We start from the raw sequence: 51,504 nt of genomic DNA on the forward strand, positions 1-51,504 counted from the left end.
GACAGCAACGGAGACAACCGACGTCAATCGACAGACACCCCCACCACCGGGCAAGCACGGTCCCCCGCTCCCAAGGGGGCGGACTGAAAGACAAAGAAAGAGGCATCGAAAAATGATGGATCATTTTCGATGCCTCTTTTAGTCCATAATGACAGGACACAGATAAAAGGGCTTTCAAGAGGTCTCATCGACCATTAACGTGCAACAGCCCCTTTTTTTATTCCTTCTTCTCCTTCACGATCCCCGGCACCGTATCCACATGGGGGATAGGATGGCCGGCGGCTGATAGGGCCTGGGGGGTTCCTTCCGGTCCGGCCGCGGGATGGGGACCGTGGTAGGACAGGTTGTTTTCCACGATGCCATCCGGATTGGTGGCCACATGGGGCTGCACATAGGTGGTGCCCCCGTCGGGGGTGGAACGGAAATAGCCGTTCACATGGTGGCCGTCCGCCGGCATATGGACTTCGCCGGTGCCGTGGAAGCCGTCAGTGGTCTGGATCCCGTGGGCGCCATGGAATCCGTCCGTGCCGTGGAAACCATCCCCACCCATGTGTCCGGTGTGGCCGGCATCGGTGAAGGCGGCCCCGTCAAAGGCGCCCAGGATCTTCAGGAAGGGCAGCAGGAAGGAAAGCACCACCAGGGGCAGGCCGAACAGCACCGTCAGGGCATTGCGGCTTTCATAGCCTTTCCGGTAGGAGAACCGGAGGAGCAGGTGGACCAGGAGCACCGGGAGACCGGCGGCCAGGAGCAGGGCCGGGTAGGCCAGGAAATGCCGGAGCTGCCAGGGCATGGCAAACAGGTGGTTCAGGGTCACCAGTTTGTAGCAGGCTTCCACCAGCTCCCAGCCCAGCCGCATCCGGTCGGTGAACAGATGGTAATACAGCAGATAGACCAGGAAGCCGCTGGCCAGCAGCTGGGCGTTCTGGATCACGTACCGGATCCGGAGGATGAAGAACACGATGCCGATGATGAGGAAAATCAGGGCCGCCGGAGGAAAGAACCGGGACAGGAACAGGATGGCCCCGGTAAAGACCAGCATGGTCCAGAGCATGGGGGCGGTTTCCACCAGAAGGAACAGCACCCAGCCTGCAATGGCGGCGGTATAGTGGCCCCGGCCCGCCCAGCCCAGGGTGTAATACCCCAGTCCCCACAGGGCCAGCAGGCTTCCCCAGTGCCAGGGGTTCCGCACCTGGGCCCGTATCCATTCCTCCCGTGTCATCCAACCAGCTCCCTTCAAAAAGTCTGTCCCCATGGTAGCACGGGGGAGGGAGAGAAGGCAAGAGGTTGTGCTGCCAGGGGGCAACCGGTCGCGGGTCGCGAGGCCCGCGACCCGTGACCCGTAGCCCGCGACTCTTGTTATGCCTCTTTTCAAATTGACAACGGGGTGGGGGTATGTTAAAATTTTTACGATTTGAGAATTCGGTCACGTATTTTCAAAATATTCTTCGGACCACTGGACAGAAGTCATGTCTTTCAGGACGGCTGTCCGGTCAAGGCCATACGGACAGCCGGGTCCACTGCCGAACTGGCGGCAACTGGTTTGCAGCCTTATTGATTGAACCGGTGGGTTCAACTTTTATAAGTTGGTTACTTCATAACCGCAATGCGTCTGTGCGCAGACTTGTGAAACGGTCAATAAGAGTCGTTCGTAACGGGGAGATTCCCTGAAAAGAAGCAAACCGCCATACCGGATGAGACCTTATTACGCAAGCTGCAAAAGGGCAGCTTGCGTTTTTTTTGCAGGAAGCAGAGACAGCAGCCATACTGGGGAGGGAAAGAGCTTGGAAAAGCAATATCGGTTGAAGCAAGATCGGGCGCCTATCTATGAAGCATTGGAACGGTTCCGGAAGATGCGGGTGGTGCCCTTTGACGTGCCTGGCCACAAACGAGGCCGGGGAAATCCGGAACTGACGGAGTTCCTGGGAGAAAAGTGCGTGGGGGTGGATGTGAACAGCATGAAGCCCCTGGACAACCTGTGCCATCCGGTGTCGGTGATCCGGGAGGCGGAACAGCTGGCCGCTGACGCCTTTGGAGCCAGCCAGGCCTTCCTGATGGTGGGGGGGACCACCAGCGCTGTCCAGTCCATGATCTTGTCTGCCTGCAAGCGGGGGGACAAGATCATCCTGCCCCGGAATGTCCACAAAAGCATGATCAATGCCCTGGTGCTCTGCGGAGCCATCCCGGTGTACGTGAACCCGGATGTGGATAAGCGTCTGGGGATCAGCCTGGGGATGAAACGGGAGCAGGTGGCCAAGGCCATCCGGGAAAATCCCGACGCGGTGGCCGTGGTGGTGAACAACCCCACCTATTACGGGGTGTGCAGCGATCTCCGGGCCATTGTGAAAATGGCCCATGATGCAGGGATGCTGTGCCTGGCGGATGAAGCCCACGGTACCCACTTCTACTTCGGCAGCGGCCTGCCCGTATCCGCCATGGCCGCCGGCGCCGATATGGCCGCCATCTCCATGCACAAAAGCGGGGGCAGCCTGACCCAGTCCAGCTTCCTGCTCACCGGGCCCAAGGTCCACGCCGGCTATGTGCGGCAAATCATCAACCTGACCCAGACCACTTCCGGCAGCTACCTACTCATGTCCAGCCTGGATATCAGTCGCCGGCGTCTGGCTCTCCACGGACGGGAAATCTTCCACAAAGTGGTGGACATGGCGGAATACGCCCGGCAGGAAATCAATAACATCGGCGGCTACTACGCCTTCGGCCGGGAACTGATGAACGGGGATTCCGTCTTTGACTTCGACAACACCAAACTGAGCATCCACACCCTGGATATCGGCTTGGCCGGCATCGAAGTGTACGACATCCTCCGGGACGATTATGACATCCAGATTGAATTCGGGGATATCGGCAACATCCTGGCCTACCTGTCCATGGGGGACCGGATCCAGGATTTGGAACGGCTGGTCAGCGCCCTGGCGGAAATCCGCCGCCGGTACCAGAAGGATCCCACCGGCATGCTCACCCAGGAATATGTGGAACCGGTGGTGGTCACCAGTCCCCAGGAAGCCTTCTATGCGGATAAGATCAGTCTGCCCCTGGAACAGTGCGAAGGCCGGGTGTGCAGCGAATTCGTCATGTGCTATCCGCCGGGGATCCCGCTGCTGGCACCGGGCGAAAAAATCACCAAAACCGTACTGGAACATATCCGGTACGCCAAAGAAAAGGGCTGCAGCATGACCGGTTCGGAAGATCCGGAACTGAAGCACCTGAATGTACTGGCATAAGAGGGGGATACAACCAATGGAAATGTGGTTCAGCGAATTCCATACACCGGATGTGAAACACAGCCTCCGGGTGAACCGTCACCTGTTCTCCAAACAGAGTGACTTCCAGCGAATCGATATTTTCGAAACGCCGGAATTCGGCCGGGTCCTGACCCTGGACGGCAATGTGATGCTGACGGAACGGGACGAATTCATTTACGACGAAATGATGACTCATGTCCCCATGGCGGTCCACAAGGGCATCAAGGACATCCTGGTGATCGGCGCCGGGGACGGGGGCGTGGTCCGGGAACTGACCCGGTACGACCGGGTGGAGAAGATCGACCTGGTGGAAATGGACCCCATGGTGGTGGAAGCCTGTCGGAACTATCTGCCTGGGAACGCCTGCCGGATGGACGACCGGCGGGTGCACATCTATTTTGAAAACGCCCTGAAATTCATCCGCCACCGGGAAAATTCCTACGACCTGATCATTGTGGATTCCGTGGATCCTTTCGGTCCTTCCGAAGGGTTCTTTACCCGGGAATTCTACGGCAGCTGCTACAACGCCCTCCGGGAAGACGGGATCATGGTGAACCAGCAGGGGAGCCCCTTCTACAAGGAAGACGCCATCGCCATGCAGCGGAGCCACCAGCGGATCGTCAGCACCTTCCCCATCAGCAAGGTGTACCAGGCCCATATCCCCACCTATGCGGCGGGCTACTGGACCTTTGGCTTCGCCAGCAAGAAGTACCATCCCATCAATGACCTGGATGCTCCGGCCTGGGAAGCTCTGAACATGCACACCCGGTACTACACCACCCGGCTCCATGTGGGAGCCTTCTGGCTGCCGGCCTTCCTGGAGGAGATGCTGAAGGAAGTGGAAACGGAAGAAGGATGCCAAAATGCTGAAAAATAATGTGGAAACCTTCCTGGCCTGCGATGCTCCCTATGAGGACGCCAAGATCGTCCTGTTCGGGGCTCCCTTTGATTCCACCACCAGCTTCCGGCCCGGGACCCGGTTCGGGTCTTCCGCCATCCGCCACGAAAGCTTCGGGCTGGAAACCTACAGCCCCTACCAGGACAAGGATCTGGAAGATTATGCCGTTTTTGACAGCGGGGATCTGGAACTGTGCTTCGGCAGTTCGGAAATGGCCCTCCAGGACATCGAGGAACGGACAGCCACTATCCTCCAGGATGGGAAACTGCCTTTCATGGTGGGGGGCGAGCACCTGGTGACCCTGGGGGCCTTCCGGGCGGTGCTGAAAAAGTACCCGGATGTCCAGATCATCCACTTCGATGCCCACACGGACCTGCGGGACGATTACCTGGGGGCCAAACTGAGCCATGCCTGTGTGATCCGCCGGTGCCATGACCTGATCGGGGACGGAAAGGTCCATCAGTTCTGCATCCGCAGCGGGGAACGGGCGGAATGGCAGTTCGCCCGCCAGCACACGGACCTGCACCCCTTCAGCTTCGGAGGGCTGGAACAGCTGGTCCGGGATCTGGAAAAGAGCCGGGTGCCGGTGTACTTCACCATCGATCTGGACTGCCTGGATCCTTCGGTGTTCCCGGGGACCGGGACCCCGGAAGCCGGGGGCGTCACCTTCATGGCGCTGCTGAACGCAATGCGGCTGGTGGCCAGGACCCATGTGGTGGCCGCCGACGTGAACGAACTGGCACCCATGCTGGATGCCAGCGGTGCCTCCACCGCCGTGGCCTGCAAAGTGGTCCGGGAACTGCTGCTGGCGCTGTTGTGAGGCTGCCCGGAGGGCAACCTCGGTCTCGAGTCTCGAGTCGCGGGTCTCGGGCCGAAGGATAAATTTGCAGGCAAATTTTTTGAACAGACAGAACCTGGTTCTCCTGCAATGACAATATCCGTTTCTTTTTACCATACGGTGCTGATTCTGCACCATCAAAAGAACTCGGCCGCAAGGACGGGTTCTGACCATTGGCTCGAGACTCGAGACTCGAGACCCGAGACCTGGATCCGTTGAAAATCAGGTGCGCCGGTTTTCAACGGATCCCCTAATCCAAGGAGGAAAATACTATGAGCAGAGTCCTTGTTATCGGCTGCGGCGGGGTTGCTTCCGTGGCCATCCAGAAATGCTGTCAGGTCAGCGATGTGTTCACCGAATTGTGCATTGCCAGCCGGACCAAATCCAAATGCGATGCCCTGGCGGAAAAACTGAAAGGGAAGACTGCCACCAAAGTCACCACCGCCCAGGTGGATGCGGACCAGGTGGACCAGGTGATCGCCCTCATCAAAAGCTACAAACCGGATCTGGTGATGAACATCGCCCTGCCCTACCAGGATCTGACCATCATGGATGCCTGCCTGGCCTGCGGGGTGAACTACATGGATACCGCCAACTACGAACCGGAAGACACCGATGATCCCAAATGGCGGGCCATCTACGAAAAACGCTGCAAAGAAGAAGGGTTCTCTGCCTACTTCGATTACAGCTGGCAGTGGGCCTACAAGGAAAAATTCGAAAAGGCCGGCCTCACCGCCCTGCTGGGCTGCGGGTTCGATCCCGGGGTGACCCAGGCTTACTGCGCCTATGCCCAGAAGCATGAATTCGATACCATCGATACCATCGACATCCTGGACTGCAACGGCGGGGACCATGGGTATGCCTTTGCCACCAACTTCAACCCGGAAGTGAACCTGCGGGAAGTGTCCGCCCCTGGCAGCTACTGGGAAAACGGCCACTGGGTGGAAATCCCGGCCATGAGCATCAAACGGGAATATGATTTCGACCAGGTGGGCGAAAAGGATATGTACCTGCTCCACCACGAAGAAATCGAAAGCCTGGCCAAGAACATCCCCGGGGTGAAACGGATCCGGTTCTTCATGACCTTTGGCCAGAGCTACCTGGACCATATGCGCTGTCTGGAGGATGTGGGCATGCTGTCCACCACCCCCATCAACTTTGAAGGCCACGAAATCGTTCCCATCAAATTCCTCAAGGCCCTGCTGCCGGATCCTGCCAGCCTGGGTCCCCGGACCAAGGGTAAGACCAACATCGGCTGCATCTTCACCGGGAAGAAGGACGGGAAGGACAAGACTTATTACATCTACAACGTGTGCGACCACCAGGCCTGCTACCGGGAAGTGGGCAGCCAGGCTATCAGCTACACCACCGGCGTGCCGGCCATGTGCGGTGCCCTGATGCTGCTCACCGGCAAATGGACCACCCCCGGCGTCCATACGGTGGAAGAATTCGATCCGGATCCTTTCCTGGATGCCCTGGACAAGCACGGCCTGCCCCGGAGCGAATCCCATGATCCGGCGCTGGTGAAATAATGGACTGGAACAAGGTGCGGGAGGATCGTCCCGCCTTTGCCGGTCTGCAGGGAAAAACACCGGAGGCCGCTTTCGACCGACTGGCCACCCCCTGCTACATCCTGGACAAGGCGGCCCTCCGCCGGAACGGGGAGATCCTGAAAGGGGTCCAGGACCGGACGGGCTGCCGGATCCTCCTGGCCCAGAAGGCTTTTTCCAACTACGACCTGTACCCGGTGCTGGAACCGTACCTGGCGGGCACAGAAGCCAGCGGCCTCTATGAGGCGAAGCTGGGGCGGGAAGCCATGCCCGGGAAGGAAGTCCATGTGTTCTGCGGAGCCTACCGGGCCGACCAGATGGAAGAAGTGTGCCAGGTGGCGGACCACATTGTGTTCAACTCTCCCCGGCAGCTGAAGACCTATGGCCCCATGGCCCAAAAGGCCGGGAAAAGCGTGGGGCTCCGGATCAATCCGGAATGTTCCACCCAGGAAGGCCACGCCATCTACGATCCCTGTGCCCCCGGCAGCCGGATGGGGACCACCCGGGCCCAGTGGGATGCCTGGATGACCCCGGACCTGGTAGAGCTCCTGGACGGGATCCATTTCCACACCCTGTGTGAACAGGATGCAGATGATCTGAAAAAGACCCTGGACGCGGTGGGAGAAAAGTTCGGGGATGTGATGCCCAAAATGAAATGGGTGAATATGGGGGGCGGCCACCACATCACCCGGCCGGGCTACCATATCCCCCTGTTGGAAGAATGCATCCGCCGGGTCCAGGAAGCCTGGGACGTGACCGTGTACCTGGAACCGGGAGAAGCCTGTGCCCTGAACGCCGGGTACCTGGGCACCCGGGTGCTGGATACGGTGGAAAACGGGGATGTGAAGATCGCCATCCTGGACACCAGTGCCGCCTGCCATATGCCGGATGTGCTGGAAATGCCCTACCGGCCGCCTCTGTACGGAGCCGGGGAACCGGGAGAACGGGCGGTGACCTGGCGCCTGGGCAGCGGCACCTGTCTGTCCGGGGATGTGGCCGGAGACTACAGCTTTGACGGGGACCTGGAAGTGGGGGACCTGCTGCTCTTTGGGGATATGGCCATCTACACCACCTGCAAGAACAACACCTTCAACGGCATGCCTCTGCCGGACATCGACGTGCTGGAAGAGGACGGTTCGGTAAAGGTGCTGAAAAAGTTCGGATACGAAGATTTCAAGATGAGACTGGGACGGTAAAGGGGCTGTTGCATGGGCAACAGCCCGGTCGCAGGTCGCGGGCCATGAGTCACGGGCCTGGACGTTCAGCCCGTTTATTCTTTTTCTATAGATTGATAAAAGGAAATCCACTGAAATCTGGAAAACCGGATCTTCGGGCTGCACTAACAAGCCCGCGACCCGGGACTCGCGACCCGCAAAAAGACTGTTGCTTTTGCAACGGTCTTTTTTTTACAATTCTTTACAAAACCCTGCCCTTACTTTTTACATGGCTCTGGTATCTTATAGCCATAGACAAAAGCAATACTACTGTCATCATGGATTTTCTGTAAGGGAGCGATGAAGATGATGTTGAAAAACAAATGGAAAAAACTGGCTGTGACGGTCCTGGCTGGGATGATGGTCATGGGAGCCCTGGGCTGCGGCGGCCAGAAGGCTGCCGACACCAAGAAACCGGCTGCGGTCAGCGGGAATATCACCGGGTCCGGTTCTTCCGCCCTGCTGCCTCTGGTGAAGGATGCGGCGGAAAGCTTCAAGAAGCAGCATAAAGAAGTGAGCATCAGCTTGAACGCCGGCGGTTCCGGCATGGGCCTGAAACAGGTGTCCGATGGTTCCGTGGATATGGGGAACTCCGATGTGCCGGCAGCTTCCAAACTGCCCAAGGAAAAAGCAGAAAAACTGGTGGATCACAAGATCTGCGTCATGACCGTAGCCACCATCGTGAACAAGGATGTGGCGGAAAAAGTCAAGAGCCTGACCAAACAGCAACTCACTGACATTTTCACCGCCAAGATCACCAACTGGAAAGAAGTGGGCGGCCCGGATGAACCCATCACCCTGGTGACCCGGCCTAAGACTTCCGGTACCCGTGCCCTGTTCAGCAAATACGCCATGGGCGGTGCAGAAGAAGCGGCCAACAAATCCCTGGAAACCGATAACTCCGGCCTGCTGGTCCAGAGCGTAGCCCAGAACAAAGGGGCTATCGGATATGTGGCCCTGCCCTACCTGACCAAGAACGACACGGTGGCTACCGTTGCCATCGATGGTGTGGCTCCTACCCTGGAAAACACATATTCCGGCAAGTACAATGTCTGGGGGTATGAACATGTCTACACCAATAAAAATCCGAAAGCGGCTGTGAAAGCTTTCCTGGATTACCTCCTGTCCGCCGATTATGGCAAACGGATCGAAGAACTGGGGTATGGTGTGAGCAGCAAGATGCAGGTCAAAGATACCGCTCATGATTGACGAAAAGGTTTCACAAAAATTGGTGCAGGTACACCGCAAAGAGTCCTTGTCACAGTCCGTCATCACGGCCTGCGGCATTGCAGCGGCCCTGCTGCCGTTCCTGATGGCCGCTTTCCTTCTGGTGAAGGGAAGCGGCACCTTTTGGGATTTTGGACACAGCATCACAGAGTTCCTGTTTTCTGCCCAGTGGAAGCCCAGTGATACTATGGAAGGCGGAGGGCAGGTAGGGGCCGCCATGTTCATCAGCGGCTCTCTGGTCACCTGTTTCCTGTCTCTGGTGTTCGCCCTGCCGGTGAGCCTGGCGGCGGCCATCTATATGTCGGAAATGGCTTCTCCCGCCGTCCAGCGTCTGATCCGCCCTATTGTAGAAATGTTCACTGGGATCCCTTCTGTCATTTACGGCTGGGTAGGGCTCACGGTGCTGGTGCCCTTCCTGCGGAAGATCTTCCCCATGCCCTTCGGGTTCTCGGTGCTGGCCGCGGCCCTGGTGCTGGCGGTGATGATTTTCCCAGTGATCACTACCATGGCCGCTGACGCCATGCTGGCCGTGCCCAAAAGCTGGCGGGATGCTTCCTATGGACTGGGGGCCACCCGGTGGGAAACCATCCGGAACGTGATCCTGCCCGCAGCCCAACGGGGCATCTTCACCGGGGTGGTACTGGGCCTGGCCCGTGCCCTGGGGGAAGCCCTGGCGGTGGCCATGGTCATCGGCCAGATGAAACGGTTCCCCACTTCGCTCTTTATGCCGGCTTCCACCATGACGACGGTGATCGCCAACGACATGGGGGGCGCCATGGAAGGCGGGGAATACAGTGCAGCCCTGTGGACTTTGGGCCTGCTGCTGTTCGTGATTTCCTTCGTCCTGATCTTTATCATCCATACTTTCGGTAAAGATCCCCTGAAACTGAAAGAGGAGGAGTGAACCATGGGAGACATTGCACAGAAAAAAGCCATGGACCGGTTCATGAGCCTGCTTTTTACAGCCGGGGCAGCCGGATCCGCCATCCTGCTCTTCGCCTTTATCCTGGATGTGGTAGGACAGGGGCTGGGAGCCCTTACGGGGGACATCCTGCTGAGTCTCCGGGACATGTTCTTCAACACCCTGTATCTGGTGTTCCTGGCCCTGGTGATCAGTGCCCTGTGGGGCATCCCCGCCGGAATCTATCTGGCAGAATACGCCCAGGACGGGAAAATGACCAACTGGGTGCGGATGGCGGTGGAGACCCTGTCTTCCCTGCCGTCCATCGTGGTGGGCCTGTTCGGCTACCTGGTGTTCATCGTCATGACTAGATCCCAGTGGAACCTGATGGCCGGCGCCCTGTCCGTTTCCATCCTGACTCTGCCTCTCATGGTGTCGGTGACGGAAAATGCCCTGAAGGATCTGCCACCAGAATATACCCTGGGCAGTTTGGGGTTAGGGGCTTCCAAATGGCAGACTATCTGGAATGTACTATTGCCAGCCTGTCTGCCCCGGATCATGACCGGCTTGATTTTAGCAGCCGGCCGGGGCTTCGGGGAAGCTGCTGCGTTGATGTTCACCGCTGGCATGTCCACGGACATCGACTGGGGCAACTGGGATTTCAGCTCCACTACCTGCCCTCTGAACCCTTTCCGTCCTGGAGAAACCTTGGCCCTCCATGTGTGGGTCATGCGGACGGAAGCCCTGAGTCCGGATGCAGCCAAAATCGCCGGGGTCACTTCCGCCATCCTGATGCTGGTGGTAGTCCTATTCAACGTACTGGCCCGGTACATCAGCTGGAGATTGGAAAAGAAGATGGAGGGAACTGTAGATGAGTGAACAAGGAAACGGACCGGTTTCTCCGGAAACCCTGGTCTTCGATGTCCAGCATCTGGACCTGTTCTACGGGAAACATCAGGCCCTGAAGGATATCAATATGCAAGTGAAACGCAATGAAATCACCGCCCTGATCGGGCCTTCCGGATGCGGCAAGAGCACTCTGCTGAAGACCCTGAACCGGATGAACGACTGGGTATCCAGCTGCCGGGTGGAAGGGAAGATCCTGTTCGAAGGAAAGGATATCTTCAAGGAAGTGGACCCTCTGGCCCTCCGGTACCGGGTGGGCATGGTGTTCCAGCAGCCTTCTCCTTTCCCCAAGAGCATTTTTGACAACGTGGCCTACGGCCCTCGGGTCCAGGGCATCACCAATAAGGCCCAGCTGGCGGAGATCGTAGAAAAGAGCCTGCGCCAGGCGGCCATCTGGGATGAACTGAAAGACCGGCTGGACAAGAGTGCCCTGGGGCTTTCCGGCGGCCAGCAGCAGCGGCTGTGCATCGCCCGTACCCTGGCTGCCCAGCCTTCGGTGATCCTCATGGACGAACCCACCTCCGCCCTGGATCCCATTTCTACCCAGAAGATCGAAGACCTGGCTCTGGAACTGAAAAAGGACTACACCATCGTCATCGTCACCCACAACATGCAGCAGGCCAGCCGGATTTCTGACAAGACGGCCTTCTTCTACCTGGGTGAATTGGTGGAGATGAACGATACGGAAACCCTGTTCACCAATCCTTCCGAACCTCGGACGGAATCTTACATCACTGGCCGGTTCGGCTGAGAGAGGAGCCATTATGAGAGATGCCTATGTAAAGACCCTGGTGGAGATCCAGGACGATGTGCGGGTGCTCATCGGCAATTTGGAAAAAACTCTGGAAGAAACCAAGACCGCCCTGTTCACCCAGAATCTGGACAAAGCCCGGATGGTCCGGGACGGAGATGATAAATTCGATGAAGAGATCCGGTCCATCATGCGGAAGGACCTGACCGTCCAGGTGCTCCAGTCTCCGGTGGCGTCTGACTGGCGGAGCTTGATGGGGACCTTCCGGGTGCTCAGCGAACTGGAACGGATTGCAGATCACTGCTCCGATATGGCTCTGTACATTGCCCGGATCCTGGAACGGGACCCGGTGGTGAAGCCTCCGGAAGGCTTCAAAGAAATGTACGAAGACATGCAGGCCCTGCTGGAGGAAAGCTTCCGATGCTACCTGGAAGGAGACGACGAAAAGGCCCGGTACATCGGGGACAAGGACGATATCGTGGATGCGGATTTCGAACGGCTGCTGCCCAAACTCACCGATGAAATCAAGAACGATCCGGACGACGTAGCCTCTTACGTGGACTATGTACTGCTCCTGAAATATATGGAACGGACCGCCGACCACGGCACCAACATCGGCAACTGGGTTCTGTACATGAAAAAGAACCTGCTGAAAGGGGACAACGGGTTTACGATGGATTGAGGAAAAAGGACTGCTGCGTGCGCAGCAGCACCCTAAAAATTTGACACAAATTTGACAAACCGTTGACTGGAATCTGACATGGACCGCCTATAGTTATATCTGTGCAGACAACAAGTTCATTTTTGCTTTCCCTGCACCAACCAGCAGGGAAAGGTTTAGGAGGCATATCCATGGAAAAGAAGTGGCTGAAACGAGCAATCCTGTCAGCGGTGCTGGGAAGTTCTTTCCTGGGGCTGCTGCCCTCTGTGGAAGCGGCAGAAGTCCGCATCCTGCCGGTGGACCGGGCTAAGTTCTGGGCCGGAGCCAGATTTGACTTCGATGTGGAAGTAAAAGGGGACCAGCAGCTGAAGGACGTGGCCATCACCGTCAACGGCCAGCCTGCGGACAAATTCTTCGGGCAGAAACTGGTGAAGAAGGACCTGGGCAACGGGGTCACCAGCTACCGGGCCGACCAGGTCACCTTCCCCAAGACCGGGGCTTATGAAGTGAAGGTCACTGCCCAGGACGGGACCGGCAAAGGAGTATCCGCCGCCGGGTACACAGTGGTCAGCGAAAAAGCGCCCAAACGGGCCAAGAACGTGATCCTGTTCGTGGGAGACGGCATGAGCCTCCAGGCCCGGGAAATCGCCCGGATCCTGTCCAAGGGCATGACCAATGGGAAATACAATGACCTGCTGGCCATGGAAAAATTGGAGCACAATGCGGTAATCACCACCAGCGGCTACGATTCCTTGGTCACCGACAGCGCCAACTCTGCTTCCGCCTATGCCACCGGCCACAAATCCGTGGTGAACGCCATGGGGGTCTATGAAGATTCCACCAAAGATCCCTTCGATGATCCCAAAGTGGAAAACATCTCCGAAATCCTGAAACGGACCCGAGGCATGTCTGTTGGGGTCATCACCCAGGCCGAATCCACCGATGCTACTCCGGCTGCCATGATCGGCCATACCCGCCGCCGGGCCAACCAGGACTGGCTGGCCAGCAGTTACCTGGACCAGTACCATCGTCCCGACGTAATCATGGGCGGGGGCTCTGCCCGGTACCTGCCCAAGAGCGTACCGGGGTCCAAACGGAAGGACAATGAAAACGTGATCCAGGAATTCAAGGACATGGGCTACACCTTCGTGGGGACTGCCAAAGAAATGAAGGCGGCGCCCAGTGACAAACCTCTGCTGGGACTGTTCCACACCGGCACCATGAACGTGTACATCGACCGGGAAATGCTGAAGGATCCCCAGGTGCTGAAAGGGTTCACCGACCAGCCCAACCTGATGGACATGACCCAAAAATCCCTGGACATCCTGTCTAAAAATCCCAACGGGTTCTTTGCCATGATCGAAGGGGCTTCCATCGACAAACAGCTCCATGTGATGGACTGGCAGCGGGCGGCCTACGATACCATTGAATTCGACAAGGCCATCCAGTATGCGGAAGACTGGAACAAGAAACGGGGGAACGATACCCTGATCATCGTTCTGGCGGACCATGCCCATGGGGTCTCTATCAGCGGCACCTACCACGAACGGGATGGAAAGAAAGGCACGGAAGCCGTCCGGGTGTACCAGAATTCCGTATTCCCCACCTTTAAAGATGAAGATCATGACGGATTCCCGGACAATCCGGATCCGGATGTGACCCTGGCCGTCCAGTACGCCAACCATCCGGAATACTACGAAAACTATCATTTCATGAAGAAACCCACTCCGCCGGCTCTGTCCGTAACGGAAACCAAACAGGAACAGTCCGCCATCGGGGACAAGGTGGAATTCCATCAGGTGACCAAGGCCAGCTCCAAGGCCAACACGGCCCGGATCCATCCGGGAGACCCGGCGGAACTGATGCCTGCCAACACCCCCAAGGACGATCCTCAGGAATGCCACAGCGCCGATGATATCCTGCTGAACGCCGGCGGTCCCGGCTCCGAATACTTCAAGGGCACCATGGACAACACGGAAGTATTCTTCGGGATGCTGCGGGCCCTGGGCATCGACGGCAATAAGACCAAGGTCCACCTGACCCAGGCTAAGAAGTGATATGGTCTGGCTGAAGCGGGGCCTCCTGGCCCTAGCGCTGACCCTGTCCCTGGCCCTGCCGGCAGCAGCAGAAAGCCTGTCTTTCGGAGAGCTGTACAGCGGCTATTCCTCCGAAGGGCTGACCTTTTCCGACAAGGTCCAGAACCTGGCGGGGAGTACGGTGACCATGACAGGCTACATGGCTCCGCCGCTTACTCCCACCATCCGGTTCTTTGTGCTGACGGAAGTGCCCATGTCTGTCTGTCCCTTCTGCTCTACGGATGCGGATTGGCCGGACAATATTGTGGTGGTGAAACTGTCCGATCCGGTGACGGCCTTGCCCTATGATACCCCCATTACAGTGACAGGGACCCTGGAGACAGGCAGTGAAACCGACGGAGAAACAGGTTTTGTGAGCCAGCTGCGGATTGTGGCGGATTCCATAGATGAATAAGGCAGGAAGGGAGGTCCCCGGTCCGCTGCGGCGGCCGGCTCCTCCTTTTTTGCGCAGGAGGGATGGAAATATGCTGGAAGTGGAAAATCTGATCTGTGACTACCCGGAAGAAGGGGGCAGGACGGTCCGGGGCCTGACTCTGCCTTTGTTCCGGATGGGGGATGGGGAAGCTTGTGGAGTGGAAGGTCCATCCGGCAGCGGCAAGACCACCTTGTTCCACTGTCTGGCCGGGCTTTTGACGCCCACACGGGGACGGATCGTATTGGACGGTGTGGAGCTCACCGGTCTTTCTGAACCGGAACGGGCCCGGTGGCGGGGAAAGAACCTGGGCTATGTGTTCCAGGAACCCAAACTGCTGTCCTTCCTGACCCTGGAAGAAAATATCCGGCTCAGCGGCCGGCTTGCGGGGAAAGAAGTGTCAGCCCAGGAAATCCGGGAGCTCTTGACGGAAGTGGATCTGCCGGGATGCGGGAAACGTTTTCCCCGGCAGCTCAGTGGAGGGGAGAGGCAGCGGGCGGCCTTTGTCCGGGCCATTGTCCGGCAGCCCCGGCTGCTCCTGGCGGACGAACCCACCGCCAGCTTGGATGCCAGAAACAGCCGGAAGATCCTGGATCTGCTCCTGGGCTATCAGGCCCAAAGCGGCTGCCTGCTCCTGTGCGCCAGCCATGATCCGGCGGTCCAGGCTCGGTTTGTCCGGAAGCTGGAACTGCGGAAGGAGGAAGCATGATGTTCCGTTTGGCTTTTCTATCCTTGTGGCGGAGGCCCCTCCGGTACGGGCTGCTGGTCCTTTTGACAGCGGTGGCCTGTGCCCTGCCGGTATTCGTGATCCAGCTGGCCGGGGGACTGTACCAAGGCCTGAACCGGGCGGCGGCTCCCTTTCCCATCCTGGCAGGTGCCAAGGGATCTCCCTACCAGCTGGTGCTGAATACGGTATTTTTGCGGGACCGGCCCATCGGGAACATCCCTTATGGAGAAGTGGAAAACCTGCGGCAGAGCGGCAAAGCCGACCAGGTGCTGCCCCTGGCCTTTGGGGACAGTTTCCGGGGGTTCCGGCTCTGCGGCACGGAACAGGAAATCTTTTCCTATGTGGTGCCAGGGGAACACAAGCCCTGGCTGCGGACCGTTCAGGGACGGAGGTTTAACGGTACCGGGGAAGCGGTGCTGGGAGCGGAAACCGCCCGGCTCACCGGACTCCAGGTGGGGGATGTATTCCAGTCCAGCCACGGATTCATTGCCAAAGGCAAGGCCCACCCTCATCCCTACCGGGTGGTGGGAATCCTGGCTCCGGTCCAGGGACCCTATGACAAAGCCATCCTGGTGCCTTTGGAAGACATCTGGGAAGCCCATGCCGGCCATGGCAGCGCCCTGGTCCCTGGACAGAAGGGAGAAGTGACCGCCATCCTGGTCCGGCCCAAAGGGTACGGCCAGGCCATGCAGCTGCTGGCCGCCTGGCAGCGGAAAAAAGGCGGCTCCTCCCAGCTGCTGTTCCCAGCCCAGAGCCTGATCGCTCTCTATGGGATGGTGGGCCAGAGCCGGCAGTTCTGGATCACCCTGTCCCTGGGCCTTTTGGGGGCGGCCACCCTGGTGACCCTGCTGGCCCTGTACTGGGACGGGACATCTCGGATGGAAGAATGGGCCCTGCTCCAGGCCCTGGGGGCCAGCCACCGGAAGACCCAGTCCCTGCTGCTCCTGGAACAGTTCCTGCTGCTCCTTTTGGGCAGCACCCTGGGCTGGGTCCTGGGGTGGGGCGGCAGCTTGTTGGCCGCAGAAGGCATCGGACAGCAGGCGGCGGTCCAGATGAGCCGTGTCCCCTTGTGGCAGGGGTTCTTGGCCCCGGTGCTCTTGTTGGCGGCCGGCACACTGGGAGGGCTTGTCCCCCTGTGGCTGCTGCGGAAAAAGGATATCGCCCCGTATCTCTGAGGGGCTATGGTATAATGAGAACCATACGGACGGAAGAAATCGACAGAAAGCAGGAAAAACATGACTTTACAACAATTGCGCTATATCGTAGCCATTGCCGAAGCCGGGACCTTCAGCGGAGCGGCCAAGGCCCTGTTCATCACCCAGCCCAGTCTCACCAAGATGGTCCGGGAACTGGAAAGGGAAATGGGCATCCAGATCTTCGAACGGACCAACAAAGGGGTCCACCTGTCCCGGGACGGGGAAATCTTCCTGGGCTATGCCCGACAGGTACTGGAACAGGCGGACCTTTTGGAATCCCGGTACAAGAAACAGGCCGGGGGCAAGCAGGAATTCACCGTATCCACCCAGCACTATTCCTTTGCGGTGAACGCGTTTGTAGATCTGATCAAACAGTACGGGGGTGACACCTACGATTTCAGCCTCCAGGAGACCCAGACCTACACCATCATCGACGACGTGGCCCATATGCGCAGTGAAATCGGCATCTTGTACTACAATGCTTTCAACAAAGCCGTCCTCCAGAAAATCTTCAAGGCCAACGACTTGGTGTTCCGGGAACTGTTCGTGGCCCAGCCCCATGTGTTCCTCAACTCGTCCCATCCTCTGGCAGGACGGGAGAGCGTTTCCATGGAAGAACTGGCCCCTTATCCCTATCTGTCCTATATCCAGGGGGACCATAACGCCTTTTATTTTTCTGAAGAGATCTTCAGCACGGTGGTCCGCAGCAAGAACATCCGGGTCACCGACCGAGCCACCCTGTTCAATCTGCTCATCGGCCTCGACGGCTATACCGTCTGCAGCGGAGTCATCGATCAGAAGCTGAACGGCGCCAGCATCATCGCCGTCCCTCTCCGGGAAGAAGGAGACATGCACATCGGCCTTTTGACCCACAAACAGACCCATCTCAGCCGTCTGGGGAAGGCCTATGTGGAGGCTCTGGAGCGGTACATTGCCGACCAGGTAGGACAAGGCGCCCAGAAAGAAAAATAAAAAAGAACATTGTCCTATCCATTCTATACATAGCTATATATAAGTGTTAACTTTTTAATATTTTTTGCCATATTTTCCGTTTTACTGTATAATATGACTTGCAGCATTATAAAGAAAAGCAATAATGTCTATGAACGGAATAAAAGGAACGCCGTGGAACGGATGAGGGAGGACGATGGATCTAAAAGAACAGCGGTATGTCTGTACGTTGGCGGAATGCGGCAACTTGACCCGGGCAGCTGACCGGCTGTACATTTCCCAGCCGGCCCTGAGTATCTACATCAGCAATCTGGAGAAACACCTGGGCATGCCCTTGTTCTGCCGGCAGGGCAAGCGCTTCATATTGACCAAGGCAGGGGAACGGTATGTCCATTATGCCCGGGGGATCCTGGCTATCTCCAGCCGGTTCGACAGTGAAATGAGCATGCTCCTCAGTGAAGAGGCCGGGCGGCTCCGGATGGGGATTTCCATGCTCCGGGGCGCCTGGTTCCTGCCCCGTGTCCTGAAAGCTTTCCATGCCAGATGGCCCAAGGTGGAACTGGTCCTGCAGCAGGGAAACATGACCGTCCTGAAAGAACTGCTCCAGAAGCATGAACTGGATCTGGTAGTGGTCAATGAAGAGAATCTGGACCGGACCATGGAGGCCCAGGAATTGTTCCAGGAGGAATTCCTGGTGGCGGTGCCCCAGGGCCATCCTCTGAACAGCCGGGCGGTGTTTGTCCAGGGCCAGCCCTACGGCATCCTGCAGCCAGAAGACTTGGATGGACAGGTCTTTTTAGCTACGACTCCGGACCAGAGCACCCGGGCACTCCAGGACCGGATCTTTCAGGAACAGGGAATCCGTCCCCGGCAGACCATCGTCATCCGCAGCATCGAACTGATCCTCCAGCTGGTGGCGGAAGGTGTGGGTCTTTGCATGGTGCGGGAGGCCTATACCCGGACTTTCCGGTATTCCAAGGCAGTGAATCTATACCAGCTGGATGTCCCGGGACATCGGCGCCGGGTCTTGGCAGCCTACCATGCCCGGGAACGGGTCCCCCAGTATATGGAAGGGATGGTGGAACTCCTGCGGCAGAGGGGACGGGAAATCCTGTCCGGGCGGCTATAGATTCGTCTATTTGTTTTCTAAATACTGTTCTTAATAAAAATATATTTCGAAAAAGTCTCTTTTGCTGGTATGCTATTCTTGGAAACAGGAAGCAGCCGGGAAAGGAGGCTTTTCTTTTTTGTCTAAGCGGTCTTGTAACAGAAGAAAATGGAATATACACAGATGGAAAGCCCGAAGGTAGACACAGATATTTACAGAAATATATAATAAAATGTAAAATATTTCGTAATTTGTATCAATATGTCTGGAAAAATGACAAATATTTTTCTATAATAGAAAGTAGTAATCTAAGAAATAGTCATTATTGAAATGAAGTGCTGATCCAGTCCATCAGCCTGTACCAGAACAGTCAGGGATTTTGGCAGGAAGATAAAGAAAGGGACGACCATGAACAATCAAATGAGACGGGAAAAACTGTATGAGATCTTGGAAAATGCGGACAGACCCATTACGGGAATCGAACTTTCCAAGACGCTGGATGTGACCCGGCAGATCATCGTAGGGGATGTGGCAATCCTGCGCAGTAGCGGCAAACCCATCCTTTCCACGGCCCGGGGCTATCAGCTCCAAGGACCGGCGGAAGAACGGGGCTGCAGCCGGAGCCTCCACTGCTGCAGCCGGACCATGGATGAGGATGAGTTGGAAGCCGAGCTGAATGCGGTGGTGGACAATGGGGGAATCGTCCGAGGCCTGACCCTGTCCCATGAAGTTTATGGCATCATCCATATCGATATGAACATCTACAGCCGCCGGGATGTCCGCCAGTATGTGGATAAGCTCCGGGCCAGCGATGCCCCTCTGATCGTTACGCTGACCAATGGAGTCCATACCCTGAAAGTGGAGACCCGGGTGGATGAAGAGATGAATGCGGTCCAAGAAGGGCTGCAGGAGCTGGGAATCCTGGCGTAGAAAAAAGATGAGGTATTGCACGTTCTGTGCAACACCTCATCTTTTTTTATTTTCCTTCCTTCACCACCACCGTCAAGCTGCAGCCCAGATTTTTCCGGAACCATTTGGTCATGGACTGGAGCTGCTGGAGCTCTACGGACGGGGTACGGGAGGCTGTAAGGGTCAGGACGGCACCACCGTTCAGGATGGCGGGCTCGATGGACTGGATGGCGCCGGTCTGGGTGTAATCCAGGCATTCTGCCAGGGCCAGGAGCAGGGCGGCATTGCCCAGCCGTTTCAGGTCGATTTCTGGGATCAGCTTCCGGTAGGCTTTGTTCCGCAGGTAGCCTCGATTCACCCCATGGTGCCAGGCGGCCAGGATGGCGGTGTAGACCACGTCCAGGTGGTTCAGGCCGAAGAGTTTTCCGTTTTCGATCAGATAGCCGCTGTGCCGGGTGTGATTGTAGTAATTGATGGTGATCCCTGTATCATGGAGCAGGGCTGCGGTTTCCAGCAGGGGCTCCCATTTCAGCGGATCCAGCTTGTGGAGGGACTGCCAGCCCCGGAACAGCTGGAGGGCGTAACGGGCCACCAGCCGGCAGTGATCTTCGTCGGGAGAATAGAGGTGGATCATATTTTCCCGGGCTGTTTCCAGGATGTTGGGGGTGATCAGGGGGCGGTCCGTATGTTCATGGAGATATTGGGAGAACAGGCCTTCCCGGAGCCCACAGCCGGAAACGATCAGCTTCCGTGCCTTGCTCCGGTCCGCCAGAGCTTTGATGATAGAAGAACCGGCGATAATCACATCTGCCCGGTCGTTGGAAAGGCCGGGGATCCGCCGCCGGGTGGCCAGGGTAGTTCCAGGCAGTGTCTTGTACCATTCCTTGAAGTCCGGGATCCCGAACTGGTAGTTGTGGAGCTTGGAAGTAAAGTATTTGGTCCGTTTCTGTTCGATCTTTCCCACAGAACGGGCCGTCCCCCCTACTCCTACCAGAGGGAGGCCACAGCCGGAGATCCAGGGAGCTTTTTGCATCTGCTCATTGATGGTCCGGCGCATCTTGTTCAGGGCAGCCGGATCCACAGCATTGTTCAGCTTGAAATTCTTGGTCAGGTTCACGCAGCCGATGGGCAGGCTGACGCTGTCCACCAGTTTCCGGTCTTTGACCAGGATCACTTCCGTGGAAGCACCTCCTAAGTCGAAGATTACCGCATCTTTCACGTCGATGGTGTTGATGACTCCCAGATAGCTGAGATAGGCTTCTGTTTTCCCGGAGATGATTTCCAGGGTGATGCCGGAAGCCTGGGAAGCTGCTTTGGCCAGTTTGGCCCCGTTGGGAGCATTCCGGATGGCTGCGGTGGCCACGGCAATGGTTTCGTCTACTTGGAAGATCCGGCACATGGAAGCGAAGTTCTTCAGGCAGTTGGTGGTGGCGGCGAAGGCTTCTTCTGTCAGATAACCTTTTTTGTCCGTCTTCAGGGCCAGCCGCAGCGGATCTTTCTGGTTGTAGATCAGGTTGCAGGCCTTGGAGGCATGGATTTCCATAATGACAAGACGGGCGGAGTTGGACCCCACGTCGATGATGGCAATGCGTTTCATATGATCCCCCGATCCAGACAGGGTAATATAAAAAATCTATACCCCGTTTACACTGTTTTTTTCTTATACGAGAAGTGTTAAACTAAACTTAGTATAACACGATTGCCCCCCGGGGGGTAGGACAAACAGGGTTATACCCAAGGCGAGGAGGAATCTATGGCAAAGAAGAGATTGCGTTCAGCAGCGGTGATCCATCTGGGATCAGAGAATATCACCATGCAGCTGATAGAATATACTGGATTGGATGATGTCCGGATCATTACGGAACTGCGCAACAAAGTCCGGCTGGGGGAAGAGACTTTCCAGACTCGGAAGATCTCTTTCGGGACCATGCTGCAGATCGTGGAGATCCTCAAAGGGTACCGCCAGGTGATGCGGGAATACGGAGTGAAATCCTATATTCTCCAGGCTACCACTGCCGTACGGGAAGCAGAGAACCAGCAGTATTTCCTGGATCAGGTGCTGGTGAAGACCGGCTTCCAGATCGAAGTGGTGAATATGTCCCGGGAAATCTACACTAAGATGGCTTCCCTGCTACGGACAATGGAAATCCGGCCGGAATTGCCTATGCCTCGGGAAGGGGTCCTTCTGGCGGATATCTCGTCCGGGGGATTGGGACTTACTTATGTGAAGAACCGGGAAGTGAAATTCCAGCAGAATCTCCATGTAGGGCTGGTCCGGCTGAAGGAACAGTTCACCCGGAACGAACGGTCCAGCATCTATTTCGAACAAGCCCTGAAGGAATATCTCCAGGACCGGATCGGGGTGGTGGCGGAAGAACTGGAGGATGAGACCATCAGCATGCTGGTGCTCACAGGGACGGAAAGCCAGGTGCTCTTGGATCTTTTCGGAAAGAAACAGACCCGGAAGGAAAACATTTCCTTTACAGCGGAGGAAGTGGCTGATTTCTATAGAAAAGTCCACCGGCTGAAAGAAAGCCAACTGGAGAAACTGTTCGGCCTGAGTCCGGAAGAGACGGAAGTGGCCCTTCCGGCCATCACTCTCTGCCAGCTGCTCATGGAAATGTCTCGAGCCCAGAAGATCCTTATGCCGGTGGACCGGTTCGTGGACGGGATGAAGCTTCTCTACATCGCCCGGCAGCTGGATCGGAAGTTTTTGGAAGAGATGCTGGACATCCAGATGAGCCTGGTCCGGAGCATCGGGAACCGTTTCCACTATGATGCACCCCATGCAGCTTGGGTGGAAAAAATGTGCTGTACTCTCTTTGACGCCCTGGCACCTTCTCAGGGATTGGATCAGGAAGATAAGATCCTGCTGCGGGCGGCGGCCTATCTGCACAACATCGGGAAGTACGCTTCTATGCGGACTTACGACAGGTACAATTATTACCTGATCGACAGTGCGGATCTTTTGGGCTTCAGTGTGGAACAGTGCCATACCATCGCCCAGATTTCCTATCTGTACACCCTGGACCGGCCGGAACTGAATGGGAATGAACCCAAAGATTTCGGAAGCAGCATCCCTCCGCTGGTGGCCAAGCTGGCGGCCATCCTTCGGCTGGCGGATTCTCTGGACATCAGCGGGCGGCAGAAGATCCGCGGCTGCAAAGTGGTAATCCGGGGCAATGAACTGCGGGTCCTGGCCGAGAGCCGGGAAAACCTTTCCCTAGAAGAATGGACTTTCGGCAAGCGGGGCAGCTTCTTTGAAGAAGTCTTTGGCCTGCAGCCGGTGTTGGAGAAAGCAGAGGAGAAATGATGAAGATCGATCTGAACAAACCAGAGTATTACGTGAACCGGGAACTGAGCTGGCTGAAATTCAACCTGCGGGTGCTGCGGGAAGCTGGGGTACGGAATCTGCCCCTTTTGGAGCGGCTGCGTTTCGTAGCCATCTCTGCCTCCAACCTGGATGAGTTCTTCATGGTCCGGGTGGCGGGGCTCATCGAGCAGGAAGCCGCCGGAGTGGACCGGGTGGATGCAGCGGGCTTGAACGTCGGGGACCAGCTGCGGGAAATCGCTCTTTCCGCCCATAACCAGATGAAGCTGAAATACCGGTACTTCTTTGCTCTGGTCAATGAACTGGAGAAATATGCCGTCTGCTTCTCTCGGGTGAAGGATGTAACGGAGGAACAGCGGCGGGAACTGGAGAGCTATTACCAGGAAATGGTCTTCCCTGTGCTCACACCTATGGCAGTGGATGCAGCCCGGCCTTTTCCCTTCCTGGCCAATAAATCCCTGAACATCGCTGTGGAACTCCGGGATAAAAAAGGAGAGCAGAAGATCGCTTTCGTCCAGGTGCCTTCGGTGCTGCCCCGGTTCATTTCCCTGGTGGGAAAGGATGGAGCACGGGCCTATGTGTTCCTGGAAGATCTGATTATGGAACACTGCCAGGATCTGTTCAAAGGCCTTGTCATCGTGGATATGGTTCCCTTCCGGATTACCCGGGACAGCGACTTGGAAGTGGAGGAAGATGCCACCCAGGACCTGATGAAGGAAATCGAACGGTCCCTGCGGAAACGGAAGAGAGGCGCGGCGGTCCGGTTGGAAATCAATGCCACCGATGACAAATACCTGAAGGATTTCCTAGTGAAAAACCTGGACTTGGCGCCCCGGGATGTATATGAGATACAGGGACCTTTGGATCTGACCTTCCTGAACAAGTTCATCGACCAGCCCGGCATGGAACAATGGAAGTTCACGCCTTATATCGGTCAACAGCCGGAGGAACTGCCGGATTATGAGGATCTGTTCGGAAAAATCCGGGAACATGACATTCTCCTCCACCATCCCTACGAAAGCTTTGACCCCATTGTGAAACTGCTGGCAGAAGCAGCGGAAGATCCCCAGGTGCTGGCCATCAAACAGACCTTGTACCGGGTCAGCGGGAACTCTCCCCTGGTGGCGGCTTTGGCACGGGCAGCGGAAAACGGCAAGCAGGTCACGGCCTTGGTAGAACTGAAGGCCCGGTTCGACGAAGAGAACAACATCGTCTGGGCCCGACGGCTGGAAAAAGCCGGCTGCCACGTAATCTACGGTCTCATGGGCTTGAAGACTCACTCTAAGATCATCCTCATTGTCCGGAAGGAAGCGGATGGAATCAAACGGTATGTACACCTGGGCACCGGGAACTACAACGACAAGACCGCTAAGCTCTATACGGATCTAGGGCTCCTGACCGCCAATGACCAGTACGGACAGGATGCTTCAGCCTTCTTCAACGTGCTCAGCGGCTATTCGGAACCTCCCGTGTTCAACAAACTGGTGATGGCGCCCATCGGGCTCCGGGAAAAGATTTATGAGCTGGTAGATCGGGAAATCGCCCATGTGAAGGCAGGCGGTACCGGGTATATCGCTGCCAAGATGAATTCCCTGATCGACCAGCCTGTAATCCGGAAGTTCTACGAAGCTTCCCAGGCTGGGGTGAAGATCGACTTGATCGTCCGGGGAATCTGCGGCCTGCGGCCGGGAATCAAAGGGGTCAGTGAGAATATTACGGTCCGGTCCATCATCGGTCGGTTCTTGGAGCATAGCCGGGTGTACTATTTCGCCAACAACGGGGATGAAGAGCTCTACCTGTCCAGCGCGGATATGATGCCTCGGAACCTGAACGATCGAGTGGAACTGCTGTTCCCGGTGGAACGGAAGGCCCATATCCAACGGGTGAAGGAATTCCTGGACCTGTGCCTGAAAGACAATGTGGGAGCCCATGTGATGATGGCCAACGGGACCTGGCGCCGGGCCTATCCCCACGGCCGGAAGAAAATCAGCGTCCAGGCAGCCATGATGCAGCGGGCCAAATCCCACGCTCCTAAAAAATCCATGCCCATGGAACAGCGGCTGAAGCCTATGGTCCGCAGGGAAGAATGACGGAGGGACCCTTTTTGTGATATAATGGCTTATCATAAAGAGAGGTGCGGTGCGAGAGATGGCAGTGCAAAGTGTAACCTTAAATTACAATGGACATTATGGATATCTGGATTATGACGAAGAAACCCATGAAATGACGGTTTTCATTCCGGACGGGGAAGAAGCGGCCCAGAAGGTACGGGACTTTTTGAACCAGCCCCGGAAACTGGAAGTCCCCACGGACGAATGCACCTACCATTTCGGGGAGATCACCGTGGATCCCCGGACTAGCTGGCAGGATTGTCAGCAGGCACTCACCCGGCTGTGGGTGGATACCGGGGTGCTGGTGGAATGGAGCATGCCACCCCGGATGACCAACGATCTGTAAGTTATGCACAGAGTTATCCACTTATAAACATCTGTATTGTGGATAATTCCTGATAGAGAGGGGAAAACCTGAGAAAATACGGGAATTCAGCCTGTGGATAAAGGCAGCGCAAAAGAGAGCGGGGAGGGTGCCAAGTGGCAAAACGGTTTTATGAACTGGAAGTGGCAGGGGTCAAACGGTCCCTGCCAGTGATCAATATTTCGGATACCCTGGCCATTGCCGGGTTCGTGATCCTGGGAGACACGGAAATCGTGGAAAAAACGGCGGCGGAACTGGCCAAAAAGGTGCCAGCGGATACGGATATCCTGATGGCGGCGGAAACCAAGGGGATCCCCTTGGTCCAAGCCATGGCCCGGATCCTGGGGATGCCCCGGTACATCGTGGCCCGGAAATCGGTCAAGGCCTATATGGAACATCCGCTGATCGTGGAAGATGAGTCCATCACCACCCAGGGCAAGCAGATGCTCTGCCTCCAGGATGAAGACATCGAACGGGTCCGGGGCCATAAGGTGACCTTGGTGGACGACGTGATCAGTACCGGGGGATCTATGAAAGCTCTGGAAGAGCTGGTGTCGGAAGCCGGAGGAACAGTGAACGGAAAGATGGCCATCCTGGCCGAGGGGGATTCCATCGGACGGAAAGACATCATCGTCCTGGCGGATCTGCCGCTGTTCAAAGCAGAATGAGAAAGCGAAGGGGTTGTTGCCCGACCGGTGCAACAACCCCTTCTTCAGCCTCAAAAAAGCTTTGCTTTTTTGAGGCTTTTTGCGTTAAAATGAAAAGATATACTTTTGTTTCTGAATGAGGGGGTAGCTTCTTTGAAAATCATAGACTTATTAAAGAGTCCGAAAGTCTGCGTATCCTGCGAACTGTTCCCGCCCAAGAAGGGAAGTGAACTGGAGCATGCCCAGGAAATCGTCCGGACCATTGCCATCCAGGGCGTGGATTATATGAGTGTCACCTATGGGGCTGGCGGGACCGCCGTAGGCAAAAGCGTGGCCCTGGTGTCCGAAATAGAACGGTGCGGGGTACCGGCCCTGGCCCATCTCACCTGTGTGGGAGCCGATAAAGTGAAAATCGAAGGGGTCCTGGACCAGCTGAAAGCCGCCCATGTGGAAAATGTACTGGCGCTCCGGGGAGACCTGCCCCAGGGCCAGGACCATCCTCTGGGAGACTATGCCCATGCCAGCGACCTGGTGAAAAAAATCAAGAGCTACGGGGATTTCTGCGTGGGAGGTGCCACTTATCCGGAAGGCCATCCAGAGGCTGCTGGACTGGATGAAGACCTGGAACATACCAAAATGAAGGTAGAAGCCGGCTGCGATTTCCTGGTGACCCAGATGTTCTTCGACAATGCCATGTTCTACAATTTCATGTACCGGATGCTGGCCAAAGGCATCCATGTGCCGGTGGTGGCCGGGATCATGCCGGTGACCAACCTGAAACAGATCGAAAAGATCTTCACCTTGAGCGGAACTCCAGTGCCGGCGCCTCTCCGGGCCATGGCAGAACGGTTCGCCGATCATCCGGCTGCCCTGAAGCAGGCAGGGATGGCTTACGCCATCGGACAGATCGTGGACCTGATCGCCAACGGTTTCACCAATATCCACATCTACACCATGAACAAACCGGATATCATCGGGGGCATCCGCAGCAGCCTGTCGGAAATCATCCGCTGCTGAAAGGAGCTGCGCCATGGGAAACCTGCGGATCCAGTTCGATGAAAAAGAAGCCCTCCGGTATTTCGGGGCCCGGCCGGGGGATGATCAGGCAAGGATCACTGTGGACCGGGCCTTTCTCCAGCTGCGGAACGAAGTCCAGCCCCGGAATATCCTCCAGCAGTGGAGCTGTCAGGTGGTACAGGGTACAGAGGGAAAAAAGGGCCGAGTGATCCTAGAAGACGGTACGGAATTTGTCAGTTCAGGCCTGGCCCGGCACCTGGCAGGCTGCGATGCCCTGCTGCTGTTCGGGGCCACGTTGGGCGCCCGGGTGGATACGGCTCTACGCCGGATCAGCATCCGCAGCATTGCAGAAGGGGCGGCAGCCCAGGCGGTGGCTGCGTCCCTGATCGAAAGCTACCTGGATCAGCAGGAAATCCTGTGGAAGCAGGAGCTGCCAAACACTTGGCAGTACCGGAGCCGGTTTTCCCCTGGGTACGGGGACTGGGACCTGGGGGAACAGCAGAAGATCTTCCGTCTCCTCAACTGTCCCAAGACCATCGGGCTGACCTTGACCGCCGGGGGTATCATGGCCCCCACCAAAAGCGTCACCGCGGTGATCGGCATCGACCGGAGCGGGAAAGAACCGGCTGTTGCGGAAGAAAGCCGCTGCGGTAAGAGAAACAAATGCGTCGCCTGCAGTAATGTGGACTGTCCTTTTCGTCAGGAGGAACTATGAATTTTACAGAAGCTTTGCATACCAAACGGCTGTTCTTTGATGGAGCCATGGGGACCATGCTCCAGGAAGCCGGCCTGAAACCGGGAGAATTGCCGGAAATCTGGAACCTGCTCCATCCGGAGAAGGTCCGGGCCATCCACCAGGCCTATGTCCGGGCCGGGGTGGATATCCTGAAAACCAATACCTTCGGGGCCAATGGCCTGAAGTTCGGAGCCACCCATGGCCAGCCGGAAGTGGAAGGATTGGTCCGGGCCGGAGTGGAAAACGCCCGGGCTGCCTTTGCTGCGGAAGGCCGGGATGGCTTTGTGGCCCTGGACCTGGGGCCCACCGGGAAACTGCTCCAGCCCTTCGGGGATCTGCCCTTTGCAGAAGCGGTGTCCCTGTATGCCCAGCAGGTAAAGGCGGGAACTGCTGCTGGAGCGGATCTGATCCTGATCGAGACCATGAGCGACAGCTACGAAGCTAAGGCGGCCATCCTAGCGGCCAAGGAGAATTCAGACCTGCCCGTTGTATGCACCTTTACTTTCGACGAAGATGGGAAGCTGCTGAATGGGGCTGATGTGACCACGGCCCTGGTGATGGCGGAATCCTTAGGAGCGGTGGCTGTGGGCTTCAACTGCGGGCAGGGGCCGGATACCCTGGTGAAACTGGTGCCCAGGGCCCTCCAGGCCGTGGATATCCCCTTGGTGGCCAATCCCAACGCAGGGCTGCCGGTCCAGAAGGATGGGAAGACCGTATTCCACATTGATGCTTCTGGCTATGCGCCGTTGATGGTGCCCTTCGCGGAAGCCGGGGTATCTGTACTAGGGGGCTGCTGTGGCACTACACCAGAGCATATCGCCAGACTCATCGAAGCCTGCCGGGATATCCCCCTGCCGGCTCCCCGGTCTGGAGCTCCTTGCGCCATTGCCGGCTACGGCAGGGCGGTGGATTTCAAAGGGATGCCAGTGATCATCGGGGAAAGGATCAATCCTACCGGGAAACCCCGGCTGAAGGAGGCCCTGAAGGCCCAGAATATGGACTATGTATGCCAGCTGGCCCTGGAACAGCTGGATAAGGGGGCCCAGGTACTGGATGTGAACGTGGGAGTGCCAGGGGTGGACGAACCCGCCCTGATCGAAAAGGTGATCCTCACCCTCCAGTCCATCACCTCCGTCCCGCTCCAGATCGACACCTCCAACATCGAAGCCATGGAACGGGCCCTGCGGATTTACAACGGCCGTCCCCTGCTGAATTCCGTCAACGGCAAGGCGGAAAACATGGCGGAAGTGTTGCCCCTGGCCAAAAAGTACGGGGCCGCCCTGGTAGGGCTATGCCTGGATGAAAAAGGCATTGCCGATACTGCAGAAGGCCGGCTGGAAGTGGCAGACAAAGTGATCGCTGAAGCTGGAAAATACGGGATCCCCGCCAAAGACATGGTGATGGATCCCCTGGCCATGACCATCAGTACCGGAGGCCAGAATGCCCAAATCGACTTGGAAGTGATCCGGCAGCTGAAGGCTCGGAACATCAAGACCGTCATGGGGGTCTCCAATATTTCTTTCGGGCTTCCCAGCCGGGATGCGGTGAATAGCGCCTTCTTCGCTATGGCCATGGAGGCAGGCCTTTCCGCGGGGATCATCAATCCCAACAGCGGGGCCATGATGGGAGCCTATATTGCCTACGGGGCTCTCAGCGGCAAGGACGAAGGCTGCAAGAAGTATGTAGAATATTTTGCAGACGCTCCTCAGATGGTGGCGGTGGCCAAATCCCAGGGGGATACCAAACCGGTGGCCAAAGGCTTCCAGAAGGAATATCAACTGGAAGAAGCCATTGTGAAAGGACTCACCAGCCAGGTGGAAAACGGGGTCAAAAAGCAGCTGGCAGAAGGGAAGCCAGCCCTGGACATCATTAATGAAGCCATGATCCCAGCCCTCAATATCGTGGGGGATATGTTCGAAAAGAAAAAGTTGTTCCTGCCCCAGCTGTTGGTCAGCGCCGATGCGGCCAAAGCGGGATTCGAAATCCTGAAGCAGTCCATTGCCACAGGAACTGCCACGGAAAAAGGTGATCCTATCGTCATCTGCACCGTAAAAGGGGATATCCACGATATTGGCAAGAACATCGTGAAAGTGCTGCTGGAAAACTATGGCTACCAGGTCATCGATCTGGGGAAGGATGTGCCCCCGGAAGAAGTGGTGAAAGCCGCTCAGGAATACGGGGCCAGACTGGTGGGGCTCAGTGCCCTCATGACCACCACCGTAGGGGCCATGGAAGAGACCATCCGCCAGCTCCGCCAGGCGCTGCCGGACTGCCGGGTCATGGTGGGGGGCGCCGTGATGACCGAAGAATATGCACGGACCATCGGCGCCGATTTCTATGGAGCCAATGCCGTCGCCAGCGTCCATTATGCCAATCAGCTGTTCCATAAATAATCCTAATACAGAAAGAAGAGAAGAAACATGAGAAGACCTTTGATCGGCGTCTCCGGAAGCCATATGGTGGATGGCCGCGGCGTTTTTGCTGGGTATCACCGTTCCTATGTGAATGACGACTATATCCGTTCCGTGAACGAAGCCGGAGGGGTGGCCATCCTGGTACCCTTTACGGAAGATGAAGAAGCTTCCCGGGAAATCATGAGCCGGGTGGACGGGCTGGTGCTCAGCGGGGGCCACGATGTGTACCCCCTCCTGTACGGGGAGGAACCCTGCCGGCAGATCGGGCCGGTGTGGCCGGCCCGGGATCGGTTCGACCTGCTGCTGCTGGCGGAAGCGGAAAAGCGGGGGATCCCGGTGATGGGCATCTGCCGGGGCTGCCAGATCATCAATGTGGCCCATGGAGGAACCCTGTACCAGGACCTGTCTCTAGACAAAAATTCCTATGTGAAGCATTCCCAGAACCAGGATCCTGCTACTCCCACCCATACAGTGGAAATCCAAGCAGGGAGCCGGGCAGCTCGGATCCTGGGCCGGACGGAGTGGGTCACCAACACCCATCACCACCAGACGGTACACCAGGTGGGCGAGGGGCTGAAGGTCACCGGACGGGCCAAGGACGGTACCGTGGAAATCATGGAAGGCACCGGGGACACCTACCTGATGGCCTACCAGTTTCATCCGGAAATGATGTCCATCAACAATGCCCAGGCCAAAGCCCTTTTTGGGGATTTCATCGCAGCAGCCAAAGGAGAAAAAGCTTAACATGACGGAGAAAAAAGAAAAATTCGGGCTGCTCAGCATTATCCTGCTGGGCATCAACGGAATCATCGGTACCGGGATCTTCCTGCTGCCTAACCGGGCCTATGCCCTGATGGGTCCGGCTTCCCTGGGCATCCTGCTGTTCGACGCCTTCCTGGCCGGGGCTCTGGCCCTGTGCTTTGCAGAAGCCGCCGGGTTCTTTTCCCGGAACGGGGGACCTTACCTGTACGCCAAAGCCGCCTTCGGAGATTTCTGGGGCTATGAGATCGGGGTGCTGAAGCTGGTGGTGACCATCATCGCCTGGGCCGCCATGGCCGTAGGCTTTGCCACCGCCCTGGGGGCTGCGTTCCCGGCCTTTGCCGGGGAACAGGCTAAGGACATCATTGCGGCGGTGCTGATCGGGGGGCTCAGCGCTCTGAACATCGCCGGGGTGAAGGCTTCCAAATACTTGAATAACATCCTCACCGTATCCAAACTGGTGCCCCTGGTGCTGTTCATTGCCCTGGGGATCTTCTTCATCAACGGCAGCAATTTCACTCCCTTTGTGCCGGCCCACTTGGAAGAAGGAGCTTTTGCCAACGCCGCCATTACCATGTTCTTTGCCTTCACCGGTTTTGAAGCCATTGCGGTAGGGGCGGAAGACTTCAAGGCGCCCAAGAAGAACCTGCCTCGGGGCATCATCCTGACCATGCTCCTGGTGACGGTGATCTATATGCTGGTGGTGGCCATTTCCATCGGTATCCTGGGGCCGGACCTGGCTGCTGACAAGGCACCCATCCAGACCGCCTTCGGACGGATCCTGGGACCGGTGGGGGCCTACATCATCCTGGTGGGCACCCTGTTCTCCATGGGGGGCATCAACATGGCGGAAGCCTTCATCGCACCCCGGGCCTGCACCTCCCTGTCCGAAGACGGGATGCTGCCAGAAATCCTGGCCAAACGGACTCCCTGGGGGACTCCCTATGTGGCCAGTATCGTCATCGCCGTTTTGAGCATTGCCCTGGCCTGGAGCGGCAGCTTCACCACCCTGGCGGCCATCAGCGCCGTATCCCGGTTCACCCAATACCTGCCCACCTGCCTGGCAGTGATCGTGTTCCGGAAAAAGTGGGCGGACCGTCCCCGGACCTACAAGATCCCCGGGGGCATCACCATTCCGGTGATCGCTGTGGTCACCAGCCTGTGGATGCTGTCCAATGCCAAGACCATGCAGCTGGTATGGGGCCTGGGCGGCTGCCTGGTGATCCTGCCCTATTACTTCGTCTACGCCAGCAAGAAGAAGCGGGGCCTGATCAAAGAGAAGGAAGAGTAAAGAAAGGATTGTTATGGATCTCCAAACACTGCTGCATAAAGAAAATATGGACCGGGAGGATCTGGTCACCCTGCTGGGGCTGACGGACCCGACAGACCGGAAGGCCCTGTACGATGCCGCCTACCAGGTGAAAAGCGCTTCGGTGGGCCGGGTGGCTTATTACCGGGGCCTCCTGGAATTTTCCAACCGGTGCATCAAAAACTGTCTCTACTGCGGTATCCGCCGGGACAATGAAGAAGTGGAACGGTTCGATACCGCCCGGGAGGACATCCTGGCCATGGCTCGATGGGCCCTGGACAACCAGTACGGATCTTTGACCCTCCAATCTGGTGAACGCCAGGACGAGGAATTCATCGCCTTTGTGGAAGGACTGATCCGGGACATCAAGAAGCTCAGTGACGGGAAACTGGGGCTCACACTGTGCCTGGGGGAACAGACGGAAGAGACCTACCGGCGATGGCTGGAGGCGGGGGCCCACCGGTACCTGCTGCGGATCGAAACCAGCAATCCGGCGCTGTATGCCACCCTCCATCCCCGGGACGGCCATCATGAATGGACCGTCCGGAAGCACTGCCTGGAAATCCTCCGGAAACTGGGGTACCAGGTGGGCACCGGAGTGATGATCGGCCTGCCGGGCCAAACCCTGGAAGACCTGGCGGATGACATCCTGTTCTACCGGGACATGGACATCGACATGATCGGTATGGGGCCCTATGTGGTCCATCACAACACCCCTCTGGGGAAACAGGTGGTGGCGGATGGGGGGAACACTCCGGAAGCCCAGCAGCACCGGTTCATCCTGGGGCTGAATATGATCGCCGTGACCCGGCTGTTCCTGAAGGACGTGAACATTGCCGCTACTACCGCTCTACAGGCCCTGAATCCACTGGGACGGGAACTGGGGCTGAAGGCCGGGGCCAACATCCTGATGCCCATTGTGACCCTGCCCAAATTCCGGCCTGATTACCTGCTCTATGACAACAAGCCCTGTGTGGAAGACAGTCCGGACCAGTGCCGGAATTGCCTATCCGCCCGGGTGGCCTCTGTAGGGGATACCGTGGGATTCGGGAAGTGGGGGGATTCGCCCCATTATTTCCGGGAGCATGGGGGTGTCGGGAAATAGGATTTTCCCGGCGCTGACCGTTGACTGCTGATAAAGGGGCTGTTGCGCATGCAACAGCCCGTCATACGTCATAGGTCATACGCCGATGGAAGCCAGCTTTGCTGGCTTCGAATTTAAGAAAATCAGTTGATTTATGGAGTCAGTTTTGAAGTTTCAAAATCAATTTGTGAAAATTGATTTCCAAAAGCGTATGACGTATGACGATTGACGTATGACGAAAGGGGGTGTTGCACGTAACGTGCAACACCCCCTTTTTTAGAAGCATACCTTATTGGGATTCAAGATCAAATTGGGATCGAATACTTCCTTGATGCCCTGCATCAGACGGATGGGCGTATCTCCCAGGTTTTCTGCCAGGAACTGGACCTTGCCGAAGCCGATACCGTGTTCTCCGGAAATCTGGCCTCCCAGCTCCGTGCACTTGGCATACAGGAGATGCATGAATTGTTCTACGGATTTTTTGAATTCCACCAGGTCCATCTCATTGGCACAGGTGTAGATATGCAGGTTGCCGTCTCCAGCATGGCCGAACATCTTCACTTCGAAGGGGAAGTCTCCCTGGATCTCCTTGATGTACAGGACGAAATCCGGGATCTGGGAAACGGGGACCACCACATCGCATTCGTCCAGCAGGGCGAATTGTTCCTCGATGCCTTCCAGGAAGGCGGAACGGGCGGCCCAGGTCTTCTCCAGGAACATGGGGGTATCGGCGACCAGCACGTCCAGGGCTCCGGCTTCCAGGAGCATCTCGGCGGCTTCTTCCACCAGCTTGTCCAGCTGATCCCGGTCATTGGAATCCAGGGTCACCAGCAGGTAAGCCCCTACTTCCTGGCCTTCCACCACTTTGGGGAAGACGCTCTTGCCCATATAGGCTTCGGAAGATTCTAGGATTTCCTTTTCAAAGAATTCCAGGGTCTGGGGATCCAGGCTGGAATGTTTGATGGCCGGTACGGCTCCGATCCCATCTGCCAGTTCTGCAAAGGGGACGATAAGGGTCACATGGCATTGGGGCGGAGCGATCAGTTTCAGGGTCAGCTCCGTGATGATCCCCAGGGTCCCTTCGGATCCGATCATCAAGTTCAGCAGGCTGTAGCCAGAGGTGGTCTTGGAGACAGGAGCCCCTAGGCGGACGATTTCCCCCGTGGGCAGTACCACCGTCATGGCTTGGACATAATCCCGGGTGGTCCCGTATTTGACGGCCCGCATCCCTCCAGCGTTGGTGGAGACGTTGCCTCCCAGGGTAGCGAACTTTTCACCCGGATCAGGGGGATAGAACATCCCATGGGCCAGGGCGTCTTTGGACAAGGTATCCAGCAGGACACCGGGCTGCACCCGCACGTTCATATTCTTTTCATCGTAGCCCAGGATCTGGTTCATCCGGGATGTACACAGTACCAGCCCCTGCTGGACCGGCGTAGCACCGCCGGCCAGGCCGGTCCCTGCTCCCCGGACGGTGACTGGGATGTGATGGGCATTGCACAGCTTCATGATGGCGGCAATCTCTTCTGTGCTTTCTACATCGATGGTGGCTTCCGGCATGCCGATGCCGTAGATGGGCATGGCATCATGGGCATAATCCGGATTGATGTCCTCTCCGGTGATGACCCGTTTTCCAGAAATCCCACGGAGTGCCTCCAGCACATCCGGTGTAATGGGCTGATAATCGATCATGGTTCAAGTTCCTCCCTTTATAACAAAAACGTAGGCTTAGTATAATCAATTTCTTCTTACAAGTAAAGAACTTTCTTAATATTCGCTAATCAGTGACAATTTTAGGAGATCCTTGGGGAGGGAATCTTTCCGGGAAAAGGAGGCGAAAAAAGCCAACCTATAGTATAATGGTCCCATAAAGTCTCTCGGAAAGGATAAGAGTGGGTGGAATATGAAACGATATACAGCAAAACAGATGGTCCTCGGCTTGGTCTTGGCGGGAAGCCTTTGCCTGCCGTCCTGGGCAGCTGCTGGAGCAGAACCGGCCGCAGATCTGCGGACGTTTGCCCAGAGCGGGGAAAAGACGGCTGAAAAGGCTTCAGCTGGAATGAAGGCCGGGAAGAAACCAGGCAGCCAGCCCCAGGCTGGAACGGGGAGAAAGGTACCAGCATCAGCAGGGAAAAAGATAGAGAGCCAAGCCCTTCTCCAAACGGCCCCTCTCCGGAAGACACGGGAAGTGGATTTCACGATCCAGCACGGACAGTTGATCAGCGAAGCCATCGGGGACATCGATGGGGACGGCCGGGAAGAAGTGGTGGATCTCATGGGGAATCCAGTGGTAGAGAAATCCAGCTTCATGGGAGATATGTACCTGATTGTCCGGGAACTGGAGGCCAAGGATCCGGCGAAAGTGAAATATTACTTCCGGCCCCAGAATCTGGGCGGGTACAATGCCTACCTGACCTTGGCAGACGTGACGGGGGACGGCTATCCTGATGTGATCATCGCGGCGCCCAGCGGCGGCTCCGGAGGCCTGGTCTCCTACCGGATCTTGGATGTGATCGATGGGAAGCTCCAGGAAGTATTCGGACAGGAAGAGAACCGGGGGATCTCCATGGTAGGTACTTATCTGCCGGGTTACCAGGCAAGGCTGGCCTTCCCCACCCTGAAACAGGATATGACCTTGGATCTTTCCCATGAAAAGGAAGCCTATCGGAACCTGAATGTATATAATGAAGACGGCAGCCTGAAACAGTCTGGGCTCCGGCCTTATATCCAGAACTTGAGCCAGCTCAGTGCCCTGGATGTGAATGGCGATGGAGTGGATGAGGTCATTACGGTACAGAAGGTGGTCGGGGTGCTGAATGCGGATCCCTTGGGATCCGTGCGGACGGTGTGGGAATACCGGGCCGGAGGCTGGGAACCTCGGAATGTGGGCTTCCAGGCGGAGCTGTACAGCCGTCCTACCTATGCTAACGCAGCCCGGGTCACCGGAGATGGGGGATATGAAATCGTATCGCTGAAGGTGGCCACGGATACGGGAGCCGTCACTTATCCCCATTTCCAGAAATTGGATGGGAAACTGGCCTGGAAAGTGAATCGGGTCATCGAATCCTTTGTGCGCAGCCAGCTGAAAGATGTGACCATCGGTACCCGGCTGAACCTGGATTATGATGTGAAGTATACCGGGAAAAAATATGCCAGCCTGATGATCCTGGGGCTCCTGACGGAACGGGACCGGAGCGAAGCCATTACTCGCTGCTACAATTTCAATATGGCAACGGGAGAAGAAGTGGCTCTCCGGGATATGGTCCATCCCTGGAGGAAATTCTGGAAGATGGCGGAGAAGGAAACGGCAGCCAGTGGACAAATGCTGAAACCGGAAGACATCACCGGCTATTATTTCGACGGCGAGGCTCTGGGCCTTCTGTACGGAGACCAGAAAGAATACGATCTGGAAGCAGAAAAAGTCCTGCCCTTCCTGACAAAAAACCGTCCCGGGGAAGTATTTTTGACTAGCCAGTCAAATGAAGGAAACATGAAAAAAGAAGCAAAAATGGAAGAAAAGAGAGAAAAAACATCGAAATAACAGGTTTGAATCTGGAAATTGCATAGGATATAATATACAAGGTTTTCTATAAGTATTTCCATGATTGCAGTACATGCCCGGAAGGGCAGGATTTTAGGAGGATTGTCCATGTTAGGAAAGAAAAAAGCGATATCCATCGGGATGGCTCTCCTTCTGCTGGTAGGCGTTGCCGGCTGCGGCAAAAAGACGACTCCGGCGGCGGGAGATGTGGCGGTCAAGTCCATGAAGGTCATCAGACGGGATACCCCCATTACCTATGATTACACTGGGTTCGTGGAAGCGGCCAACGATGTGCAGATCAAGAGCAAGGTAACAGGGACCATTGTCCAGAAGCTGGTGAACGGCGGGGATTATGTGGAAGCCGGACAGCTGCTCTATGTGATCGACCCTCGGAACTATCAGAACTCCGTGCTGAACGCCCAGGCCAATCTGGCCAATGCCCAGGCTACCCTGGCCAATGCCCAGCGGGATGCCTCCCGGTACCAGACCCTGTATGAACAGGGGGCAGTGAGCAAACAGACGGCAGACCAGTACAATACCCAGCTGGCCCAGGCCCAGGCTGCGGTGGATGCCCAGTCCGCCATCCTGGCTTCTTCCCAGGTGGATGTAAGCGATACCCAGATCGTGGCACCTTTCTCCGGGAAAATCGATACCAATCCCCTGGCGGAAGGGTCTTTCGTAACGGCTAACTCCACGGTGCTCACTTCCATTTCCGGCAGTGATCCCATGCGGGTGCGGTTCTCCGTATCCCAGGCGGATTACCTGGATATCATGAAGGGGAATACCAATAACGGCACCAAGCTCCAGAATGTGACCATGAAACTCAGCGACGGTACCACTTATCCGGAAAAAGGCTCCGTGACCCAGGTGGACCGGGGCGTCAGCGATTCCACCGGTACTCTGACTCTGAAGGCGGAATTCCAGAACCCCAACGGGGTGCTGCTGCCCGGCATGTTCGCCAATCTGACCGTGGTGGGTTCCCTGGTGCCCAATGCCATCCTGGTTCCTCAGCGGGCGGTCACCGATGTGATGTACAAGCATTTCGTCTATGTGATCAACGATGACAATACCGTCAGCATGAAGGAAGTCCAGCTGGGTGCCCGGGTCGGGAAACTGTGGCTGGTGAAGAGCGGCCTGGACGGCACGGAAACCGTAGTGGTGGAAGGGGTCCAGAAGCTGAAGGAAGGCGCCAAAGTCAACGCTTCTCCCATGACGGAAGCGGATCTGGACACCACGGATACAACCACCAGCGGTAAGTAAGGAGGTACAGTAAGTGGCAAAGTATTTCATTGATCACCCTGTATTTGCCTGCGTCATTGCCATCATCATCACCCTGGTGGGGATCATTTCGGCCTACAACCTGCCCATTGCCCAGTATCCCCAGATTTCCAATCCTCGGATCAGCGTCTCCGCCAACTACGTGGGCGCCAGTGCTGAGGTTGTGGAGGAATCTGTGGCCCAGGCCATTGAAAAGCAGGTCAACGGGGTGGACAGCATGGTGGATATGAACTCCACCAGTGATAACCAGGGGAACTATACATTGAACGTGAAGTTCGAACTGGGGACGGATCCGGATATGGACTCCGTCAAGGTACAGAACCGGGTGGCCCAGGCTTCCGCCTCCCTGCCCAGTGAAGTAAGCACCTATGGGGTCACCACCGAGAAGCAGTCGGCGGAAACCATCATGTATTTCGCCCTGACTTCCCCCAACGGCACCTATGACACCCTGTTCATGAAGACCTATGGGGCTACCCAGTTCGTGGATGCCCTGAAGCGGGTGAAGGGGGTTTCAGAAGTCAGCGAATACGGACCGGAACTGTCCATGCGGGTATGGCTGGATCCTATGAAGATGGCCCAGCTGGGGGTAACGGCAGCAGATGTGAAAAACGCCATCGCCAGCCAGAACGTCCAGGCTCCTGCCGGGAGCATCGGGGCCCGGCCCAATGAGGCGGATCAGGAATTCCAGTATTCCGCCCGGGTCAAAGGCCGTTTGAGCACAGCGGACGAATTCGGCAACATCATCATCAAGAACCAAAACGGAAATCTGCTCCGGGTGAAGGATGTGGCCCGGGTGGAATTTGGTCCCCGGGATGACAGCGTCACCTCCAAACTGGACGGGAAGAACGCCATGAACTACGCCATCAGCCTGAATACCGATGCCAATGCCCTGGAAAGCGTGGCGGAAGTGAAAAAAGTGCTGGCGGAAGCGGAAAAATCCTTCCCTCCGGATCTGAAACTGACCATCGTACAGGACAACACCGAATACGTACGGGAATCCCTGAAAGAAGTGGTGGTCACCCTGGTGGAAACCCTGGTGCTGGTGGTACTGATCACTTGGGTGTTCCTGCAGAGCTGGCGGGCTACCCTGGTGCCCACCCTGGCCATACCGGTTTCGTTGCTGGGGACTTTCGGGGCCTTCATCATCTTTGATTTCACCATCAATACATTGACCCTGTTCGCCCTGGTGCTGGCCATCGGGATCGTGGTGGACGACGCCATCGTGGTGGTGGAAGCCGTGGAACACAACGTGGATGCCCTGGGGATGGATCCCAAGGAAGCCACCTACAACGCCATGCGGGAAGTGTCCGGGGCCATTGTGGCCACCGCCTTCGTGCTGCTGGCCGTGTTCCTGCCTGTAGCCTTCCTCAGCGGAATCACCGGGGTGCTGTACAAACAGTTCGCTCTGAGTATCGTGGTGGCCCTGAGTATCTCTGCCGTAGTGGCTATGTCTTTGAGCCCGGCGGTGTGCGCCATGGTGATCAAACCCAAGGATCCCAACGGCAGCAAGGGCTTTCTGGGCAAAATGTTCGGCTACTTCAACCGGTGGCTGGAACGGACTACGGGAAAATATGTGAAGAACGTGAAACGGCTGCTCCGCCACTTCAAACTGGGGCTGGTGGGCCTGGCCATCGTCTTTGTGCTGATCGGCATGTTCTTCAAGCTGATTCCTTCCGCTTACCTGCCGGATGAAGACCAGAGCTTTGCCATGATGACGGTTTCCCTGCCGGAATCCGCTTCCACCAACCGGACCACCAAGGTCACCAATGACATGGTGGCGGAAATCCGGAAAATCCCCGGAGTGAAGCATGTGCTGCAGATCGTGGGCATCGATGTGCTGTCCATGGGCCTGAAGCCCAACGCGGCCATCCTGCCGGTAAAGCTGGATGACATCCAGAACCGGACTACCGATGATCTGAGTGTATATTCCGTCCTGAAGAAACTGAACATCCTGGGGAACCAGAATCCGGCTGCTACGGGCATGGCCTTCAACCAGGCCGTACTCCCCGGTCTGTCCAACACCGGGAGCCTGAGTCTGTACATTATGGATACCACCGGCCATGATACGGCGGTAATGGCCAAGGATGTGCAGGGTGTACTGGCCAAGATCCGGCAGAGACCGGAAGTCGCCACCATCTACACCACCTTTACGGATAACACGCCGGCTCTCCAGTTCGATGTGGACCGGGCCAAGGCGGAAAGCCTGAATGTACCGGTATCCAGCGTGTTCACCGCCCTCCAGGCCAACCTGGGCGGCAGTGAAGTCAACGACTTCAACCTGCTGGGCAAGACCTGGAAAGTGGTCATCCAGGCTGACCCCAAATACAGAGGAGATGTAAAGAGCTTCTCCAATCTGTATGTGGCCAGCAACACCGGGGCTCTGGTGCCCCTGAGCGCGCTGGTGACCAGCAAGGAAATCCCGGCCGCACCGGTCATCACCCGGTTCAACGGGGCCCGTGGAGCCAAGATCGCCGGGTCTCCCGCCAGCGGGTATTCCACCGGCCAGGCCATCAGTGCCATCGAAGAGGTGCTGAACAGCCAGCTGCCCAGCGGATACACCTATCAGTGGACGGACCAGAGCCGGGACGAAAAAGCCGCCGGCAGTTCCTCCTTCCTGATGTTCGGGATTTCCCTGGTATTCGTGTACCTGTGTCTGTCCGCCCTGTATGAAAGCTGGAGCCTGCCGCTGGGCATCATTTTCGCAGTGCCTTCGGCCGTTATGGGGGCTGTGGGCTTCCAGTACCTCCGGGGACTCACCAGTGATATCTATCTGCAGATCGGGATGATTGTGCTGATCGGTCTTTCCGCCAAGAACGCCATTCTGATCGTGGAGTATGCCAAGATGAGAGTGGACGACGGCTGGGCCGTCATGCCCGCACTGGTGGATACGGTTACCGTCCGTCTCCGCCCGATCCTGATGACCGCCTTCTCCACGGTCATCGGGGCTGTGCCTCTGGCCTGGGCCAGCGGCGCAGGTTCCGGCAGCCGGACGTCCATCGGGACCGCCATCATCGGCGGCATGATGGCCTCCACCTTCCTGAGCCTGTTCTTGGTACCGGTGCTGTTCCTGACCATCGAAAAGGTGTTCCATCCCAAGGTGCCCATCGGCTCCGTGGATGATCCTATTCCGGAAGAACAGAAATAAGATGAAGGGGCTGTGAAGAAATGGATTTCTCATTTCTTCACAGCCCCTTTTTTCTCGGAAAATCTTTGCTTTTTTTCATTGAAACAGATATAATAGTCTCTATTCCATTTTATGTAAGGTGAAGGACACGTGAAACAAACAAATGGTACGAAAAAACTGCTCTCTCAGGTGTGGCGCCTGACCCGCAGCTACTGGAAAAGTGAAGAAAAGAAAAAAGCCTATGCCTTACTGCTGGCCATCCTTCTGCTGACCTTGGCGGTGGTGGCCATGCTGGTACTGCTGAACCAATGGAATAATGCTTTTTACACGGCTCTGCAGAACTATCAGACGGAAGAGATCTTCCACCAGCTGAAACGGTTCACCTTGCTGGCTTTTACCTATATCATCCTGGCTGTCTATGCTTACTATCTCCAGCAAGTGCTGGTGCTGAACTGGCGGCGCTGGCTCACCAACCGGTACATCGACCGGTGGCTCCAGCATCAGACCTACTACCGGCTGGAAATGTTCGGGAAAGAGATGGACAACCCGGACCAGCGGATCAGTGAAGATGTGAACCTGTTCGTCACCAAGACCCTGGGCTTCTTTGTAGGGATCGTCAAGGCCCTGTGTACCCTGCTTTCTTTTGTGGTGATCCTGTGGCAGCTGTCCGGTCCCTTTTCCTTTACCCTGTTGGGCCGTACCTGGCATATTGCCGGATATATGGTGTGGGTGGCGGTGGCCTATGCGGCCCTGGGGACCTGGCTGACCCATCGGGTGGGGCACCGACTGGTGGCTCTGAACTTTTCCCAGCAGCGCCGGGAAGCGGATTTCCGGTTCAGCATGATGCGCATGCGGGAAAATGCGGAAAGCGTAGCCTTTTATCAGGGAGAAGGACTGGAAGGCCGGGTGTTCAAGAAACGTTTCGCCCTGCTGCTGGAGAATTTCTGGAAAATCGTCCTGAAGCAGAAACAGCTGGTGTGGCTGAGTTCCGGCTATTCTCAGATTGCCATCATCTTTCCCTTTGTGGTAGCGATTCCCCGGTTCCTGCGCCGGGAATTGACCCTGGGGGGGCTGATGCAGGTGGCCACAGCCTTTGGCCGGGTCCAGGATTCTCTTTCCTACTTTGTGGATGTGTATGCTTCCCTGGCGGAATGGCAGGCCGTAGTGGACCGGCTCACCGGCTTTGAAGAAGATATGGCCCGGGTCCAGTCGGCCGGCAGCCAGAGCCATGTGGAACGGCTGGAAAGTACCGATGGGACACTCCGGCTGGAGCCCCTGGAAGTGGATCTGCCCGATGGCAGGCCCATCCTGAAACCTCTGGAACTGACCCTGGCTCCGGGGACCAATGTGCTGATCAAAGGGGTCAGCGGCAGCGGGAAAAGCACTCTGCTCCGGGCTCTGGCAGGCATCTGGCCCTTTGCCCGAGGCAAGGTAGTCCTGCCGCCCCAGGAGAATCTCATGTTCATCCCCCAGCGGCCCTATCTGCCCCTGGGGACCCTCCGGGATGCGGTGCTGTATCCCGGCACCCGGGAGTTTTCCGATGAAGTCCTGAAAGAGACCTTGGACCTGTGCCGGATCGGCTATCTGGCTTGCCATCTCCAGGAAGAGGGCGACTGGTCCCATGTGTGTTCCATCGGGGAACAGCAGCGGCTGGCCTTTGCCCGGGCCCTGCTCTATGAGCCACAGTGGCTGTTCATGGATGAATCCACCTCCGCCCTGGATGAAGAGACGGAAAAAGCACTGTACCAGGTACTGGCAGAAAGACTGCCCGGGACCACCCTGGTCAGCGTAGGACACAGAAGCACGCTGCTCCGCTATCACCAGCGGGTGCTGGCTTTAAATAAAGAAACACATACGGCGTCTCTGGAGACACCGGAGATGGCTGAGGAGCGCCTGCGGGCTCAATGAAAAAAGGGGGAAGTCGTTTATCATGAGTATTGCTTTGCTGAATCAGATCGACAGTTTTGTCTGGGGGCCGCCTTTGCTGGTCCTGTTGGTGGGAACGGGGATTTTCCTCAGCTTCCGGCTGGGATTCCTCCAAGTGTTCCGGCTGCCCCGGTCTCTGAAATTGATCTTTTCCGCGGAGAATCAGGGGGAAGGGGACATCGATTCCTTCAAAGCCCTGTGCACCGCTTTAGCGGCTACGGTAGGGACCGGGAATATCGTAGGGGTGGCTACGGCCATCAAGGCCGGCGGTCCGGGAGCCATTTTGTGGATGTGGGTAGCGGCCTTTTTCGGTATGGCTACCAAATATGCAGAAGGCTGCCTGGCAGTGAAATACCGTACGGTGGATGATAAAGGACAGATTTCCGGCGGTCCCATGTACTACATCGAAAACGGTCTGGGACGGGCCTATCGGCCATTGGCCATTGCCTTTGCTTTCTTTGGGGTGCTGGTGGCCTATTTCGGCATCGGGACCTTTGCCCAGGTGAACTCCATCGTCCAGATCACCCAGCTGAACGCCGGGATCCCAGTGGAATATACTGCTGTGGTGCTCACCATCCTGGTAGCGGCCATCACCCTGGGAGGACTCCAGAGCATTGCCAAGACGGCCTCTAAGATCGTACCGGCCATGGCGGTGATCTATATGGTTTCTACCATCGGTTTCTTGGTGATCTTTGCGGATAAGGTGCCGGGAGCCATTGCAGAAGTATTCCATGATGCTTTCCATCCTACCGCGGCCGTAGGGGGCTTCCTGGGCGCCAGCGTCCTGTTCGCCATGCGCAACGGGGTGGCCCGGGGGGTATTCTCCAATGAATCCGGCCTGGGGAGCGCTCCCATCGTGGCGGCTGCCGCCAAGACCAAGTGGCCGGCGGAGCAGGGGCTGGTCTCCATGACTGGTACCTTCATCGACACCATCATCATCTGCACCATGACCGGTCTGGTGGTGGTGATCAGCGGCCTGTGGAAGACGGACCTCAATGGGGCGGCGTTGACCAATGCAGCCTTCCTCCAGGCCTATCCTACCTTCGGGGGCTATATGCTCATGGTGGGGTTGGTGCTCTTTGCCTTTACCACCATCCTGGGGTGGAACTACTATGGAGAACGGTGCATGGAATATCTGGTGGGGACGAAAGGGATCATGCCTTACCGGATCGGCTTCATCCTCCTGGTGGGCTGCGGGGCCTTCCTGAAACTGGAATCCATCTGGATCCTGGCAGATATCGTCAACGGCCTCATGGCCATCCCCAACCTGATTGCCCTCTTGGGCCTGTCCGGCGTGGTGGTGGCCGAGACCCGGAAGTATATGGAGCATGTGAAAGAGGAGAAGAAGGGGGTGTGAATCATTCACACCCCGGTCTCATAAGCCGCATAGCGGCTCGGTCTCGGGTCTCGAGACCTCAAAAAGAGGCTGTTGCGCATGCAACAGCCTCTTTTTTAAATTGTCTTTAATTGGGGAAAATAGTATAATGATAGGGCGAAAATGGAATTGTCTTTTTGAAAGGAGATCCAACATGAAAGCTCGTACCATCGTCAACGATATATATGAAGTGGGGATCCGGGACTGGACCCTCCATGACTTCCATGGCTTTGCCACTCCTCGGGGAGTCACCTATAACTCCTTCCTGCTCATGGATGAGAAGATCTGCCTGATCGACGGGGTGAAGGCTCCTTTTGCTGAGGAACAGCTGTGCAACATCCGGACCATCGTGGACCCGGCCAAGATCGATTACATCGTGGTGAACCATGTGGAACCGGACCATTCCGGCAGCCTGCCGGCGCTGGCCAAAGCCTGCCCCAATGCTACGTTCCTGATCACGGTCCAAGGGGCCAATGAACTGAAGGAACATTATGGGGATATCTTCAAGACCCAGATCGTGAAAAAAGGCGATGCTGTCAGCCTGGGGAAACGGTCCCTGGTGTTCCAGCCCATCCCTATGCTCCACTGGCCGGATTCCATGGTCACCTATTGTCCGGAAGAACAGATCCTGTTCTCCAGTGATGCTTTTGGTCAGCATTACTGCTGCAGCAAGCTGTTCGACGACGAGACCGAAGTAGAGAATATGTTCTTCGAGGCCCAGAAATATTTCGCCAACATCCTGATGCCGTACCGGAAACTGGTGCCTAATACGGTGAAACTAGTCCGGAGCCTGCCTCTCAAGATGATCTGCAGCTGCCACGGCTGCATCTGGCGCTCCAACATCGAAGGGATCTTGAGCCGGTATGAAGCTTGGGGCAAAGGAGAAACCGTGGATCGGGTACTGGTAGTATTCGATACCATGTGGGGTGGCACCGCTGCTATGGCCCGGGCTATGATCAAGGGCATCGAGAAACAGGGGATGCGGGTCAAGCTGTACCGCTATGAAAGCAGCCTGAAGGCAGATATCGTCAGCGACCTGCTGACGGCCAAAGGGATCCTCATTGGGTCTCCTACCCAGAACTCCGGCATGATGCCCACTATTGGCGGGTTCCTTACCTACCTGAAGGGGCTGAAACCCACGGGCAAGAAGGCTGCGGCTTTCGGGACCTACGGCTGGGCTGGCGGCGCAGAAAAGGATATGGAAGCCTTGATCAAGGAATCCGGCATGGAACTGCTGCCCGGGTACAATGTGAAATGGCGTCCGCTGCCCAAAGAATTGGATGCTGCTGAACAGTATGGCTTCGATTTTGCAGAAAAAGTCAGCAAGGGAGAATAACATCGTCCGGAGCCAGTATCCCGGAAGCCGCAAAGGCCGGAATGCTGAGCCGGACAACAGGGCCTGGGGTTGCCGCAGCCGCGGCAACCCCACCCTCATATCAGGAGGAACCATGGAAGATATCATCGTGGGACGGAATGCGGTGCGGGAAGCCCTGCGCAGCCGGCGTCCCTTCAATAAAGTGCTGGTCCAGGAAGGGACCCACGGGGGCAGTCTCAATGAAATCCTGGCCCTGGCGGAGGAACGGCAGATCCCGGTGGAAAAGGTCGCAAAGGAAGTACTGGACCGGCTGGCTGGCGGAGTCCGGCACCAGGGGGTGGCAGCCCAAGGGGCTCCCGTGGCCTTCCAGGATCTGGATACGGTGCTGGCCCAGACAGAAAGCCGGGGAGAAGTGCCCCTTTTGCTGCTGTTGGATGAGCTCCAAGATCCCCAGAATGTGGGGGCCCTGATCCGGACGGCCAATGCGGCCGGCGTCCACGGTGTGCTGCTTCCCCAGCGCCGGAGCTGTCCCCTCAATGCAGTGGTGGCCAAGATTTCCGCTGGTGCCATCGAATACGTGCCGGTGATCCAGATCGGGAACATCACCCAGACCATGAAGCAGCTGAAAAAGCGGGGCTTCTGGATCGCCGGGGCGGACATGGATGGGGAAGCCCAGTATTTCGACGCCAACCTCACCGGGCCCATGGTCTTGGTGGTGGGCGCCGAAGGCAAGGGACTGGGACGGCTAGTAAAGGAAAACTGCGATTTCATCGTCCGTATCCCCATGCTGGGCCAAGTCTCCAGCCTGAATGCCTCGGTGGCCGGGGGGATCCTGCTCTACGACATCGTCCGGCAGCGGATCTTGGAGGGGCGGAAAAAAGCAGTACAGCGTAAAGAGTGAAGAGTGCAGAGGATGCTGCAGGGCACTGCAGCATCCCGGCCTCGAGCTCCCCAGGAGACTGGATCCACTAGAGGAGGCGGGACCATTGCAGGAAGAAATCCGGAAAGTCTATGACACCCTGAGCGATGAAGAACTGATCCGGCTGATCCAGGATCGGGATGACCAGCAGGCACAGGACTATCTCTTGGACAAATACAAGGAATTCATCAAAATCAAATCGGCCCGCTATTTTTTGGTGGGGGCGGAGAAGGAGGACATCATCCAGGAAGGGATGATCGGCCTTTTCAAAGCCATCCGGGACTACCGGCCTGGCAAACAGGCCTCTTTCAAGGTGTTCGCCGAAATCTGCGTGAACCGACAGATCATCTCTGCCATCAAAAGCGCCACCCGACAGAAGCACCGGCCCCTGAACTGTTATGTGTCCCTGGATAAGCCGGTATTCGAAGAGGGGAAAGAACGGACCCTGCTGGATATGCTGGGCGGAGGCCATGGAGTGGATCCGGAAAACCTGCTGGTGGACCAGGAGGCTTTCATGGACATTGAAAAGAACGTGACGGCCATGTTGAGTTCCTTGGAATGGCAGGCTCTGTGCAAGTACCTGGAAAGCAAAAGTTATCAGCAGATCGCCCAGGAACTCCAGCGCAGTACCAAGTCCATCGACAATGCTCTCCAGCGGGTGAAACGGAAACTGGAAAAATACCTGGCCAGCCGGGACCACGAACTGGATCTGGCGACTTTGAACAAAGGGCTCCTGATCATGGCGGCCAAGGAGCATCTCCGGGATGGCGACGAGAAGAATGATAGAATTGAAACAATCTGACAATTTATTTTTCTGCTGCAAGAAGAAAAAGAGAGCCTTTGCAGGAATTTCTGTTCCGGACGGCGAATAACATGGTATCAACAGCGGAAAAACAAAGGATATAAAGGGAGGGCGATACACATGAGTCAAATGGAAGAATTTCTGAAACAAGTGGAAGCTGTACAGGGCAAGGAAGAAAAGGTCCTGATCGTTACAGGGAAACCCGGCAGCGGGAAAAGCAAACTGCTGCGGGAAGCTGCGGAAGCCAAGGGCTGGGACTATGTGGATACCCGGCTGCTGATCACGGAAGAATTCCTGAAGCTGCTGCCCAGTGAACGGAAAGCCCAGGCTCCGGCTATGCTGACGGAGGAACTCTCCGGACACCGGGGAGATGTGATCCTGCTGGACCGGGTGCAGACCTTGTTCGTACCGGTGTTCCATATCGATCCCAAGAGCGTCATCGATGCCCTGGGGAAAGCCTACACCGTAGTCCTGGCTTGGCCGGGATATGTGAATGATGGGCTGCTCTGCTATGACAAATTCGATGGCACGGAATCCATCCGGATCTCTGCTGCGGATTACACAGTCTGGGAAGTGGAATAAGAACGGGAAAGGGTGAACCCAATGCAGGAGACAAAGAGGGGCACCCTGGCGGTGCTCACCGGCGGCGGGGACTGCCCGGGACTGAATGCGGTGATCCGGGCCGTAGTCAAGACGGCCATCCATCACGGCTTTCAGATCTATGGCATTTCCAACGGATTCCATGGGCTGATCTGCAATGATATGAAGGTGATGAGCCTGGCAGATGTTTCCGGGATCCTGCCCCGGGGCGGGACCATCCTGGGGACGACCAACCGGGACAATCCCTTCCATTATGCAGCGGGAGAAGATGCCAAGGGAAATGTGATCTATGAAGACAAGCGGGACGTGGTGGTCCGGAACCTGAAAGATCACCGCATCGACTGTCTCATCGTTATCGGCGGAGATGGCAGCTTGAAGATCGCTTATGATCTCCACCGGTTCTGTGGAGTGGATGTGGTCGGGGTCCCCAAGACCATCGACAACGATCTGCCTTGTACGGAACGGACTTTCGGCTTCGATACAGCCATGGCCATGGCCACGGAAGCCCTGGACCGTCTCCATACCACGGCAGAATCCCATCACCGGGTGATGGTCCTGGAAGTCATGGGCCGTTATGCGGGGTGGATCGCTCTGCATTCCGGGATCGCCGGGGGGGCCGATGTGATCCTGATCCCGGAGATCCCCTACGACCTGGATGCGGTGATCCGGAAGATCCGTCAGCGCCAGCAAAGCGGCAAGAAGTTCAGTATCATCACCGTGGCGGAGGGGGCTAAGCCCATCGGCGGAGAAATGACCATCGCCCGGATGGTGAAGGACAGCTTCGAACCTATCCGGCTGGGAGGGGTAGGCGAGAAACTGGCCCGGGAAATCGAATCCAGGACAGGCATCGAATCCCGCTGCACCGTATTGGGCTATCTCCAAAGAGGCGGTTCCCCTACAGCCTATGACCGGGTACTCTCTACCCGATACGGAGCGGCAGCCGTGGAAGCCTGCCTGGATGGGGAATTCAACGTGATGGTGGCCCTCCAGGCCAATGCCATCGTGCGGGTACCCATTGTCCGGGCGGCGTCCCAGCCCCATCAGGTGCCCGTGGATTCGGATATCATCCGGACCGGCCGGGAAGTGGGGATTTCCTTCGGGGACGAAAAAATGGGATCTTGAATCTGCCACAGAAAAAGAGAATCACAATTTTTCTTAAACTGCTGAGAAAAATCCGTGATTTCTCTTTTTTTTTTGGCTTCCTTGCCATATAATGGACAAGTTCTTATTACTAAAAAGCATTGCAAAGAGAAGGAGTGTGCATCGTGAGCGAAAATCTGATTGCAGTCTTGTTGGGCATCGTGGAAGGCCTGACAGAATTCATCCCCGTATCTTCTACTGGCCATATGATCATCGTAGGCCATATGATCGGTTTTAAAGGAAACCTGGCCAAGATCTTCGACGTGGTGATCCAGCTGGGGGCTATCCTGGCGGTCTTGGTGCTCTACAAGGAGCGATTTGCCCGTTTCCTGACCAAAGAGGGCTGGCAGAGAGGCAGCGGCCTTACAGGCTGGCATATCGCGGCCGGCTGTGTTCCCACCATGGCCTTTGCTTATCTGGTCCACTCCTTCATCAAGAAATATTTGTTTTCTCCGGCTACAGTGGCCGTAGGGCTGGTCCTGGGTGCTCTGCTGATGATCGTGGCAGAACGGAAGATCCGGGGCCATGAAGCAGAACTGGTCCAGGATGTGGACCATATCAGCCTGCGTCAGGCGCTGTACATCGGATTCTTCCAGTTCCTTTCTCTGTGGCCGGGATTCTCCCGGAGCGGGTCTACTTTGGGAGGTGCCCTATTGGTGGGCGTGAATCGGAAAGCCGGGGCCGATTTCACCTTCATCATGGCGCTGCCCATCATGGTGGTGGCTTGTCTGTATGAACTGCTGAAGAATCTGTCCGCCCTCAGCAGCGGGGACCTGATGGTCTTGGCCATCGGTTTTGTCACAGCTTTCGTGGTAGGCTATCTGTCCATCCTTTGGTTCATGAAGTTCCTCCAGCGGTCTCGGCTGACTGCCTTCGGGATCTATCGGATCATCCTGGCTGCCTTTACGGTCTGGTATTTCTATCTGTAAGAAAAGGGGTGTTGCGCAGGACGTGCAATACCCCCTTTCCATAGTTTATAAAATTCCTTACACTTTTTCTAAAAAAGCTGTTGACAATTTCCCCAAGTTCCTTTATACTTATCCTTGTTACGAACGAAAAGCGCTGGCATAGCTCAATAGGTAGAGCAACTGACTTGTAATCAGTAGGTTGAGGGTTCAATTCCTTTTGCCAGCTCCAAATATTCGTGACAGACAAATGTGGAGAGATTCCCGAGTGGTTAAAGGGAGCAGACTGTAAATCTGCCGCCTCTGGCTTCGAAGGTTCGAATCCTTCTCTCTCCACCAAACATCGCGGGGTGGAGCAGTTGGTAGCTCGTCGGGCTCATAACCCGAAGGTCGTTGGTTCAAGTCCAGCCCCCGCAACCACATGCTGATGTAGCTCAGTTGGTAGAGCGTATCCTTGGTAAGGATAAGGTCACCAGTCCGATTCTGGTCATCAGCTCCATTTTATGGCGGCGTAGCTCAGTTGGCTAGAGCAGTCGGTTCATACCCGGCCTGTCCGCGGTTCAAATCCGTGCGCCGCTACCATTACCAACACAGCCCCGTAAAGGGGCTATTTTAAAATCCAAAAAAACAGCAGGAAGCGTTGGGAGGTAATCTAATGGCTAAAGAGAAATTTGAAAGAACAAAACCCCATGTGAACATTGGTACCATTGGTCACGTCGACCACGGTAAGACTACCCTGACCGCGGCGATCACCAAGGTCCTGTCCGAAACTCCGGGCTGCAAAGCCACTTTCGAAGCCTATGCTGATATCGATAAGGCTCCGGAAGAAAGAGAACGTGGTATTACCATTAATACCGCCCACGTGGAATACGAAACCGAAACCAGACACTATGCACACGTCGACTGCCCGGGGCACGCTGACTATGTAAAGAACATGATCACCGGTGCTGCTCAGATGGACGGTGCCATCCTGGTCGTTTCCGCTGCTGACGGTCCTATGCCTCAGACCCGTGAACACATCCTGCTGGCCCGCCAGGTCGGTGTGCCTGCCATCGTAGTGTTCCTGAACAAATCTGACCAAGTGGACGATCCTGAACTGATCGAACTGGTTGAAATGGAAGTCCGTGAACTGCTGAGCCAGTACGGCTATCCTGGAGACGATATTCCCATCGTCGTAGGCTCTGCTCTGAAAGCCCTGGAAG

The 51,504-nt window shown here is 56.6% G+C and carries 42 protein-coding genes and 5 tRNA genes; 44 read left to right on the plus strand and 3 right to left on the minus strand.

The window, feature by feature from the left end; genetic code table 11:
* Positions 1–217: 217 nt before the first annotated feature.
* Positions 218–1,219 carry a hypothetical protein gene (locus tag ACTUHY_RS08760; RefSeq protein WP_442827434.1) on the minus strand — a complete coding sequence of 334 codons (1,002 nt, stop codon included), beginning with the start codon at positions 1,217–1,219 and terminating at the stop codon, positions 218–220.
* Positions 1,220–1,781: 562 nt separating this feature from the next.
* On the opposite strand from ACTUHY_RS08760, the gene ACTUHY_RS08765 reads away from it, so the two are divergent.
* From ACTUHY_RS08765 to ACTUHY_RS08845, 17 genes are all read left to right on the plus strand, one after another.
* Entirely contained in the window at positions 1,782–3,239 is a 1,458-nt protein-coding gene (locus tag ACTUHY_RS08765) for an aminotransferase class I/II-fold pyridoxal phosphate-dependent enzyme (protein WP_278673561.1), read from the plus strand.
* Positions 3,240–3,255: 16 nt separating this feature from the next.
* A complete protein-coding gene (gene speE / locus ACTUHY_RS08770) occupies positions 3,256–4,137 on the plus strand; it encodes a polyamine aminopropyltransferase (RefSeq protein WP_012939224.1) in 882 nt (293 codons plus the stop codon).
* Positions 4,124–4,978 carry an agmatinase gene (gene speB, locus ACTUHY_RS08775; RefSeq protein WP_442827435.1) on the plus strand — a complete coding sequence of 285 codons (855 nt, stop codon included), beginning with the start codon at positions 4,124–4,126 and terminating at the stop codon, positions 4,976–4,978. Before speE ends, speB begins: the two co-directional genes overlap by 14 nt.
* Before the next feature lie 290 nt (positions 4,979–5,268).
* Positions 5,269–6,528 (plus strand): saccharopine dehydrogenase family protein, encoded by a 1,260-nt coding sequence (locus ACTUHY_RS08780; RefSeq protein WP_442827436.1) that lies wholly within the window; start codon positions 5,269–5,271, stop codon positions 6,526–6,528.
* On the plus strand, positions 6,528–7,742 hold the full coding sequence (locus tag ACTUHY_RS08785; RefSeq protein WP_442827437.1) for a carboxynorspermidine decarboxylase: 1,215 nt from the start codon (positions 6,528–6,530) through the stop codon (positions 7,740–7,742). The genes ACTUHY_RS08780 and ACTUHY_RS08785 overlap by 1 nt, the downstream gene beginning before the upstream one ends.
* Before the next feature lie 324 nt (positions 7,743–8,066).
* Positions 8,067–8,969, plus strand: a complete 903-nt coding sequence (locus ACTUHY_RS08790; protein WP_442827438.1) for a phosphate ABC transporter substrate-binding protein — start codon at positions 8,067–8,069, stop codon at positions 8,967–8,969.
* Positions 8,962–9,891 (plus strand): phosphate ABC transporter permease subunit PstC, encoded by a 930-nt coding sequence (gene pstC / locus ACTUHY_RS08795; protein WP_278673555.1) that lies wholly within the window; start codon positions 8,962–8,964, stop codon positions 9,889–9,891. Before ACTUHY_RS08790 ends, pstC begins: the two co-directional genes overlap by 8 nt.
* Before the next feature lie 3 nt (positions 9,892–9,894).
* Positions 9,895–10,767 (plus strand): phosphate ABC transporter permease PstA, encoded by an 873-nt coding sequence (gene pstA / locus ACTUHY_RS08800; protein ID WP_442827439.1) that lies wholly within the window; start codon positions 9,895–9,897, stop codon positions 10,765–10,767.
* Positions 10,760–11,545, plus strand: a complete 786-nt coding sequence (pstB, locus tag ACTUHY_RS08805; protein ID WP_442827440.1) for a phosphate ABC transporter ATP-binding protein PstB — start codon at positions 10,760–10,762, stop codon at positions 11,543–11,545. The genes pstA and pstB overlap by 8 nt, the downstream gene beginning before the upstream one ends.
* Before the next feature lie 13 nt (positions 11,546–11,558).
* Entirely contained in the window at positions 11,559–12,227 is a 669-nt protein-coding gene (phoU, locus tag ACTUHY_RS08810; RefSeq protein WP_278673552.1) for a phosphate signaling complex protein PhoU, read from the plus strand.
* Between the two features lie 170 nt (positions 12,228–12,397).
* Positions 12,398–14,263, plus strand: coding sequence for an alkaline phosphatase (locus tag ACTUHY_RS08815; RefSeq protein WP_442827441.1), 1,866 nt, complete (start codon positions 12,398–12,400; stop codon positions 14,261–14,263).
* Position 14,264: 1 nt separating this feature from the next.
* Positions 14,265–14,696 (plus strand): hypothetical protein, encoded by a 432-nt coding sequence (locus ACTUHY_RS08820; RefSeq protein WP_442827442.1) that lies wholly within the window; start codon positions 14,265–14,267, stop codon positions 14,694–14,696.
* 70 nt (positions 14,697–14,766) lie between these two features.
* Positions 14,767–15,423: an ABC transporter ATP-binding protein gene (locus ACTUHY_RS08825; RefSeq protein ID WP_442827443.1), complete on the plus strand. Its 657-nt coding sequence runs from the start codon at positions 14,767–14,769 to the stop codon at positions 15,421–15,423.
* Positions 15,420–16,616, plus strand: coding sequence for an ABC transporter permease (locus ACTUHY_RS08830; RefSeq protein ID WP_442827444.1), 1,197 nt, complete (start codon positions 15,420–15,422; stop codon positions 16,614–16,616). Before ACTUHY_RS08825 ends, ACTUHY_RS08830 begins: the two co-directional genes overlap by 4 nt.
* A 60-nt stretch (positions 16,617–16,676) precedes the next feature.
* On the plus strand, positions 16,677–17,609 hold the full coding sequence (locus ACTUHY_RS08835; protein ID WP_442827445.1) for a LysR family transcriptional regulator: 933 nt from the start codon (positions 16,677–16,679) through the stop codon (positions 17,607–17,609).
* Between the two features lie 175 nt (positions 17,610–17,784).
* On the plus strand, positions 17,785–18,717 hold the full coding sequence (locus tag ACTUHY_RS08840) for a LysR family transcriptional regulator (protein ID WP_442827446.1): 933 nt from the start codon (positions 17,785–17,787) through the stop codon (positions 18,715–18,717).
* Between the two features lie 387 nt (positions 18,718–19,104).
* A complete protein-coding gene (locus ACTUHY_RS08845) occupies positions 19,105–19,626 on the plus strand; it encodes a 3H domain-containing protein (RefSeq protein ID WP_442827447.1) in 522 nt (173 codons plus the stop codon).
* A gap of 46 nt (positions 19,627–19,672) precedes the next feature.
* On the opposite strand, the gene ACTUHY_RS08850 is transcribed toward ACTUHY_RS08845, so the two are convergent.
* On the minus strand, positions 19,673–21,202 hold the full coding sequence (locus tag ACTUHY_RS08850; protein ID WP_442827448.1) for a Ppx/GppA phosphatase family protein: 1,530 nt from the start codon (positions 21,200–21,202) through the stop codon (positions 19,673–19,675).
* 156 nt (positions 21,203–21,358) lie between these two features.
* Between ACTUHY_RS08850 and ACTUHY_RS08855 the strand changes: the two genes are divergently transcribed.
* The 10 genes from ACTUHY_RS08855 to hydE all read left to right on the plus strand — a co-directional run bounded on the left by ACTUHY_RS08855 (position 21,359) and on the right by hydE (position 33,398).
* Positions 21,359–22,918: a Ppx/GppA phosphatase family protein gene (locus ACTUHY_RS08855; protein WP_442827449.1), complete on the plus strand. Its 1,560-nt coding sequence runs from the start codon at positions 21,359–21,361 to the stop codon at positions 22,916–22,918.
* Complete coding sequence (locus ACTUHY_RS08860) at positions 22,918–25,026, plus strand: RNA degradosome polyphosphate kinase (RefSeq protein WP_442827462.1); 2,109 nt, start codon at positions 22,918–22,920, stop codon at positions 25,024–25,026. Before ACTUHY_RS08855 ends, ACTUHY_RS08860 begins: the two co-directional genes overlap by 1 nt.
* 58 nt (positions 25,027–25,084) lie before the next feature.
* The gene (locus ACTUHY_RS08865) at positions 25,085–25,393 is read left to right on the plus strand and encodes a hypothetical protein (RefSeq protein ID WP_442827450.1); all 309 of its coding nucleotides are present in this window, start codon (positions 25,085–25,087) and stop codon (positions 25,391–25,393) included.
* A 134-nt stretch (positions 25,394–25,527) separates the two neighbouring features.
* Complete coding sequence (locus tag ACTUHY_RS08870) at positions 25,528–26,079, plus strand: phosphoribosyltransferase family protein (protein WP_442827451.1); 552 nt, start codon at positions 25,528–25,530, stop codon at positions 26,077–26,079.
* A 132-nt stretch (positions 26,080–26,211) separates the two neighbouring features.
* A complete protein-coding gene (locus ACTUHY_RS08875) occupies positions 26,212–27,075 on the plus strand; it encodes a methylenetetrahydrofolate reductase (protein ID WP_442827452.1) in 864 nt (287 codons plus the stop codon).
* A 13-nt stretch (positions 27,076–27,088) separates the two neighbouring features.
* Positions 27,089–27,790: a vitamin B12 dependent-methionine synthase activation domain-containing protein gene (locus ACTUHY_RS08880; protein ID WP_442827453.1), complete on the plus strand. Its 702-nt coding sequence runs from the start codon at positions 27,089–27,091 to the stop codon at positions 27,788–27,790.
* Positions 27,787–30,204, plus strand: coding sequence for a homocysteine S-methyltransferase family protein (locus ACTUHY_RS08885; protein WP_442827454.1), 2,418 nt, complete (start codon positions 27,787–27,789; stop codon positions 30,202–30,204). The genes ACTUHY_RS08880 and ACTUHY_RS08885 overlap by 4 nt, the downstream gene beginning before the upstream one ends.
* A gap of 27 nt (positions 30,205–30,231) precedes the next feature.
* Positions 30,232–30,969 carry a gamma-glutamyl-gamma-aminobutyrate hydrolase family protein gene (locus ACTUHY_RS08890; RefSeq protein ID WP_442827455.1) on the plus strand — a complete coding sequence of 246 codons (738 nt, stop codon included), beginning with the start codon at positions 30,232–30,234 and terminating at the stop codon, positions 30,967–30,969.
* Between the two features lies 1 nt (position 30,970).
* Complete coding sequence (locus ACTUHY_RS08895; RefSeq protein ID WP_442827456.1) at positions 30,971–32,275, plus strand: APC family permease; 1,305 nt, start codon at positions 30,971–30,973, stop codon at positions 32,273–32,275.
* 13 nt (positions 32,276–32,288) lie between these two features.
* Positions 32,289–33,398, plus strand: coding sequence for a [FeFe] hydrogenase H-cluster radical SAM maturase HydE (gene hydE, locus ACTUHY_RS08900; protein WP_442827457.1), 1,110 nt, complete (start codon positions 32,289–32,291; stop codon positions 33,396–33,398).
* Positions 33,399–33,653: 255 nt separating this feature from the next.
* Here the strand turns inward: hydE and ACTUHY_RS08905 are convergent, their stop codons facing one another.
* Entirely contained in the window at positions 33,654–35,069 is a 1,416-nt protein-coding gene (locus ACTUHY_RS08905; RefSeq protein WP_442827458.1) for an FAD-binding oxidoreductase, read from the minus strand.
* A 211-nt stretch (positions 35,070–35,280) separates the two neighbouring features.
* Here ACTUHY_RS08905 and ACTUHY_RS08910 point away from each other — a divergent pair, with 211 nt between their 5' ends.
* The 17 genes from ACTUHY_RS08910 to ACTUHY_RS08990 form a co-directional block, all read left to right on the plus strand.
* Positions 35,281–36,918 carry a hypothetical protein gene (locus tag ACTUHY_RS08910; RefSeq protein WP_442827459.1) on the plus strand — a complete coding sequence of 546 codons (1,638 nt, stop codon included), beginning with the start codon at positions 35,281–35,283 and terminating at the stop codon, positions 36,916–36,918.
* Positions 36,919–37,026: 108 nt separating this feature from the next.
* Positions 37,027–38,178 (plus strand): efflux RND transporter periplasmic adaptor subunit, encoded by a 1,152-nt coding sequence (locus tag ACTUHY_RS08915; RefSeq protein ID WP_442827460.1) that lies wholly within the window; start codon positions 37,027–37,029, stop codon positions 38,176–38,178.
* A gap of 13 nt (positions 38,179–38,191) precedes the next feature.
* Positions 38,192–41,341 carry an efflux RND transporter permease subunit gene (locus tag ACTUHY_RS08920; RefSeq protein ID WP_442827461.1) on the plus strand — a complete coding sequence of 1,050 codons (3,150 nt, stop codon included), beginning with the start codon at positions 38,192–38,194 and terminating at the stop codon, positions 41,339–41,341.
* 129 nt (positions 41,342–41,470) lie between these two features.
* Entirely contained in the window at positions 41,471–43,228 is a 1,758-nt protein-coding gene (locus ACTUHY_RS08925; protein WP_278673529.1) for an ABC transporter ATP-binding protein/permease, read from the plus strand.
* A 22-nt stretch (positions 43,229–43,250) separates the two neighbouring features.
* Positions 43,251–44,603 (plus strand): alanine/glycine:cation symporter family protein, encoded by a 1,353-nt coding sequence (locus tag ACTUHY_RS08930; protein ID WP_278673528.1) that lies wholly within the window; start codon positions 43,251–43,253, stop codon positions 44,601–44,603.
* A 172-nt stretch (positions 44,604–44,775) separates the two neighbouring features.
* Positions 44,776–45,957 (plus strand): FprA family A-type flavoprotein, encoded by a 1,182-nt coding sequence (locus ACTUHY_RS08935; protein WP_278673527.1) that lies wholly within the window; start codon positions 44,776–44,778, stop codon positions 45,955–45,957.
* A 112-nt stretch (positions 45,958–46,069) separates the two neighbouring features.
* The gene (gene rlmB / locus ACTUHY_RS08940) at positions 46,070–46,837 is read left to right on the plus strand and encodes a 23S rRNA (guanosine(2251)-2'-O)-methyltransferase RlmB (RefSeq protein ID WP_278673526.1); all 768 of its coding nucleotides are present in this window, start codon (positions 46,070–46,072) and stop codon (positions 46,835–46,837) included.
* An 85-nt stretch (positions 46,838–46,922) separates the two neighbouring features.
* Positions 46,923–47,657 carry an RNA polymerase sporulation sigma factor SigH gene (gene sigH, locus ACTUHY_RS08945; RefSeq protein ID WP_278673525.1) on the plus strand — a complete coding sequence of 245 codons (735 nt, stop codon included), beginning with the start codon at positions 46,923–46,925 and terminating at the stop codon, positions 47,655–47,657.
* Positions 47,658–47,777: 120 nt separating this feature from the next.
* Positions 47,778–48,239 carry a BREX-3 system P-loop-containing protein BrxF gene (brxF, locus tag ACTUHY_RS08950; protein WP_075579080.1) on the plus strand — a complete coding sequence of 154 codons (462 nt, stop codon included), beginning with the start codon at positions 47,778–47,780 and terminating at the stop codon, positions 48,237–48,239.
* A 21-nt stretch (positions 48,240–48,260) separates the two neighbouring features.
* Positions 48,261–49,379: a 6-phosphofructokinase gene (locus tag ACTUHY_RS08955; protein WP_278673524.1), complete on the plus strand. Its 1,119-nt coding sequence runs from the start codon at positions 48,261–48,263 to the stop codon at positions 49,377–49,379.
* A gap of 143 nt (positions 49,380–49,522) precedes the next feature.
* Entirely contained in the window at positions 49,523–50,326 is an 804-nt protein-coding gene (locus ACTUHY_RS08960) for an undecaprenyl-diphosphate phosphatase (protein ID WP_278673523.1), read from the plus strand.
* A 132-nt stretch (positions 50,327–50,458) separates the two neighbouring features.
* Positions 50,459–50,534, plus strand: a tRNA-Thr gene (locus ACTUHY_RS08965).
* Positions 50,535–50,556: 22 nt separating this feature from the next.
* Positions 50,557–50,641 (plus strand) — tRNA-Tyr (locus ACTUHY_RS08970).
* Positions 50,642–50,646: 5 nt separating this feature from the next.
* Positions 50,647–50,722, plus strand: a tRNA-Met gene (locus ACTUHY_RS08975).
* Between the two features lie 3 nt (positions 50,723–50,725).
* Positions 50,726–50,801, plus strand: a tRNA-Thr gene (locus ACTUHY_RS08980).
* Between the two features lie 6 nt (positions 50,802–50,807).
* Positions 50,808–50,884: transfer RNA gene (locus tag ACTUHY_RS08985), tRNA-Met, on the plus strand.
* A gap of 73 nt (positions 50,885–50,957) precedes the next feature.
* Positions 50,958–51,504, plus strand: a 547-nt coding sequence (locus tag ACTUHY_RS08990) for a GTP-binding protein (protein ID WP_442827225.1), incomplete at its 3' end; no start/stop codon positions are given.

Source organism: Acidaminococcus nyctereutis (genome assembly GCF_052216985.1).
In the GTDB taxonomy this organism is placed as follows: Bacteria; Bacillota; Negativicutes; order Acidaminococcales; family Acidaminococcaceae; genus Acidaminococcus; species Acidaminococcus fermentans_A.

Coding starts and splice junctions, on each gene's coding strand:
- ACTUHY_RS08860 (WP_442827462.1), top strand. CDS start 22,918: ATGAAGATCGATCTGAACAAACCAGAGTATTACGTGAACCGGGAACTG.
- speE (WP_012939224.1), top strand. CDS start 3,256: ATGGAAATGTGGTTCAGCGAATTCCATACACCGGATGTGAAACACAGC.
- ACTUHY_RS08815 (WP_442827441.1), top strand. CDS start 12,398: ATGGAAAAGAAGTGGCTGAAACGAGCAATCCTGTCAGCGGTGCTGGGA.
- ACTUHY_RS08785 (WP_442827437.1), top strand. CDS start 6,528: ATGGACTGGAACAAGGTGCGGGAGGATCGTCCCGCCTTTGCCGGTCTG.
- ACTUHY_RS08895 (WP_442827456.1), top strand. CDS start 30,971: ATGACGGAGAAAAAAGAAAAATTCGGGCTGCTCAGCATTATCCTGCTG.
- ACTUHY_RS08865 (WP_442827450.1), top strand. CDS start 25,085: ATGGCAGTGCAAAGTGTAACCTTAAATTACAATGGACATTATGGATAT.
- speB (WP_442827435.1), top strand. CDS start 4,124: ATGCTGAAAAATAATGTGGAAACCTTCCTGGCCTGCGATGCTCCCTAT.
- ACTUHY_RS08835 (WP_442827445.1), top strand. CDS start 16,677: ATGACTTTACAACAATTGCGCTATATCGTAGCCATTGCCGAAGCCGGG.
- ACTUHY_RS08930 (WP_278673528.1), top strand. CDS start 43,251: ATGAGTATTGCTTTGCTGAATCAGATCGACAGTTTTGTCTGGGGGCCG.
- ACTUHY_RS08840 (WP_442827446.1), top strand. CDS start 17,785: ATGGATCTAAAAGAACAGCGGTATGTCTGTACGTTGGCGGAATGCGGC.
- ACTUHY_RS08825 (WP_442827443.1), top strand. CDS start 14,767: ATGCTGGAAGTGGAAAATCTGATCTGTGACTACCCGGAAGAAGGGGGC.
- ACTUHY_RS08885 (WP_442827454.1), top strand. CDS start 27,787: ATGAATTTTACAGAAGCTTTGCATACCAAACGGCTGTTCTTTGATGGA.
- brxF (WP_075579080.1), top strand. CDS start 47,778: ATGAGTCAAATGGAAGAATTTCTGAAACAAGTGGAAGCTGTACAGGGC.
- pstB (WP_442827440.1), top strand. CDS start 10,760: ATGAGTGAACAAGGAAACGGACCGGTTTCTCCGGAAACCCTGGTCTTC.
- ACTUHY_RS08880 (WP_442827453.1), top strand. CDS start 27,089: ATGGGAAACCTGCGGATCCAGTTCGATGAAAAAGAAGCCCTCCGGTAT.
- phoU (WP_278673552.1), top strand. CDS start 11,559: ATGAGAGATGCCTATGTAAAGACCCTGGTGGAGATCCAGGACGATGTG.
- ACTUHY_RS08830 (WP_442827444.1), top strand. CDS start 15,420: ATGATGTTCCGTTTGGCTTTTCTATCCTTGTGGCGGAGGCCCCTCCGG.
- ACTUHY_RS08780 (WP_442827436.1), top strand. CDS start 5,269: ATGAGCAGAGTCCTTGTTATCGGCTGCGGCGGGGTTGCTTCCGTGGCC.
- ACTUHY_RS08890 (WP_442827455.1), top strand. CDS start 30,232: ATGAGAAGACCTTTGATCGGCGTCTCCGGAAGCCATATGGTGGATGGC.
- ACTUHY_RS08910 (WP_442827459.1), top strand. CDS start 35,281: ATGAAACGATATACAGCAAAACAGATGGTCCTCGGCTTGGTCTTGGCG.
- ACTUHY_RS08935 (WP_278673527.1), top strand. CDS start 44,776: ATGAAAGCTCGTACCATCGTCAACGATATATATGAAGTGGGGATCCGG.
- ACTUHY_RS08845 (WP_442827447.1), top strand. CDS start 19,105: ATGAACAATCAAATGAGACGGGAAAAACTGTATGAGATCTTGGAAAAT.
- ACTUHY_RS08905 (WP_442827458.1), bottom strand. CDS start 35,069: ATGATCGATTATCAGCCCATTACACCGGATGTGCTGGAGGCACTCCGT.
- ACTUHY_RS08790 (WP_442827438.1), top strand. CDS start 8,067: ATGATGTTGAAAAACAAATGGAAAAAACTGGCTGTGACGGTCCTGGCT.
- ACTUHY_RS08850 (WP_442827448.1), bottom strand. CDS start 21,202: ATGAAACGCATTGCCATCATCGACGTGGGGTCCAACTCCGCCCGTCTT.
- ACTUHY_RS08855 (WP_442827449.1), top strand. CDS start 21,359: ATGGCAAAGAAGAGATTGCGTTCAGCAGCGGTGATCCATCTGGGATCA.
- pstC (WP_278673555.1), top strand. CDS start 8,962: ATGATTGACGAAAAGGTTTCACAAAAATTGGTGCAGGTACACCGCAAA.
- ACTUHY_RS08955 (WP_278673524.1), top strand. CDS start 48,261: ATGCAGGAGACAAAGAGGGGCACCCTGGCGGTGCTCACCGGCGGCGGG.
- ACTUHY_RS08820 (WP_442827442.1), top strand. CDS start 14,265: ATGGTCTGGCTGAAGCGGGGCCTCCTGGCCCTAGCGCTGACCCTGTCC.
- ACTUHY_RS08915 (WP_442827460.1), top strand. CDS start 37,027: ATGTTAGGAAAGAAAAAAGCGATATCCATCGGGATGGCTCTCCTTCTG.
- hydE (WP_442827457.1), top strand. CDS start 32,289: ATGGATCTCCAAACACTGCTGCATAAAGAAAATATGGACCGGGAGGAT.
- rlmB (WP_278673526.1), top strand. CDS start 46,070: ATGGAAGATATCATCGTGGGACGGAATGCGGTGCGGGAAGCCCTGCGC.
- pstA (WP_442827439.1), top strand. CDS start 9,895: ATGGGAGACATTGCACAGAAAAAAGCCATGGACCGGTTCATGAGCCTG.
- ACTUHY_RS08760 (WP_442827434.1), bottom strand. CDS start 1,219: ATGACACGGGAGGAATGGATACGGGCCCAGGTGCGGAACCCCTGGCAC.